Raw genomic sequence first — 57,671 nt, 5'->3', positions numbered from 1 at the left:
TTCCTGACGGCCGTAGGTAGGGCGTCCCAGGAGTCGGCGGTGAATGTACTCGATCGCCTTACAAACGTAGAGCTTGCTCCAGTACATATTGCGGAACACATCAGACTTCGCCAACATCCGAATAAACTCGCGCATCGGAATCTCGCCGTTTTCCAGCTTAATTTCCGCTACCTTTTGGCGCTGCCCGTCGAACACATCGCGACCAAACACTTGCAGGTAAGCAGCCCGAATCACCGCTTGGGTGGAACTTTCGGTATATTTGACACTGGAAGAATTGCTGTAGCTGCTGGAGACACCGCGGGCAGTTTTCTTGGAAGCAACATAGTTGCTCGGTAACTGGTCTAATTTAAAGACCTTGGGGCCCAGAGAACCAGGAGCAGCACCGCGAGCCGCCGGATTGCTCAACTGATTGTCAATCCCCGCACCTTGACGGATCAGGATACGGCGAGTGTCTTTGCCGAAGGGAGCTGGACGGCTCTTGGGGTTGCGAGTTTCTTTCGGGAAAATCGCGCCGAACTGAATTTCTAAGGGGTCATTGCCAACACCGTAAACGTGCTGGTCTGGCAGAGGCTGGGTGTAGCCAGCAAACAAGGTGATGAACTGAGGAACCTTGCGGAACGGAGCGCTGAAATTGAACAAATCAATTTGCGGGCCCCAGTTGCGACACTCCTGAGCTTCTTGGCCCAAACCGCGCAGGTAAGGCACTGTTTCTTCGCCGAAGTAGTCGGAATACTCCTGGGAATAAACCATCGCGTCTACGAGGGCTGGCAGGCCGCCTTTGCTGACGATCGCAAAATACTTGCTAAATTCCTCCCGCGAGCTCAAACCGCGGCCGAGGAAGTGGCGGGCGGCAAGTTCTACAGCGCGGCTGTTGACAAACGGCTCGTAGAATTGCTGACGGTACAGAGGAGATTTGCCAAGGCGGCGAATAAACTCTTTCATCGAGATTTCGCCATTTTTGACCTTGGATTCCAAGTCAGAAATGCTTTGGCTGTATGCGCGGGTAATATCGCGCTCGAATACTTGGCGGTAAGCTGCTTTGACTACTTCTATCTTTTCGGCCGAAGACAGACCGGTTTTCATGACGAATTTCGACCGTCGCTCGGCTGCGTTGAAGTAAATCTGAGGCAGTTGCAGCCCTTGCTGGTCGTTGCTTTCGCGCTGCCGCACCTTGTCTGAAGGTGTGGGAGCTTTGAATTCGGTAATTGCTACGTCGAAATACTGTCCGACGATCGCACTAGCCTCTGCATTGTTTCGGAAATAGCCCAAAGATGCTGCCTTCATTTCCTGCATTGCCACAATTGTGGCCGCCGAAGAGCAAGCATTTTCGATGATTTCCCGCAATCCGCGCACGTTCACCGAAATAATATTCGGGTCGCCAGCGACAATTGCGTAGGTGATGTAACGCAAAAACCAGCTCAAGTCCCGCAGAGATTTGGTCATGTTGCCCGGGCCGTAGCGCGAGACATTGATCGGCTGAAATCCTGCTGGGATTGGGCCGCTGTAGCCGCCACCGTTGCCAGAAAATAGATTTCCTAGCCCCAAGAATCCGCCGCCGCCACCGCCGTTGCCGCCAGAGCGGCTTTCTACGTAGGTGACATTTCCCAGTTTCATGCCTTCAGAGACATTCGCCGAACCGCCACGTGCCGCCCCTGCTACAGCCATCGCAGGTTCTTGTGGTCTTTCCAAAAATGCCAGCGGGGAACCGCCGGTAAAAATCCGGTTAGCTGCGCGGGATACTATCAGTTCCGAGTTTTGGGTCAGCGTCGCAGAGATATCGATCCGAAGAGCCCCGGAACTGAAATAACTTGCCAGTTCGCTGAGTTCGCCCCGCTGTAGAAAGCGGTCTTGCTGTTCTGCTTGCGAAATTGTTGCGACCGGTACAGTTTGATATAGTTGCGGACGCGCAACCGAGCTTCCACCACTTGCTTTTACAGTCATTAGACTCTTTCGCTCCCTATCTAAATCGTTGCAGCATTTAACCAGACTAACCTTGCCTTCTCATGCAGGTCAAAGTAGGTATTTTTGCTTTGTTTACTTTTTGCCTTTACCTGTCACGAGGTTCGGGCGCGCTTACTTTCTTAGATTAAAATGTTTTGGTTTCATCTTTCTGCCTGCGGGTAAATGTCCGATCCGAAGGCAGGCACGGGGTACTCCCTCCGCTGCGATCCGTCGGTATACCCGTGGAAAAAAAGACTCGGCAGGAGAGTTGCCTTTGGGCGATTGCAGCCAGTGCCTTGAATTAAAGGAAAAGAAAATCAAAAATTTTCTTCTGCCTGTTTCGAGACCTGTTGCTCTTTTGAAAGACGCCTCCGCTTTACCCGACAGTTCAGCGGTGGGCTATTGACAGTCCTCGTTTGTTAAAAAGCCTGTCGAGATTTATTGTATAGATTTAAGAGAGCTTATATGAGAAAAAATGATAAGTTTTATTACGCAGAAGCTGTCAACCGATTTTAGATTTTAGATTTTAGATTTTAGATTGAAGAATCGACCCCACCGATAAATCCGGGGGGCGCGGATCAAATTGCTGTCGGTCAGTGGTCAGCGGTCAGTTGTCAGTCCAATCCCGAATCCCCAAGCCCAACAAATGTCACCTATGGATACTACACCCGATATCAGTGCTGCCGTGCGGCGGCTTTACGATACTTTCCCTTTCCCGCCCGATCCTTTGTCAGATGAACCGCCCCCAGGCTACAACTGGCGCTGGAGTTGGCCTGATGCTTACAATTTTTGCACCGGCCAAAAGCCGCCAAAACTAGATGTTCGGATTTTAGATGCTGGCTGCGGCACGGGTTCGAGTACCGATTATCTGATTCACCTCAATCCCGAAGCTTCGGTGACGGCGATCGACCTGAGTGCGGGTGCTTTGAAGGTAGCACAAGAACGCTGTCGGCGATCGGGAGCGCGCGAAGCAGATTTCCGCCACCTCAGCCTGTACGATGCCGCCGAGTTAGAGGGCGAGTTTGATTTGATCAACTGCGTGGGTGTGCTGCACCACTTACCCGATCCGATCCGGGGCATTCAAGCCCTGGCGGCGAAGTTGGCGGCGGGCGGTTTGATGCACATTTTTGTGTATGCTGAGCTCGGACGCTGGGAAATTCAACTCATGCAAAGGGCGATCGGACTTCTCCAAGGTTCCCAAAAAGGTGACTATCCCGATGGTGTGAAAGTCGGTCGTCAAATCTTTGCTTCTCTACCAGAAAACAACCGTCTTGTCAAGTACGAAAAACAGCGTTGGGCAGGAGAAAATCAGCGGGACGAATGTTTTGCTGATATGTACGTTCACCCGCAGGAAATTGACTACAATATCGAGACTTTGTTCGAGTTAATTGACGCTTCGGGATTGGAATTTATCGGTTTCTCAAATCCGGGATATTGGCAGTTAGAAAGACTTTTGGGGAAAGCGCCGGAATTGATAGAAAGAGCTCAGGGTTTGACGGAACGGGAGCTTTATCGATTAATTGAATTGTTGGATACGGAAATCACTCATTACGAGTTTTTCTTGGGCAAAAAGCCTGTTAATAAGATTGATTGGTCGGACGATAAGGCACTTTTGGCGGCAATTCCTGAGTTGAGTGGTTGTATGCACGGTTGGCCGAGTCAACAAGTGTTTGATTGCAATTACCAATTGGTCAATTTGTCAAGTGCTGAATTTGAGTTTTTGCAAGGTTGCAATACCAGAACTGTGGGAGAGATTTTGGCGGATGTGGAGATGGGATTGGATGAAGTGCGATCGATCTTATCAAAACAGCTAATTTTGCTCACACCCGGTAAAATCTAAGGGCGGGCTCTCCGGCCCAACTCCTACTCCCCACAATCAAATTAGCTTTTTGTGGAACAGGCATCTTGCCTGTTTTTTGCTCAGAGTATAATTTCTGTTAAATTCCCAATTAATCAAGGCTTTACAGTTGGAGGATTAACAGCCGTAATTTGTGAATAACGAGCGAAATCAGCAATGTTAAAAGTTAGGATATGGGTTAAACCATGAACTAGCATAGCAGCTACTAGCCGCGCATCATAAACGTTAACACCTACAACCTTATTTGCGATCGCCAGTCGCTCCCATTCTTGATAAATTGCTTCGGTATCCAACAACAGAGGAAAAAGCTGTTTTAAGCGATTAATTTCTGCCTATCCTTCTATTGCAGTACGCCCTAATCCATGTCTCTGAATCGGGCGCGTGCAAACGTTGCTTAACTCTCGGTTTGGACTAAGGAATGAGAATTAAATAACTTCCACAAGTTTGTGGAAGTTATTTCTCATTCCTCAGTTCCCAGGCTCCAGCCTGGGAACCAGTTAATCCTGGATGCACGTACTAGGATTTCCTGTCATTGCGAACGTAGTGAAGCAAGTCTGACTGGTGGTTGGATTTTTGCCCGTAGCAATCCCTAGTTTTTCTTGCAATTATTCAATGATTTTTTGCAGCCCCAGTACCATTTCTACAAGTTAAGCTTGGCTCAACTGCTATATTTCGGTTTTTTTCTGCTTTCTGGTTGCTGCGGGCTTTTTCATTGGTTTATTTTACCAACTTTTGTCACCGAAGTTTTTTTGACCTGAATCCTTACGAATTTTTTTATTCTGTTCTTTCAATGATGATGGTCATGTGAGCTACTAATGCACCTATCGCTCCTACTGCTGCAATGACTGGAAACAACGCCGCACCGATGACTCCGCCGACTACTCCCACTGTCAAAGGAACTTCTACTAAGATCCGTCCCTCTTCATTTTTGATAATGATGCGGCGGATATTTCCTTCGTGAATCAGTTCTTTAACTTTAGCAACCAAATCGTCGCCGTTAATTTTTACCTCCTCGACGCTAACTTTTTCCTGAGTATAAGCAGGGGTTTCTAGAGGAGTCGTTTCAAAATTAACCTCAGAAACTTTTTGGGCAGAAACTTTTTCAGATACAGGTATTGATTCGAGCTCTCTTGTCCCGACTGGTTCTTGTGCGCGATCAGTAGGTGTGTCCATTTTTTGTTCTCCTTTTAGGTAAAAGTATTTTTGTATAGAATGATATTGAAATATAACACGCAACTTTTTTTGAATCAATCATTCTTTTGGGTGATATTGCTGCTGCTGTCGTGATTTTCTGAAGGTATGATGATGAAAATTCTCTGACTCTCTCGCTTCTGGGCTTATCCCATCTGTCCCTATCTCCTTGTGCCGTTTGGTTAACTGTCTGCTTCTGGCCCTCGCACCGCCTAATCCTTGAAAAGCGTCCAATCCAGACAACGAAAGGATGAGAGCGACTTCCACACTCTCAGAGACTCAGGCTCAACAGGTGTACAGGTTGAAATACTGACATTGTACTGAAAGTACGATCGTCCCGCCGTGTATACAATTACCACCTCTCGTTCGGGAAACCGCACATGAAAACCGTCGCTTACTTTCCTCAAATGTTATTTCAATTTAGCTCAGTGCGATCGCCACATCAAACCCGACCCCCCGAGGTTCCTCAAATCAACATCTTAGAGTTTCTAATGAGAATTGCCTAAAATCAAGGGGGAGGAGAAGTAATAATGATCGAAATATTACCGCAACTAAACCAACTTGTTCACATTGAAGTTGAATTTGGGGAAACGGAAAGGTAAAATAGAATTATTTGCTTCTGCTTCCTCTTGATTCTCCGTGTCCGATTTGCCAGCGACAAAGTTTGAATCTCAAGTTGGGAACCCGATGGTACTTTTCTGGAAAATTTTAAGGCACATCAAGCGGATGTGTCGAATGTGAGTTTTAGCTGCGATCGCACAACTTTAGCATCTGCCGGGAAAAATTTCGTTGGTGAAGCTTTGGAGTCTCGATGCGGCTAAAGTATAAGCTGCCGAACTTGACAAATTGCTCGCCATCGGCTGTCCTTGGCTCTGAGACTACCTACAATACAATCTTCGGGTTGAGTGCGATCGGCATTTGTGCAAAAAAACTGACAATTGACATTTCTTGGCAATTGCCGGAAACCTGTTTTGCCTGAATTTTCAAATCGGGCGATCGGCTGCTGATTTGTCGCTATTCTTGTCTTATTGTAATATAATTTTACGCAAGGGGCAATACGAAATGTACTGCCACAGGTCGCAGATGTCTATCCATCTGAACCAATTTAATGTCATCAAACATTAAAAATAGTTATGACTGTTATATTCGGATTAGTAAAATCTTGGATATATAAAATTCAATACATAGTCAGGTTTCAAAGGGGTGTCTGCTGTTAAATCAATCTAACCTGCAATATCATTTCTGGTGACACCAGCACGATTTAAGGAAAAAAATCCTGCTGAATTAACTGGATTCGAGGGAGCAGAGGAAAGTTGATGACTAAGCTATAAAAAGAGTTGAAAAAGCCTTCTAAATAGTAGGCAATACTCCAGCAGCAAACCACAACTGCCAATTACCAAAGGAGGGAGCAGTGTATGAAACTGACGGGTTGAGTCCCCTAAAATCGTCGCTTGGTTTGCGATCGACTCTACAGGAATTAACCCTGTACGACTTTCTCCTAGAATCTGAGTGTCCGGGAGACGAAGTTGCTAAAATTTTTCAAGCAAACCCTTTAGTTCCGGGCATCATCATCACTCAGCAAGGAAAGTTTATAGGGATGATTTCGCGGCGGCGTTATTTTGAACACATGAGCCGCCCCTACAGCTTGGAGTTATTTTCTCAACAGCCTTTGTTCATACTCTACCGCTTTACTAAAACTGATATGTTGGTTCTCGATCGCGACACCTCAATTATGACAGCAGTGCGGCAGTCTTTGGAGCGATCGCCCGAACTAATCCACGAACCAATTGTAGTACAAGTAGAACCGGAAACTTACAAACTTTTAGACGTACACCAACTGCTGCTTTCTCAGTTGCAAATTCACGAGTTATCAACCGTGGCGATGCGCGAGTCGCAAGCACAATTGAGACATCAAGCCCAACAGCTCGAACTTGCCCTGCTGGAACTTCAGCGCACTCAAACTCAACTAATTCAAACAGAAAAAATGTCTTCTTTGGGGCAGTTAGTAGCAGGAGTAGCTCACGAAATCAACAATCCCATCGGCTTTATCTACAGCAATTTGCACCACGCTAAAGAGTACACGCAAGCTTTAATGCAGATGCTCGAAATCTACAGGCAGCAGTGTCCCGCATTCATACCGGAAATTGCAGCGGAAGCGGAAAAAATAGAACTAGATTATTTGCTAGAAGACTTGCCCAGAGTCTTAAATTCTATGCAGCAAGGTGCAGAAAGAGTGCGCGACATCGTTTTGTCGCTGCGGAATTTTTGCAGATTAGACGAAGCTGAAATGAAGCAAGTCAACATTCACGACGGTATCAACAATACGATTATGCTTTTGCAAAGCCAGCTTAAAGGAAAACCGGGGCAGGAGGCGATAGAAATTCACAAAGAATACAGCGACTTGCCACTGGTGCAGTGCTATCCCGGACAACTCAATCAGGTATTTATGAATATTTTACTTAATGCAGTTTACGCTCTGGTTGAGTCTAATACATACGAAAATGTCGATAAAAAAAACGCAAATAAGTCGCAATTAGGCGAAAAAAATCAGTCTAGTACAAAGACTCAATCATCAGTTTCTAAGTCTACCCGCCTGATTCCTACGATTCTGATTCGCACCGAGTTAATTGATAAAAAAAAGGTAATAATTAAAATTTCTGACAACGGCCCGGGGATGACAGAAGATGTTCGGAAGCGGTTGTTTGACCCTTTCTTTACTACTAAGCCGGTCGGCCAAGGAACGGGTTTGGGACTGTCGATTAGCTATGAAATTGTTGTCAACCAACATGGCGGCGCATTGAAGTGCTTTTCGGAACCGGGAAAAGGAGCCGAATTTGCGATCGAAATTCCGCTTCAACAGTCTTCCCTCGCACAGATTTTGCCTCGCTTTGCGTGATACAACAGAAGGAAGTTCGGCAACGAGCAATGTACGGGATTTAACGGATTTAAAATAATTAGCATCTACTCAAAGGTGGTCAGAAACCGGGTTTTTCACCCTCATATTTGCTTGCAGCGCGCAGATTCGGTAAAAAACCCGGTTTCTTAGGTTGGAGTGCGTCTAGGACTAAAGAATAAAGCCCGTCAGCTACCGCGAACCTTTGCAAACCCACTTCCACAAAGGATGACTCGGCCCCTGTTGGCGAATGCGGCGAACTTGTTGTTCCAAACCCTGTTTTTCCCGCAGGGGCAATCCTCGCACCATATTGCGACTTTGCCAAGTTAGCACTCCCAAAGTCATCCCCAAGCACAAACCTAAACCGAGAGTGGGCCAGCGATGAAAAGATAAACCATAGCGCACTGCGACCCAAGTGAAGTGTTCTAACCACAAAGCGATTTCGCGGCGCAAACCCCAAATGCTCAAAGAACCGACGCTAATCCACAGCAATATCACCGTTAACCAGCGGCCGTAAACTGTTAGTTTGTGAAGCCTTTGGACTTCAATTTCAAAAGTTTGGTCAGTAGTCATTTGTTATTTGTCATTTGTCATTTGTCATTGGTTATTGGTTATTTGATGATTTATTATTAGTCAGTCAACAGTTAACCGTCAACAGTTAACCGTCAACAGTTAACTGTTAACAGTCAATTAAACTTCCTCGGACTGGTTGATTCCTTCTGCGGGGACGGGGATGGAGTGACCGGTGCGACTGCGCCACCAAGCTAGCAGCGTACTGGCAACGAAAATACTGGAATACGAACCAGCAATAAAACCGACAATCAAAGCTAAAGCAAAGTATTTGAGGGTTTCGCCACCAAACAAAAAGATTGAAAACAATGTCAGCAGCGTGGTAAACGTTGTGTTAATTGACCTTCCCAGCGTCTGCATGACAGCATCATCGACAATTTGATCGATCGACCGACCCGGATTTAGCTTGATTACTTCGCGCACGCGATCGTAAATTACCACAGTATCGTTAACAGAAAAACCGATAAGTGTCAAGAGCGCGACCACAAATAAACTGTCAACTTCCAGTCCTTGAACTAAACCCAAAAACGAGAAAACACCAAGCGTGACCAACACGTCGTGAAACACAGCCACAAAAGCAAAAAAGGCATAATCCAACTGAAAGCGGAATGTCAGATAAGCAGTAATTCCAGCAAAAGAAACCAACAAAGCCAGCAAACCAGAAGTAAATAACTGTTTGCCGAGGGTAGGCCCAACCGTATCAATTTGAGTAGATTGAGGAGCAAAAGCGCCTATCTTTTCGCTCAAAGCTGTTTGCAAATTAGTCCGCTGTTCGACATCTAAAGTTTTTGTTCGCAGCGACAAACCCTGCTGTTCTTGGCCGATAACTTGAATGCTACTGCCCGCTAAACCTTGGGTGTCCAGGACTTCACGGACAGCAGCAAGATCGATGGGTTTACAATTTTCCGGTTTCGTGCAGTCTAGTTCAAATTGCAGCCGAGTGCCACCAATAAAATCTAAACTGGGGCGCAGGGGTGCGCGGATGTCGGGACGAGTCCAAGAAATCGCCATCGACACTATACCTGCGAGGATTATAGCGGCGGAAATACTCCACCAGAGCGATCGATATTTGATTACACTGAATTTCATAATTTGAAGGAAGAGGGAAGTTCGGCAACGGATTGTGTAAGCTGTTACGCATCTAAATTGTATTTTTGGGCGGGCGGGACGCCCACCCCACAAGAATTTGCTCGAATTTGATTGTCAAATGTAGATGCGCCTCACCTTAACGAATGTAACGGATGTAAGAAGGAAGGAAGAAGTCAACAGTCAACAGTCAACAGTTAACTATTAGCAGTTTTCGACAAATCGGGACAGAACAACTGAGGTTTCCGCAGGGCTGGAAAGCTCAATACTACGAACAGCAGAGTGCGGCTGCAAGTGAGCGCAGTAAACATACTCACTAATACGCCCAATGCCAGAGTTACAGCAAACCCTTTAACTAAACCAGCGCCCAACCAGAACAAAGCAACACAAGCAATAACTGTTGTGACGTTGCCGTCTAAAATGCTGGAAAAAGCGCGGTAAAAACCCGATTCGACCGATCGATAAAGCGATTTCCCCGCCCGCAACTCTTCGCGGGTGCGCTCAAAAATCAGCACGTTAGCATCCACAGCCATCCCGATGCTGAGCACAAAACCAGCAATTCCCGGCAGCGTTAATGTCACTCCCAAAAGCACGAAAGCTGCCCAAGTTAACAGAGCATAAATTAACAGCGCAATATTGGCAATTACGCCAGGGAGTCGATAGTAGGCAACCATGAAAATCAAGACTAAAATCAAGCCGCCGATACCTGCGTTAATACTGCTTTGAATGCTGTCTCTACCCAAGGTAGCGCCGACAGTACGGTTTTCTACAATTTCGACTGGTACCGGCAAAGCGCCGCCCCGCAGTTGCACTGCCAAATCGTTGGCTTCTTGGGTTGTAAAGTTGCCTTGAATTACGGCACTTCCACCAGTAATTCCTGTTTGGGCAAATTCAACGCCGACGACTGGAGAACTGATCATTCTATCGTCTAGGAAAATACCGATACTGCGTCCGGTGCCTGCTAAATTTTTAGTGAGTTGGGCAAATAGTTCGCCTCCTTTGGTATCGAAAACAAGAGCAACGTTCCAGTTGTTCCCAGAAGCCAAGGGTTGAGGTTGAGCGTCTTTGAGGTTTTCGCCGCCGAGGCCGCTGCTTTTGAAGAGTTTGGCGATCGCCTCATTGCTTCTTGTCAAAGCAGCCTGATTTTCTTTAATAGCTGCCTCATTCGGGCTAATTTTCAGTTCTGCTTGTTTGACCAGCAATTCCTGCTGCAACTGCCTTTCAATGCCCAATTGTGCTTCTGTTCCGGGCAGTTGTTCCAGAAATTCTAGCTTGGCCGTACCGCCCAAAACTCGTTCTGCTTGCTGCGGGTCATTTACTCCTGGCAACTGCACGAGAATTTGGTCTTCTCCTACTGTTTGGACTAATGCTTCGGAAACACCCAAACCGTTGACCCGGTTTTCGACAATCCGCCGCACTGCTTCTAACATTCCCTGGTCAATTTTGGGAATTGTGGGGGTAGTTTTTACTTGAATTGTGAGTTGCGACCCTCCTTGCAAGTCTAATCCCAGCCGCGTCGGAATTGTTACTATTACAGTAATGGCGGCGATGATTAGAACAAAAATTAGGGCTAATAGGGAACGTTGTTTTTGCATATTTAATTATTAGTCATTAGTCATTAGTCATTAGTCATTGGTCATTAGTCAGTAGTTAGGTGCAAGAAATAATCAATCGGTGCATCCGTTTTTTAGCATCAATGTCCTGCTGGATATCGTTAGTTTTAGCGAACAACAAAAGAGTGATAACTAATGACTAATGGCTAATGACTGATGACTATTTATACTCGCAAAGCTACCATTTTTTGGACGGCTTCGACAATTTGATTGGGCTGGACAATTGTCAGTCTTTCCAAATTGCCGTTGTAAGGTGTGGGAATATCTTGTGAAGACAGGCGCAAAACTGGTGCGTCGAGTTCGTCAAAAAATCGATCGCTGATTGAGGCAATTAGTTCGGCACCGATGCCTCCTGTTTTCATGCACTCCTCTACAATAATTACTTTGTGAGTTTTGCGAATGGATGCGCCGATGGTCTCCATGTCCAAGGGTTTGAGAGAAATTAGGTCGATTACTTCTGGATCGTAACCTTCTTTTACCAGGGCGGGCACGGCTTGCATGACGTGGTGTCGCATCCTCGAATATGTCACGATTGTGACATCTTTGCCCGATCGCACAATTTCTGCTTTGTCCAGCGGCACTAAATATTCTGTTTCTGGCAAATTTTCTTTGAGGTTGTAAAGAAGAACGTGCTCGAAAAACAGAACGGGGTTATCGTCGCGGATGGCTGATTTTAAGAGTCCTTTGGCGTTGTAGGGAGTCGAACAGGCGACTATTTTCAAACCCGGTACTGCTTGGAAATATGCTTCTAACCGCTGGGAGTGTTCGGCGCCGAGTTGCCGGCCCACGCCCCCGGGCCCACGAATTACCATTGGCATTTTGAAGTTGCCGCCCGATGTGTAGCGCAGCATTCCGGCGTTGTTGGAAATTTGGTTGAAGGCCAGCAGCAAAAAGCCCATGTTCATGCCTTCGATGACCGGCCGCAATCCCGTCATTGCTGCGCCTACTGCCATACCCGTAAAGCTATTTTCGGCGATCGGGGTGTCGAGCACTCTAAGTTCGCCGTATTTGTTGTAGAGGTCTTTGGTGACTTTGTAGGAACCGCCGTATTGACCTACGTCTTCGCCGAGTACGAATACGGAGGAGTCGCGGGCCATTTCTTCGTCTAACGCCTCGCGGAGGGCGTTGAACAATAAGGTTTCTGCCATAGGAGGTGAAGCAATGATTGCAGGAGGGTCAGATTAGAATCTTAACCTTTCGGGGGTGTCGATCTAGGAGTCGATCGCAAATTCGGCAGTTAAAACCTGAGATTTTGCCAATCTTTATCATAACATTTGTATTATGTCAATGAATATTTAAGTTAGAATAATACTAACTTGCCTGCCCACAGCAGAGGAATATTATGATCCAGACAAAAACTCAACTAACTCTGGAAGAGTTTTTCGCTCTTCCCGAAGGAGAAGGCGATATTACCTACGAACTTATTGACGAGCAAGCAGTACCGAAGATGTCACCTAAAAAATTTCATTCTCGCCTCACCCGAAGCCTAATAAAACTCCTCGAACAGTGGGGTGAGGAACGGGGAGAAATTGGTGTAGAATGGGCGGTAAGATTAACCAGACAGGGGCGAAACTGGGTGCCAGTACCCGATCTTTTATATGTTTCTTACCAACGCTTATCTCCTGACTGGAATCAAGATGAAGCCTGTCCTGTAGCCCCAGAATTAGTCATAGAAATTATTTCACCCGAACAAACTTTCGGTCAGTTAGCTGCTAAAGCGAGAGATTATTTAGATGCTAAGGTATTGCGGGTTTGGGTAGTAGATAGTAAGGCTAGAAGCATTACAGTTTTTTACCCCGATGCAGCACCGCAGACTTATATGGGAGATACCCTATTAACAGATCCACTTTTTGATGGATTAGAATTTACTGCTAAACAGCTATTTCAGATGGCAAAAATACCACTAACCTTCTCTTAGATCCCAGACTTCCTCTAGAAGTAGGGGTTCTGGATATTGGGTTGTTTTGAGCGAGGCTTACTTAATTGCTCATTCATTTGCCAACTCCATATAACAACTAACGAATAACTAATGACTAATGACTAATTTCCGAAAAATGTTTTTGCAACAAATCGTGAATAAATCGATAGCGCCGATCGCCCGTTTTTTGCAGCAACAAGCGATCGCCCGCAGCATCGAGAAAACGCCTGTAATCCCAAGGAATGTAGCCGTTAGACCACAGAACCAGGCGCAATATAAAACTTTCAATCCCCGGAATTCCCGGCAACAAAGCACTAATTACCGCAGCAACAGCACCCGCAATCAATCCCCAAATCGACCCGGAGACTAAGCTGGCAATTAATCCCAAAATCACCCAAATCAGCCCGCCAAGCAGCTTAACTCCAAGCTGATACTTGCGCCGCTGCTCCTCTGTTTGCAGCCAGCTAGACGGTATGCGATCGAGGTAAAATTCTTGAATTCCTTGCTCTTCCATCCTTCTCGCCAGCCATCCCAGCCAGTAGCGAATTTGTTCGGGCCGCAGTTCCTTACCTCTGGGATACTGCTTGACTTGCCCGGTGATTTGGTGGCGAATATAGGCAGTTAAGAGATATTTGCGCTGTTCTTCGGCCGAAGTTATGCGCTTCCAAGCTTCAATTAAAATATCGTCGTAAGCCAAAGCCATCATGCTCAAAAGCAAGGGAACTTTTGCCAATTTCAACAACTCCGGCTCATGCTCAATGCTGTACCAAAGTTCTCGACTTCTGGCTTCTAGCAGATAATTTTGGATTTTAGTTTCTGTTAAAGGTTTCAATAAAACCGCTGCTTGCAGGCGAAATCGACTTTCGCAGTTTTTGTAAGCATCAAAACTGCTGCAAGCTACTAAATGTTTGGGTTTGAATTGGCTTTCCACAAACTGATTGATTGCTTGAATGCAGCTATTTTGGCGGTGGGTTTCCACTTCGTCCAAGCCATCTAAGAGAGGCAGCAATTTTTGTTCGGCAAGCCATTTTTTGCCGACAGCAGGAGAGATGCCGTATTTGAACTGAAGTTGAGCAATTAACCAATCTGCGATCGCCCCGGATTCTGCTTTCCACGATCCGAGTTCAAACAGCACTGGTACTGGAAAACTAGCATCTTTTTGGGCGCGGGAAATTAACACGCGAGCTAATTCTAGCAGCGTCGTAGTTTTGCCTGCACCCGTCGCTCCCAAAATTACCAATTTGCCACCGGTGCGATCGAACACTTTGGCAATGCTGGCTTTGGGAGGAAGCCGAAAACTCGGACGGTTCCCCGCTTTCACTTCCACATCCCAACAGCGGTTAACACCAACAGGCGACGAGTCTTGACTGAGGTTAGCCAGCACAGCAGCGTGCAAAGACTGCGCGAGGCCTGCTTGGACTTCCTGCTTCACCTCCTCCAACAATCGATCGCGAGGCGGTTGTAATCTCAGAGGAATCAATTTTGACATTTTATGTACCTCGCGCTGAACGCTTACTTTCGCAAATTTGCGCGCAAATAACCCAGAGCAAGATTACCATCAGTATAGGCGTCCAGTATATATTGACTCAAATTATTGCGACAATTATGGATCTGAAATTTTATCTAAAAATCCTGACAAGCGAATTTCAAAGCTGGTACCCGCCACGTGATTTATCCGTGGAATCAATCCCAAATCGAAAATCTAAAATCCTTGCGTCCCCCGAATTTATCTGGCGCAAGTCAATCCAAAATCCAAAATCTAAAATCTAAAATCGAATGACCCTGTGGTCGGCACTAGGTATTTCCACTATAAATTAACTGGCGATCGCCCCAACTCCCAAACAAAAATTATTAGTATAGATACAGAGAGGGTTTTTTATGTCATTTACGAAGCGTCAAATCATCACAGTAAGCTTAGCAGGAGTGGCAACAGCGGTGGGAGTGGCCGTTGCAACTATACAGTCGGGTGCGATGAAACAATCCAATCCTCCCCTTGCAGAATCGCCCGCATCCACCAGAAACCAGATTGCAGGGCCGACGAAAAACCCTGAATCTCGGCAACCAGAACCTCTGCAAGCACAAACCCAGGCGGCAGAATCTCCGAAATCCCAGCCCCAACCGGCAAAAACACCAGCACTTGAATCCTCGCTAGTTGCAGGAGTCCCTCCACGAAAAGTTGAGCCCGTAGTTGTCACACCGCCAAATTCGGGTTGCAAAATCAGCCAAGCTGTAGTCAGCGATCCGAATCCACCGCTAAATGTGCGATCGATCCCGCAAGTAAGGGGCAGCCAAATAGTAGGAAAACTTAAAAATAATACCTTTGTTTCAGTCGCCGAAGAACAAAACGGTTGGCTGCGAATTACAGATCCGCCCGGTTGGATTGCCAAAAACCGCACCGAAAGCAGTTGTTCTAACGTCAACCAGCAGATTAATTTTCGGCCGGGAGGAGATGAGGCAATTGTTAAAGGTCGAATTATCGGCGGCGGCACTCACTCTTACCGGATTCGCGCCCGAAAAGGTCAAACAATGACTGTTAGGAATCGGAAAGATGTTTTTCCGCAAATTATAACTCCTCGTGGCCAACTATTAGCAGGAAATCCTTATGAAGGCAATGAAACAGAGTGGACGGGAAAAGTGCCAGTAACAGGCAATTACACATTACAATTAGACTCGAATTTCCGGGGATACGAATACGAATTTTCGGTAAAATTGCGATAAATATGCAGGTTTATAGAATGATAATTACGCACGGGTGGTCAGAAACCGGGTTTTTACGAGAAGACGCGTTGTGGCGCACAGATTCGCGAAAAAACCCGGTTTCTTTGTCGGAGTGCATAAGTCCTAAAATTAAGGAATCGCCCCAAGGGATATATCAAGAATTGCAAACTTCTGCCAATCCTCCGAATCAAAGTGCCACCATTCGGTTGTGATACCCATAAATCCGTGTTTTTTCATCGCATCCTTAAGCACTTGACGATTTTTCCGAGATTCTGCGCTGCCGCCTTGATAATCTCCGTGAGCTTTTTCGGTAAAATCATCGTAAGGTGTAGGCATTTCTAATTCTTTGCCGGTGCGATCGACTAAAGTCAAATCAATAGCAGCACCGCGATTGTGCCGCGAACCCCTAGCAGGATTAGCAACATAGCGCGGATCTGGCCAAGCTTGCCACATTTGCTTAGTGACAGAGAAAGGCCTGTAGCAATCGTAAACTTTCAAACCCAATCCGATTTTTTCCAAATCAGTTTGAACTAGCCCTAACTTTTGAGCAACAGAACTTCTCAAGGCGCATTTCGATATAGGGTAAAGTTTCCGTTTCAAGAAATTGTTAGTAGTGGCGTACCGGATATCGAGGCGAATGTTGGGATTTACGGTGCGGATGTCAACCAGTCGCGCCCCAGGGGGAAGTTGACTCATGAAAATGCTTTCTGGTACTACTGGGTTTGGTTCTGGTTGGGTAATTTGCACTTGTGGTGGCTCCTGGGCGCGGACAAATGTTGTATAATTCAGTGTGGTTGTAGATAGTAATATTAGAGCGAATACAATTAAATATTTTGTAAATCGGTTTAATTTCATAGCTGTGTTAAGTGGATATTTAATAGAGTTTTTACATTGGATATTTTGGGGAATTTTCGCGCTTTTCGTGTTGTCTGTCATCCCGCCAGACCGACAGGGGTTGAAACCCCTGTCTCATAGCTAAAGTCCTCTGAAGAGGACTGAAATATTTCTCTAAAACTTTTATTTTATGAGTCTTTCAGTCGGTTTTAACCGACTTTAGCTATGAGACGGGGGTTTTAACCCCCGGCGGACTGTGAAACAAGCGCGAGAACGCTCGCTCTCTTTTCTCTCTGAGTCATTTTTAATTGTTAATTCTCCTCAAATTCCCAAGCGCTGATACACTAAATCTAAGTGCCTCAATTGATACTGCGGATCGAAACAATCATCAATCTCTTTGGTGGTCATCTTAGCTGTTACCCGATCGTCCTTAGCAATTAAATTGTAGAAATTGCCGCCCGGTTTGTTCCAGGCTTCGTGAGCACAAGATTGCACAATTTTGTAGGCGTCTTCGCGACTCGTGCCTTTTTCTACTAAAGCTAACATCACCCGCTGGCTGAAGATGACTCCGCCGTAAAGGTTCATGTTTTGCTTCATGTTTTCGGGATAGACTAGCAGGTGTTTTACTAAGTCTGTGGTTTCTACTAACATGAAGTGAGTTACTGTAGAACTGTCGGGCAAAATCATCCGTTCTACGGAACTGTGAGAGATGTCTCGTTCGTGCCAAAGCGCTACGTTTTCTAAGGCTGCGACGGCGTTGGCGCGGACGATTCTCGCCATTCCTGTGAGTCTTTCCGATCGAATCGGGTTGCGTTTGTGAGGCATGGCGGATGAGCCTTTTTGCCCTTTGGAAAAGAATTCTTCGACTTCGAGAACATCGGTGCGTTGCAGGTTGCGGATTTCTACTGCAAAACGCTCGATCGATGCTGCTAAGAGTGCTAAGGTTTGGACGTATTCGGCGTGTCGATCGCGCGAAATGACTTGAGTCGATGCGGTATCGGGTTCGAGTCCGAGGTTTTGACAGGCGATCGCTTCAATTCGCGGATCGATATTAGCATAGGTTCCGACTGCGCCGGAGATTTTGCCGACTGCTATGGACGATTGCAAATTCACTAATCGGTCGCGGTTGCGAAAGACTTCTGCCAGCCATCCTGCTAGTTTAAAGCCAAAGGTGATGGGTTCGGCGTGAATTCCGTGCGATCGGCCAACCATCACGGTATTGCGATGCTGTTGAGCCTGATAGCGAATAGCTTGACTCAATTCTTCGACACGTTCTAACAAGATATTGACGCTAGCGACTAATTGCAGCGCCAAAGCGGTATCGAGCACATCGGAACTGGTTAAGCCGAGGTGAATGTAGCGGCCGGCATCGCCTACATATTCGTTGACATTTGTCAAGAAGGCGATCATGTCGTGGCGGACTTCGGCTTCTATTTCGAGGACTCGTTTCGGGTCAAAATTAGCCTTAGCTTTGATTTCTTCGACTGCGGCGGCGGGGATGTAGCCGAGTTCGGCTTGAGCTTCGCAGACAGCGATTTCTACTTGCAGCCAGCTTTTCAGTTTGGCGGTTTCAGTCCAGATGTTGCCCATTTCGGGCAAAGTGTAGCGCTCTATCACGGTGGGAGTTGGGGAATGCGATCGTCCTATTGTACCTCTGCGAGGCGATGCAAGGGCCATAGGATTTAGCATGGGGCCCAGAAACCGGGTTTTTACCGAATCTGCGGGCTACAACGGGTCTTTTCGTAAAAACCCGGTTTCTTTGGTTGGAGTGCAGAAACTAGGTTTTTGTATTTTTGTAGTTTGGGCGATCGGCTACAATATCCTAAACCTGATTAGCTGGCATCACTCATGCCTAAAAAGATTCGAGAATTGAAAAGCCTATTGCTAAAAGCAGGGTTTACTTACCGACAGGGAAAGGGCAGTCACACTGTATGGGAACACCCTTTATTACCTGAAAAAATTACACTATCAGGTAATGATGGTGATGATGCACCTAATTATCACGAAAAAAGAGTAATTTCTGATTTGCAGAAACTGAAGGAGATAGAAGAATGAATAGCCATTACAGTCTCATCATCGAGTGGTCAGAAGAAGATCGACTTTTTGTTGTCAGCTTGCCTGAGTTTACCGATGTCATGCAGCCTTGCACTCACGGACACACTTACGAGGAAGCGGCCAAACACGGACAAGAATTGTTAGAAACATTGATAGAACTTTATCAAGAAGATGGTAAACCTCTACCAGAACCTCAAACTTTGGGAAAACGATTGCAGATTGCGTAAAGTTATTAATACAACGCATCAGGAAGTGGCTCGTTAAAATCCTCACTCATCCAGCCCATCCCTTGATGCAGACCCAAAACCCGTTGTTGCCCAGGAGGGGGTGCAGCTTCAACTGAAGTGTTTTCGGGGATCGATCGCATCTGTCGTTCCAGCAAAAACTCTGCAAAAGCTAACAGAAGCTGCTGATTTTCCGGGAGTAAGTGTTGTAACTTGCCTAGCAAATCTTCCAAAAGTTCGATCGTTTGAGAAGTCATCTTATTCCCCTCAATGTTGGCGATAGTCTCATTTTATCCGAACGTATACTATTTCATTTTAACTGAGCGATCGCCCTAATTGTACATCTGCGCGGCCTCGGTCTTGAGTCGGGATGGGGAATTTCGGGCGATCGGGCGATCGAGTATAATAATTCAGAACTTACGCACGGGTAGCCAGAAACCGGGTTTTTTAACCACAATACTTGCTTAAAACCCTCAATAAGAGTTAAAAAACCCGGTTTCTTTGTGGGCTAGGGTGTCCAGGACTATAATTTCAACCCGAAACTTCAGAACCATGAAATATACAATTGTTATCCAATGGTCAGAAGAAGATCGATGCTTTGTCGTATTTTTGCCCGAATTTGAGGATGTAATGCAACCAGTCACTCACGGAGATTCTTATGAAGAAGCTATCTACAATGCGCGAGAGGTACTAGAGTTACTAATCGAAAGCTGTGAAGCTGAAGGTAAGTCATTGCCAGCAATTAAGAAGATAGAACGATTATTTCAGGCTGAATGAAACCGTAAATCCTAGAAAAACACATCACAAGAGAGACTATGTTGAAACAAAAACCATCGCCAGAATCTGTTTTAATTACCGAACAAGAAACAGAAGCTATAAAAAAATTACAGCAGATTCTCAGCATCGAATCCCCACAAGTAAAATTAGTGGCAAGTAATGGAGAAGAAATTCTCATTCCCGAATCAGTTTACAATTTGTTGGGTCAAATTGTGCGCGCAATGGCATCGGGTCAAGCTGTATCGATAGTAACTCACAATCGCGAACTGACGGTGCATCAAGCTGCCGATCTCCTGAATGTATCGCGAGCGTTCATTGTCAAATTGCTAGATGAAGGAGCAATTCCTTATATTGAAGTTGGTTCGCGCCGACGCATACTTTTTCAAGATTTAATGACCTACAAGCAACAGCGTAAAGTTCAGCGACGCCAATTATTAGACGAGTTAATCGAGATGACTGAAGAAGCTGGCTTGTACGAGGAATAGGACTAATTGAATCTTTAATATGACTAAGCTGCGTGTTGTACTTGATGCTTGCGTCCTTTTCCCGATGTATTTGCGCGATACTCTGCTTTCCACTGCTGATGAAGATTTGTATTTACCCTATTGGTCTCAGAAAATCATTGATGAAGTAATAGGCAATCTTGTTAAAGGAGGAACACTTTCGCAGGAGAAAGCAAAGAATCTTGAAAGGACAATCAAAATAGCCTTTCCTGAAGCAATGGTTGAAGTGCCTGTCGCACTAGAGAAAGCAATGACCAACGATCCTAAAGACCGTCACGTTCTTGCCGCAGCCATAACTGCTGGAGCTGATATCATTGTCACCAATAATCTCAAGGATTTTAGAGAAAACGATCTAGCTCCTTGGAACATTATAGCACAGTCGCCCGATGAGTTTCTGAGCGATTTATTGGACGAATACCCGGACTCAATAGTTGATTTATTACAGCAACAGTCTCAAAAGTACAAAAATCCCCCAAAGACTTTTACTGAATTAATTAATTTTTTAGGTGAAAAAGCAGGTACACCAAAGTTTGCCAGTAATATATTATTAAAAGTTCAGCGTCGCGAGGAAAATCAGTAATATCTTATTTGCTAATTCTTAGGCTTTGCCTGGAAGAATAACTTTACTAGGTTTGTTCACAGCAATATCAGTCAAATATGGAATAAGTGCCAAGCCGATACACTCCGCCAAACGAGGCGGCACGGCATTTCCAATTTGCCACATTGCCTTTTTCATCGAACGTTCAAAAATAAATGAATCCGGGAAAGTTTGCAATCTTGCCATTTCGCGAGCTGAAATCACGCGATTAAGATAAGGATGAATATGAGTGCCGCCGTGATTTTCTTTAACAGTCATACTCGGTTTTCCCGGATACTGTCGCTTGAAAGCATCGGCGTAGCTTTCATACAAAGAACCGCCTGGTGGAACTTTAGCAAGTCTTTCCATGTACTCAACAGAATGACGAGTCCATTCGTGGTTAATTTCCGGTATGCGAGTATATTCTGGTAAATCATCAATTGCTGACTCAATCGCTTGGTATTGTTCTGGAAACAATTGCGGCTTCGGATAGGGATTTTGCATCCCAAATCTATTGGCAATAAAAATAGCTCGCGGGCGGATTTGCGCGACTCCATAGGCGGCTGATTCCAGAACAGCAACGGACATATGGGGATAGCCAATTTCCTGAAAAGCATCGCAAATGGCTTGCTTAACAGCTCCTTTTTTTATAGTCAATATTCCGGGTACATTTTCCATGACAACATACCAAGGACGTATTTCAGAGACCACGCGGACAAACTCTCTAAATAAGCGATTTCGAGGGTCGTTGGGGTCGCGTTTTCCTGCAACTGAGAAGCCTTGACACGGCGGCCCACCTACAACAACATGAACTTCTGGCGAACCAATTTCAGCGAGCAAGTTTTGGGGATTTAAGTTTTTTATATCGTCGCACAAGTGATGGCAATCGGGAAAGTTTTTTGTATGAGTTGCTGAGGCGATCGCATTAATTTCAACACTTGCTACTGGTCGAAAACCTGCTTGCAATAAACCTTGGGTCATGCCGCCCGCACCGCAAAAAAGATCGACAAATGTATAGTCGGATTTTGGCAGTGACTGAGATTCAATATCAATGAATATCTTGTAGGGGTCACAGTCATTTGCTTCGAGTTCGCGTTGGATGCGTTCGTAGCGCCCTAATTTTGCTTTCTTCTGCTTTTTGGCAGGAATTGGTTCTTCCTCGTTTGAGAATAAAGACAGTTGTATTGCTTCCATTTTATATTTGTTTACTGCGTTCTCTCTGATGTCGCCCACTTGGGCCAGGGTGTAGAGCTCGATCGCGCTTGGAGTCGCAGAGTGCGATCGTCCTATTGTACATCTGCGAGGGGATGCAAGACTCAGAAACCTGGTTTTTGTAGTTTGGGCGATCGGCTACAATATGCTAAACCTCGTTAGCTGGCATTCTTCTCTATTCGCCAATAAATGGTTCCAAATAAATAGCCATTAATATTTTGGCTTGACTTCGCCCTTGAGTGCATTTACTCAAAAAGTATTGCGGTTTTCAGGGTTATTCGCTACAATAGCCAACCTGTCAAGTAAAAAAATCCCATCAACAAGACAGACATTTCCCACATCCGCTTATGACCATTGCCTATACTCCACCTTGGCTGCTCAACAACGGCCTATTAATGACGTTGTACACCGCATTAAGGGCTAGTCGCCGCTGGGAAAAGACGATCGCTTACCCAGAGCCCCCTTACCGAGAACACATCTTTACTGGTGCCTGTGGAGTCCCGATTTTCGGCTGGGTTGCCATCCCCGAAAATCCCCGATATACCATTGTCGGCACTTACGGCATTACTGGCGATCTGGATAATCAATGGTTTCTCAGGCTACTAGGCCGTAAAGCCTATGCCCAAGGCTGTGCAGTGGTATTATTTGACTGGCGAGCTCACGGCAAAACTGCCCAACTCTCTCCCACCCTGACTTCTGATGGTCTATACGAAGGTGAAGATTTCGTTCGGATTGCTGCCGCTGCTAAAGAAATGGGATGTCCCGCCCCTTTTTGGTTCACTGGTTATTCTCTGGGGGGACAATTAGCCTTGTGGGCCGTAAAATCAGCTCAGACGATCGCAGATTGGGGGCCGGACTTAGGGCTCGAAGAGTCAGAACTAGCAGGCGCGGCGGTGATTTGCCCCAGCTTGGACTCGAACCGTTCTCTGTCTTATCTAGTTAAAGATGAGTGGGGGAAATTTTTAGAAAAGGCGATCGCGCGACAGTTAAAAAAACTAGCAAAAAACATCGCCGCATCGCATCCAGGGGCGATCGATCCTGCCGCTATTGAACGCGCCAACAGCATTTGGGGCTTTGACCATGAACTGGTAATTGGCCCGTTAGGTTTCTCCTCTGTGGAAGAATACTATGAGGCTAGCAGCGCTCTACACATTTTGCCTCACCTCAAAAAACCCACTTACATCCTTTATGCAGCGGATGATCCGATGTTTGATCCGGTGCTTGTCTCTGAGTTGCAAGCCATTGGCGCGAACAATTCTGCCTTAGAATTAGTGGTGACAGCCTACGGCGGTCATGTTGGGCATATCAGTAGTAAACGTTGTCAGCATCAATTTGGTGATAGCGATCGGTGGTGGGCATGGAATCGGATTTTACAGTGGTTCGATGCCTTGAGCGTTGATTAAGATTATCAAATAAAACCTTAACACTCCTCGGCAATAGTTGCGGGGAGGAAAGGATTATGGGGTTTAATCCCTCCAGTCCCGAAGGTTAAAAATCTTTCGCAAAAACACCAGACATCTGGGTGCAAGCTGAATGGATTACTGGGACACAATTGTGCATAATTTGCACAGCCAGTTGACTTAACCTCGATGTGACGACAGCATAAGGATTAGAAGCAATTTTAGTTAAAAACTGGTGAATAAATATCGATTAATTTATTCGTTTTTTGGCGAATTGTGTCAGCTATTAACTAGGTAAAACTAAAGCTCCAACTCTCAATCTAATCCAACCGCCAATTGCTATAATTACTATCTCGTATTTAGAGTGCGCTGTAGAAGGCTTGCATTGTTAGTATTATCTTCCCACGTCCTTGATTGATGCCCTCGTCCTCGGCAACAAAAAACAGCACCGCCTCGTACAAAATCTTATTTTAGTTGAGAGACGGGGCGATCGCATCAAAACCAAAGAAACCGGGTTTTTGGCCGTTGCTGTCGGTTTTAACGCCGTATTCTCGTAAAAAACCCGGTTCCTGAGTACCCGCGCCTCGATTTTCAGCTTTTAGAGAGATGTAAAAACTCGCCCGATCGCTACACTATTAACTAGGAACTCAGCAATTTTGGAGAAGAGGTGAATTGAAATTCGTTTCCGACCCGCAAATAAAAGTCAAAATCCGCAAAATGAACGAGCGGGTGCGGTGGCAAGAACAGTCGATCGTCCATCGGGGAATCGACCAAACTCGGATGGTTTTGGAATCTCCAACCACCGACTCTCCAGAGTTTTCGTTTTTAGTTGTAGGCGACAGCGGCACGGGCAATCACCGCGGCTACAATCCCCAGCGACAGATTGCCGAACAGATGGTCTCCGAGCGCGAAACTTGCCGTTTCGTCCTCCACACCGGCGATGTAGTTTATCTCGTCGGTTCCAGCGAATATTACTTGCAAAACTTTATTCGCCCCTACCGAGAATTTATAGTCGGCGGCGAGGAGCCATCTCGGATTGCCTACGATCGCATGGTGTTTAACTTTCCGTTTTTGCCCGTACCGGGAAACCACGACTATTACGACTTGCCGATAGTCTACGGCCTTCTGTCGGCGACAGCTTTGCCGCTGCGCCGGCTGTTGGGTTCCAAGTTGGATCTCGATGTCGGCTGGCACGGTTCCGATCGCGGAAACACCTACGCCAAAGCCTTTCTCGACTACCTGCAAGCTCACAAAATGCCGGGAGAACTCGATCGCCACCTAGACGCCCACTACACCGCCAGCACCAGCACAGGCCGCTGCATCCGCTACCAACCCGGACGCTTTACCCGCTTACCCAACCGCTACTACACCTTCCGCAGCGGCGGCATCGACTTCTTCGCCCTCGACTCCAACACCTTCAACGAACCATTGCCGATCCCGAAAACCAAACAGGGCGACATTCGCCGCCAGAATTTGGAACTCGATCGTCAGAAGTTGGAACAAGAAAAATTGGCAATGATCGAAATCTGCGATCGGCTAAACCCCGAAATTCCCGAGGAAGCCGAACAGCTAGACGACTTGGGCGCCAAGTTAGAGCAAGTTGACGAAATCCTGATGGATATTGACAAACAACTGTCGTCGCACAAAACAGCAGCCACAGACGTTGAACAGCTCGAATGGCTGAAAAAAAGGCTGATTGACTCTTGGCGGGATTCCGAGGTGCGGGGGCGGGTAATTTACCTGCACCATCCCCCCTACGTAACCGAGGCGACAAAGTGGAATCAAGCTCAAACTTTGGCGGTTCGGTTGCGATTGCGCGAGGTACTCGACGCGGTGGCCGATGCTGTTGGGGACGCGGCGCAGGGGCGTCCGCTAGTAGATTTGGTGCTGACGGGCCACGCTCACTGTTTGGAATACCTGCGGACTGGGGATACTGGACACGGCGACTCTGGGATTAATTGGATTGTCTGCGGGGGAAGCGGCCACAGTCTCCGCCGCCAGCGCCCGGAAGGGCCGATGTTGGAGGAAGCATTGAGTCCTGAAGCTTATCGGTTGGCGCGGCAGTCTGGTTCCGAAACAGCCAGCCGGCGGGTAGCGGAGTCTTTGCTATTTGTCGGCCGCAGCGGTCAAGGTTCCCACAAACGTCGTCCTTATTCGTGTTTGCGGATTGATGTTCTCGATGGGTGTCCCCCCAAATTCCGCATCCGACCTATTGTTGTCGAACGATTTGAGGGGAAATGGCAGGATATCTCGATCGAACCTTTTGTGATTTAGCATCAGTCATTCAATTGGATTGTGGGGAGTAGGGGTTGGGCACGCGAGCCCGCCCAAACAGGCACTCCGGCCTGTTCCACAAAAATTCAATTTGATTGTGGGTTGGGCACGCGAGCCCGCCCAAACAGGCACTCCGGCCTGTTCCAGAAAACCAACATCACTTAATTCAGGACAAAAATTCAATGATTGCTAACTTAACCGCCACCGGCTGGGAAATTATTTACCACCGCGCCCATGCTTTGCTCGCCGCCCAACTTGGCGGACAGTGGAAGCGCTCGAAATCTCCGCTTCGGTTGTACGAAACCATAGCCGCGATTTCGCATCACGATGATTTGGAGAAAGAGTGGGAAGAAAATATTTTAACTGAAGCGGGCGCGCCCTTTGATTTTACTTTGCAGACGGAAACTTCTCTGCCTAAAATTAAAGCCATGACGCAGAATTCCCTATATCGCGGTAGGTGGGTAGCCATGCTGATTTCTATGCACATGAGTTATCTCAACGAAGGAAAGCGGGGAGAGTCCAAGGAACTCGACGAATTTTTGGACGAACAACTGGAAAATCAAAAAAAATGGCAAAAAGAGTTGAAGATTTCCGAGGAAGATGCTAAGGCAGCTTATGCTTTTTTCCAGTGGTGCGATCGGCTATCATTAATTCTTTGCAGCCGCGAGTTACCTGCAGGAGAACGAGCTTTAGAAATTAGTGTCGGCCCGGACGGCAAGCGCTACGATATTGTACAGCACAGCAACGAACTCGTGACTGTAACTCCTTGGCCTTTTGAAGACGATAAATTTACTGTCAACGTCGAAGCGTGCAATTTAAATCAAGTCAAATTTGACACCAATGAGGAAATCAAGGAAGCGTTGCACAAAGCTCCGCGCAAAGTCTTAGAGTGGACTTTTGTCAAGTCTTAACTAAACCTTTGAAAAATAGGTGAGGGTTGTTGTCGAAGTTTAGCGGGCATGGCATTTGTGTTAACTTAATCTTAAAACCATGTCTCATATTATGTCGGGTCGATTACCCCTAATACGGTAGGGGTTCCCCTCACGAAAAATATCTGCCAATAATTGACAATCTCAAAAACCTGCCCTGTTAATCGCGGTCACTCGATCGGACATGATATCAATCAGCATTATAGTTGAGTCTTGATCCCCCCCTCACCCCCCTTAATCAGGGGGAGTAGGGGGTGGACAAGAACACTCAAAGTCAACTCCTACTCCCCTGATTAAGGGGGATTTAGGGGGAGCGAAACTTCGATATAAACGTTACGTATTACCTATTACCAACTATGAAACGTTCAGCTTGCCTAATTTTCAATCCAGTCGCCGGTAACAGCGACCCCGACCAAGACTTAGCTAGAATTCAGGAACTTTTAGAGCCTTTTATTGACTTAGACATTCGTCTGACAACCCCAGAATTAGACGCAGATCAAATCGCCCGCGAAGCAGTTGCTAGGGGAGTTGAAGAAATTATTGCTTCCGGGGGCGACGGCACATTATCAGCAGTTGCTGGGGCGATTGTGAGCACAAATATTCCTTTAGGAATTATTTCGCGGGGAACGGCTAATGCTTTTGCGAATGCTTTAGATATTCCGAATACAATTGAAACCGCCTGCGCCACTATTTTGGGAGGGTTGACGCGGGTAGTGGATGCCGGGATTTGCAACGGTAAAATGCCGATGGTTTTGTTAGCTGGAGTGGGTTTTGAGGCAGAAACTGTCGAACTAGCCGATCGCGAAATGAAGAATCGCTGGGGAATGCTGGCTTACATTTTGTCAGGAATTAAACAGTTAAACAATTTAGAAAGATTTGAAGCGGAAATAGAAACCGACGATAAAATTATCCACCTTACTGCTGTGGCCGTAACAGTAGCAAATGCAGCGCCGCCTACTTCCATTTTAGCTCAAGGCCCGGCGGGGATTGTTTTTGATGACGGCTTGCTGGACGTGACGCTGGTTGCGCCGGAGAATAAAGCTGGGGCGATCGCAGCTTCTTATCACCTATTGCAAACCGCTTTGAGCGGCAATCCTACCGATCGCGATGACATCGGTTATTTGCGGGCAAAAAAAATAAAAATTACTACCGATCCGCCTCAAAAAGTGGTTTTAGACGGGGAAATTATCGGCATGACTCCGGTTTCTATTGAGTGCGTTCCGGGAGGTTTAACTATTTTTGTACCGCGAGTTGAAGAAGCACCAGTGGTGGAAAAACTCACTGGTTTAGCGGACATCGAAGTTACATTGAAGCCCTCAACTTAAAAATTTTAGCGAAACAAACAAAAAGAAAGACCGCCCGGGCGGTCTTTTGTTTTTAGGCGTCTAAAATTTGGCGAATGCGGCGCTCCAAACGTTCGAGATCGAGTCCGCCTTCATCGCGGCTGATGCGTCGCACGGTGACGTTAACATTGCTCAAATCGGCAAGCAAATCTTGCAGGATTTCTTGTTGCTGCCGAGCTTGAGTTATTTCGCGCGGTTCCTGCACCAAATCGCGAACGATTGTATCTTCCGCGCGCGAAGCAACGATCGGGTCTGCTTCGCCGTCTACGTGTACGAAAGTGCGCCGACCGGGCCCCCGTTCTTCTTCAATTGGTATTACTGCTGTTACTCGATCGGAGCGTACATATTTGCCAAATCCCAGGTGGACTAAGACAGAAGATTGTATTTTCATAGATAGCAATTTTTATTTGTTAGTTATCTATATTTTAACTTTGCCAACTCAGAGATGACAACTAATATCCTAGCTGTTTGTACTACAATATGTGTCGGTATTTTCTGTGTTTTATAGTTGTCAATTTTCCTAAAAAGTGCTAAGTTAATTAACTGGATATAAGTTACCAACGGTGGGTCAGAAACCGGGTTTTTAACGAAAAGACGCGCTCCAACCAGCAGATTCGGTAAAAACCCGGTTTCTTTGGTCGGAGCGCGTAAATCCTGTTACCATAATAAAAATAGAGCAGTTTGCGATCGCCCGCAACGCATTTCAGGGACACAGCCTACCGATTCTAGATTTGAGCATTACTTCCACGGAAAAACAGGAAAGCCTAAATCATGCTAATTAGTCTCGACTTAGTTATCAGTATCCTGACGACAATTCCCTTCGGCACTATCAAAGACAAGTTTCAGCGCAACGAAACTGTCATCAAAATCTTAAAAAGATTTAACCTCGACCCGGATGCTCCGCCCGCAGATTTTAGCGGAGTTTATGTTTATACTTTAGTAGAATACGGCGCTGGCAAACCCAAGCAGATTTTAGAACTGTTTCGCCAAAAAGAGATTGAATCAGCATTTCGCAAAGCCTTCGAGTCCGATAGCCCAGCCATTTTAATTAAAGCAGGCGATGAATATCTGAATGAGAGTGCTTTAGGCAAAGAAATTCGAGATTTAGGCATTGACCCCAGACGGGAATTCATGGCATTTGCCGCCGTGTTTATGGAAGTAGCAAAGCGGACGCGGACGCTGGGAGATGTGATGATGGGAAATTCGATCGCCTCTTTGCAAAAACGCCTATCTATGGTAATGGATCGCATCGATCGCCTCCCCACTATCGAAGGAATTCGCACCGAATTTGCGCGGTTAGAAGCCGAAGATTATCCGGCACTGCCCGCAGCAGCATCAACCAATATTCAAAAATCTCAAGTTTTTATTTTATCGCAACAAGTTCGCGGTTGGTTTGAAACATTAAGTTATAAGTTTGAGCCATATCAAATCTCGGAAGATAACTATTTTGAATGGATTATCAATGTTCCTGTCAGACGCAATCGGTACGATCGCATTTTAGTGCGCGGAATTGCCGGAGAAGCCGGACTCAGAGACATCTCAGCCTTGCGCGAGTCGGTGGAAAAACAGCGCACCGATGAAGGATGGTTAGTCACCGCCCGCCGCATCAGTCGCGCCGCGCGGGATGAGGTAGAGAAAGACGAAAATCGTAATTTAGCTTGCTATACGTTTGATGAATTACTCGACCAAGATGCCGATTTTACCGCTTATCTGGATTGGCTAGAAACAGAAATTACTAGCCGAGAAATTGATACCAAATATGTGCCGCTAGCTTGTACGAAAGAAGAAATTGACCCCGATACTCACCGCAAGATAGGCGTGAGTCATTATGACGGGCGAGATGGCTGGATCGAAGGTTATATTGACCTGTGGTTGAATGACCCAGTAAAAGAACATATTTCAGTTTTAGGAGAATTTGGAACCGGCAAAACTTGGTTTGCGATGCACTATGCTTGGATGGCGCTGCAACGCTACAAAGAAGCTCAAAAGCGCGGCTTGGAACGTCCGCGTTTGCCGTTAGTAATTCCTTTGCGAGATTACGCGAAAGCAGTTAGCGTCGAGTCGCTGTTTTCCGAGTTTTTCTTTCGCAAGCACGAGATACCTCTGGCGGGTTATTCGGCCTTTGAACAACTGAATCGCATGGGCAAGTTTCTGTTAATTTTCGACGGTTTTGATGAAATGGCCGCTAAGTGCGATCGGCAAGAAACCATCAACAACTTCTGGGAACTAGCAAAAGCCGTCGTTCCCGGCGCAAAAGTTATCCTGACTTGCCGTACCGAACACTTTCCTGAAGGCAAGGAAGGACGGGCATTGTTCAATGCAGAACTGCAAGCATCAACAACCATTTTAACAGGCGAAACTCCCCAATTTGAAGTCTTAGAATTAGAGAAATTTAACGACGAACAAATTGGGCAAGCGTTGTCATTTCAAACAGAAGCGGCGACTGTAAAAAAAGTGATGGGAAACCCGCAACTATTGGATTTAGCGCGTCGCCCGGTGATGACCGAGTTAATTTTGGAAGCATTGCCCGATATTGAAGCTGGAAAACCAGTAGATATGTCGCGGATTTATCTGTATGCGGTGCGGCGGAAGATAGAGAGAGATATCAAAGCAGAACGTACTTTTACGTCTGTAGCAGATAAGCTTTACTTTTTGTGCGAACTGTCTTGGGAAATGCTGTCTACCAACCAAATGAGTCTCAATTATCGCGGTTTTCCCGATCGCATTCGCAGCTTGTTTGGTTCCGTGGTGCAAGAGGAAAAAGACTTAGACCACTGGCACTACGACATGATGGGTCAAACGATGCTGATTCGCAATGCAGATGGCGATTATACTCCGGCGCACCGTTCGTTATTAGAGTTTTTTGTCGCTTATAAATTTGCAGCAGAATTGGGAGTTTTGGCGGCAGATTTTACCGAATTAGTTGCGCCGGAACAGTCTTGTGTCAACCCTGATGCAGAACCTCGATCGTACACTTGGTCTAATTACTGTCGGCTTCAAGCAGAGAAGAGAAATAAGAATGAACTCATCGCGCCTTTAAAAGGATTTGTTGCTGAAGATTTAGGGCAACTTCTTCAGAGTTTCGGACAAGCGCGGCTGACTAAAGCTGTGATGGATTTGTTGTTACCAATGGTAGGGGCTGTACCCTCGTGCCGGCCCTGCCTCGATGTAGGGGCAGCTACGGAGGAATTATTGGAAATTCTGGAAGCAACGCGGGGAAAAACTGAAAGTGAGGTAGGTTATGTGGGAGGGAATGCGGCGACGCTGTTGGTGAAAATCGATCGAACTGCGTTAGAAGCAAAAGACCTTTCTCGTGCAGTTATTTTAGGTGCTGATTTTACAAATGCTAGTCTGCGCCACGTCAATTTTGCTGAAGCAAATTTAGCTAATTCTGATTTTACTAAAATCTTCAGCAGTGTTCGGTCAGTAATATTTAGTCCTGATGGCAAACTGTTAGCTACAGGTGATAGCGATGGCGTAGTTCGCTTGTGGGAAGCTAGCAGTGGCAGAGAAATATTGACCTGTAAAGGACATACCAACGTGGTGGAGTCAGTGACCTTCAGTCCTGACGGTGAGATACTTGCTAGCGGGAGTTATGACAAAACAATCAAGTTATGGGATGTCAAGAGTGGTGAATGTTTAAAAGTGTTGCAGGGACATACCGAATCAGTAATGTTTGTCACCTTCAATCCTGATGGAAATATACTCGCTAGTGGGAGTTTCGATCGCACGATAAGGTTATGGGATATCCGCACGCGTAAATGCCTGCAAATTTTGCAAGGTCATACTGAAAGTGTGTTTTCAGTGGCTTTCCATCCTGCTGGTGAGATGCTTGCCAGTGGCAGCAGCGACACAACAGTAAGGTTGTGGAATATTCACACTGGTGAATGCCTGCAAATTTTGCACGGTCATACTAAAAACGTGTTTTCAGTTGCTTTCAATTCTATTGGTGAAATACTTGCTAGCGGCAGCGGCGACGAAACAGTGAAGCTGTGGAATATCGGCAGCGGTGAATGTCTCAAAACTTTGGAGGGACATTTCGGTCATGTACGGTCAATAGCCTTCAGTCCTTCGGACGAAATACTCGCAAGTGGAAGTCAGGATTGCACAGCAAAACTGTGGGATATCAACAGCGGTGAATGCTTGAATACTTTGCAAGGGCATAACGATCGAGTAGGGTCAGTCGCCTTCAGTCCAAACAGTGAAATACTTGTTAGCGGCAGTTACGATAAAACGCTGAGGCTGTGGGCTATTAACAGCGGTGAATGCTTGAATACGCTGCAAGGGCATAGCAATCAAGTAAGGTCGATCGCCTTCAGCCCCAACGGTGAAATGCTGGCCAGCAGCGATGATGAAAAAACAGTCAAGCTGTGGGATGTCAGCAGTGGTGAATGCCTCCAAATCTTGCACGGACATCTCGATCGGGTAGACTTGGTTGCTTTCAGTCCAAATGGTAAGCTACTTGCTAGCAACAGTTATGACGAAACATTGAGGGTATGGGATATTCGCAGCGGTGAATGCCTTCATACTTTGCCAGAAGTTGACAATGAAACACGATCGATCGCCTTCAGTCCAAATGGTGAAATACTTGCGAGTGCAGGTTACAAACAAACGGTGAGGTTGTGGCATATCGGTACTGGCGAATGTCTCAAAACGTTGCACGGGCATAACAATTCTGTATACTCGGCTGCTTTCAGTCCTTTGGGTGAGATATTTGCCAGTGCAGGTTTTGACGGAACGGTGAGGCTGTGGGATATCCATACTGGTGAAGGCCTCCACATCTTACAGGGGCATACGGGTTGGTCACGCGCGATCGCCTTTAGCCAGAACGGTGAAATACTTGCCAGTGGAAGTGTCGATCGAACAGTAAGATTATGGGATGTTCGCAGTGGTGAATGCCTCCAAATCTTACAGGGGCATACTGATTGGATACGTTCAGTTGCCTTTAGTTATTCTGGTGAAATAGTTGCTAGTGGAAGTGTAGATGGAACGGTAAGAATATGGGATATTCGTACAGGTGAATGTCTAAAAATTTTGCAATGTCATACCAGTAGAATTAACTCTGTTGCCTTCAGTTCAAATGAAAAAATTATTGCTGCTTGCTGTCGGGATGGCACAATTAGACTTTGGGATATTGAGACTGGTGAGTGCCTCAAAATATTGAAAAGTGACAGACCTTATGAAAACATGAATATTGCAGGAGTTACGGGTTTAACGGAAGTTGAAAAAGCCACGCTCAAAGCTTTAGGGGCTGTTGAAAATTAATCGTCGCAAAGGCTGTCACTCCACTAAGTCCGACAGGGAATGAATTCCCTGTCTAATAGCGAAAGTCCTCTAAAGAGGACTAAAGAATTAATTAGTCCTCTTTAGAGGACTTTCGCTTTGAGGCAGGGGTTTCAACCCTTGCCGGACTGCGGGTTTACCCTTAATCTGCATCTACATCATCGCATTCATGCGACAGTCAAATAGAAAAAACCTGAACCGAATCTATATCTACTCTTCTCTGCTAGAATATAGTTGGAGCAAGCGGAGAGTCAATTTAAAATATAAGTTAAATCACTCTGGAGGCAAAACAATGAATACGGCTAAATTATCGATCGCTGATGACTATCAGACAGTCATATTACCTAAAGAATTTCATTTGGCAGGAAATGAAGTGTATGTCAAAAAAATAGGAGATGTTATTGTCCTAATCTCCAAAGAAAATACTTGGCAAACTTTTTTTGATAGTTTAAATATGTTCGCGGATGACTTTATGCTAGTCAGGAATCAGCTTCCTTTGGAGACTAGAGAGGCTTAAGAATGACATTATTACTAGAGTTATCCTGAACATCACTTACCCACGAGTAGTCAGAAACCGGGTTTTTTAGATAATACTTGGTTGAGGCCAGCAGAAACGGCCAAAAACCCGGTTTCTAAAGTAGCCTACTGACTAAACTGTTGAGCGTAGTAGCCAGCATAGCGAGATCCCTTTTCCAGCAACTCCTCGTGCGTCCCAGATTCGACAATTCTGCCTTTTTCCAACACTAAAATACGATCGGCTCTCCGCACAGTAGCCAAGCGGTGCGCGATAATAAACACCGTGCGATCGCGCATCAATCTTTCCAGCGCTTCCTGCACTAAACCTTCGGATTCCGAATCCAGCGCCGATGTCGCTTCATCCAAAATCAAAATTCTGGGATCGAGCAAAACTGCACGGGCGATCGCAATTCTTTGTTTTTGCCCGCCAGATAAATTTACACCCCTTTCTCCTACCCAAGTTTGATAGCCATCGGGAAACTCATTAATAAATTGATGAGCGTTAGCAATCTCCGCAGCTTTTTGCACATCTTTCAGTTCATAATAAGATTGACCGAAAGCGATATTTTGAGCAATTGTACCCGAAAATAAAATCGTTTCTTGCGGTACAATTCCGATTTGCCTCCGCAGAGTATTTAAGGTGACATCTTGAATATCAATACCGTCAATTAAAATCTGTCCCGCTTGCGGATCGTAAAATCTGGGTAACAAGTTTACTAAAGTAGTTTTACCCGCACCGGATGCGCCCACGAGGGCAATCATTTCTCCGGGAAGTACCAGCAAACTCATACTTTGTAAAATGGGTGTCTCTGAGTTATAGGCAAAATTAATGTTGCGGTATTCGACTTTTCCGGTAACGTGGGGAAGTTCAATTGCACCCGATTTTTCGACTACAGCGGGTTCAATTGCTAATAATTCAAAAATGCGATCGCTAGAAGCTTCTCCCTGCTTAAAATCCCCGTAATTAGCAGTTGTGATAGCAATGGGGTCAATTAAAAGTGCCACCCCTGCGATATAACTAATAAATTGAGTACCTGTGAGATTTCCTTGAGAAATTTGCCAACCTCCCAGGAAAAAGAGCAAAATTACGCTCATCGCTTCCAGAAAGCCAACTACAACGAACTGAAGTGCTTTTATTCTTTCGGACAAATACTTAGCGCGGCGGTTTTGTTCTGCTTCTTCTGCAAAGCGGGCAATTTCGTAGTCTTCAGCCACAAATGCTTTGATTAAACGAATGCCGCTGAATACTTCTGTCAGCAAAGCAGATAAATCAGAGATGCGATTTTGACTTTGGCGCGAGTAACTTAGCAGTCTTTCACCAAACCAGCCAATTAAAATAGCCATCAGCGGTGCAATAATTAATGCACCTAGAGTTAATTGCCAGTTGAGATAAATCATATATCCCAGAACCGCAATTAGCTGCAAAACACAAGGGATAAACTGATGAAAAAATTTATTTACTACTTCGCCAATGCGGTCAATATCTTCGGTGAGGCGGTAGGATAAGTCTCCGGTTTTGGCTGTTTCAAAGTAGCCGAGATTGAGTTTTTGCAGGTGGGAGTAAACTTTTTTGCGGATTTCCAAAGCAATAGTCAAAGCAGCTTTTGCCATCAGCGTATCTTGACCGTACTGGGCTGTACCGCGAATTAGAAATATAATGGCGCTGAGTGCCGCAATTTGAGCGAACCCTTGTAAATCTCCTTTACCTATAAATTTGGCAGTTTCGCCAACTAGCCACGCTATAATCGGCCAAAATATGGTAAATACTACGGTACAAGCTAATGCTTTACCGATGGTTTGTTTTTGGGGACGGAGGTAGGGTAAGATTTGCCAGTATGTCGATCGAGTTTTCAAGATATTTTGCCCTCGCAAATTCTGTTTTTGGGGTTCTCTGCAAGAATATTCAAACTTCGATCCCCCCTAACCCCCCTTAATAAGGGGGGGACAAGATTATTATTGCAAGTTCCCCTTTTGAAGGGGGATGCGAGGGGATCTCTGCGTAAGTCATAGAGATATCTGAGCCAGAATATGATAACAGCGATCGGTAAATAATACTAATTCTCAAAACTCATGGAATAGTTGCTGTAGGGTGCGTCGCCATCTACAATCTTCAAAAACAGCGACAATCTCAAAGCGACGCACCTTACTATAACCTCGATCGGGTTTCTGGAAGTGGGTCGCCATTTATCAACAATCATTCTTGCCCGTCTGCATGAGTCGCTAGTACCTGAGCCCCCTCGACAACTTCACCCCGAAAAGCGGCTGACTGTCCGGGTGCAAGAGTAACTGGTTGAGAGTAGATAAATCCGTTGTCAATTAAATTGCCTGACTCGTCCAAAACTTCATAATTGACTTTGACATTCTTGATTGTTTTGCAGCCTCGATTAAGCACTTGACCGCTGAAAAAGTTACCGTCATAATTAGCCGCCGCAATTGAAACTTTTGCAGCAATGTTGGAACCGGTAATGCAAGTTTGGGAAGTTCCAGATGCTGGCTGTTTCTCGCACAATTTGCCCAAGTCTACTGTTTTGCCTTCGGGAGTTTTCATGTAGCAAAATGGCTCATCAACTGGTGATTTTTGAGCCATTGTATTTGTAGCGTCTGCCAGCAAAGGAATAGCAGATATCGGCGAGATTAGAAAACTCGATAAAGCTACTGTGAAAGGTAAAATAATCATGTTTTTTGGCAATAACTTGTACATGATAATTCATATATTTTTTACGTTTGCATATCTCTATGTATGGTGGATCTCATGACTAATTTAATTTTTTGGGCGGGCTAGAAGCCCAACCCCTACTCCCCACAAGAATTAGATGCACGGGCTAGGAGCAACGGCCCACAAGAATTAGATGTACACCTGACGAGATTATCTAATACTCGGCTTTCTATTCCTAAGATTCCGCGCTCCGGGAATTTTCCGGCTGGGACGGCGATTGTTCAAACTGCTCGCAGTTCGAGTATTCACAGCATCAGCAGCAGCTATTAAACCTAAATCTTGCAAGATTTCAACAGCCGCCCTTTGTCCAGTTTCGCAACCGCCTTCCATGTAACCTTGATTTTCCAGCGAAGTGTGTTCCCCGGCAAAATATAAGTTCCCAACTCGTTCGCCTTCAACGCCGTACATTTGCGTCCACTGTCCTACTAAATAGCAGGAATAAGAACCTTTAGAAAAGCGTTCTCCCGGCCAATATGCTCGCACAGCTTTGCCCGATCGCAAATTTCTCACTCCGGGAAAAACTCTTTCAAATTGGTTCAAAAATCTTTGTGCTTGGTCTTCTGGAGTGCCGGCACCGATCGACAAACCCTGCTTTCCTCCTGTAAAATTAGTAACTAAACCGTTAGGAGTAGGAGCGAAAGGCGTAGCTTCCCAGGTATTCTGGAATCCTAAATCGCTATAAACAGAAGCCGTCGATTGATAAGGTTCCCGCCAAATGCGGCTGCGGTAGCCAGTAATTAACTTAGAATTAGTACCGTAACCCAATTGCTCGATCGCCCTGCGCTTTGGTTGGGGCAAAGGTACGTTAATTTTAACGTCTCGCAGAGTGCTGAACGGTAAAGTTAACAAAACTCGCTCGTAAGTGCGATCGAACGCGCTTAGTCCCGATCGCAAATTTACGCGATAGCGGCCATCCGGCAAAAGAGTAATCGCTTCCAAAACCGTCCCCGCCTCGATCGAACCAGACAATTGACCCGCCAAACGGTTGATAATTTGACTGTTGCCGCCGTCAATTTGATAGCGCTCATCGCTGTCGCCGTACAATTCAAAACTGCCCGCTTCAGAACTGATTAAAAACAGCAGATTTAACGCCGACTGCTCCTCGGTATCTCGACCGTATTCCGTCGTGTAAGCAATGCGGAGTAACTGCCGGACAATCGTGCTAATCTCGGCTTGGTCTACATATTCAGCGATCGAAAGATTGTCCAATCTTTCCGCTGCTTCTGTAAAATCAAGATAGCTAATTTCATCGCCAACCGCCTGCAAATCAGCAGTAATTTTACTCGCTAGTGGCGCAAATTCCGCGATTAATTGCTCAAGAGAAAAGCGCCGTCCTTGAAAGAAAAAAGTATCCTTCACCAATCCACTCTGCACTTGGGCTAAGTCGATCGCCCGCAAACCCAATTCCGTCGCCAGCGAGATTAAATTAGTGTGGCCGGTGTCAATAAATTCTCCCCCCAAATCCGCCGGAATCAGCGTTCCAGCCACCTTGGGAATAGTGCGTATCCGCCCCCCCACGCGGTTCGTTGCCTCGATTATATCGGCACGCACACCCGCTTGGCGCAAGCGATAAGCCGCCGTCAAACCAGCAATTCCCGCACCCACAACCAAAATCGGCGATCGTCCACCCTGTTGAGCAAAAGCTCCCTCTCCCTCCCTGGTAAAAGTCGCAGCAGCGGCAGCCCCCGCAGCAGCTAAACCCCCGTGCAGCAAGCGGCGCCGAGATATGGCAGAATTAGGAATGCGATCTGTCAGCATCCCCAGCAGTTCATCAGCCGGAATGCCCGTTTCCCTTGATTTCTGGGCAATGCTTGCAGCGCGGCGCAGCATTGCCATCAGTGCAGATTTAGCCATAATTAAGACATCCTCACAAAACAAAACTTTGATGTAAACTGGATTCTCGATCGTGCAATTTCCAGACTAAAGTCCAGAGAGATTTTTTTAATAATGCTAACCCTCAGAACACTGTTCGACAGCAAATTTTATCTCGAAAACAACCCAGATGTCGCCGTAGCAGTTGCCAGAGGCACGGTATCGAGTCCCTTCGATCACTACCGAAAAATTGGCAAATTTGAAAATCGCGACCCGAATGCCCTGTTCGACGCCAGCTATTATTTAGACACCAATACAGATGTAGCGGTATCAGCCAAACTCAATGGCTTTTCAGGGGCCGATCACTTTATCAGATTCGGTCAATTTGAACTACGCAACCCCAACCCATTCTTCGATGTTAATTTTTATCTAACAAGCAACCCAGACGTGCTGACTGCAGTCCAAACCAATCAATTTACCCCATTTGAACACTACTTCAAAGCCGGTCAATTAGAAAACCGCAAAGCCAGCATTTTCTTCGATCCCAGCTTTTATCTAGAAAAATATCCGCTGGTAGCAGCAGCAGTCCAAAGCGGCGCAGTTCAAAGTGCGATCGACCATTACATTCAATTCGGTCAACAAGAAGGATTGTTGAGCACTCTCCCCGATCCCGCCGACAATTTGAACGCAGCAAAAAGCTTGGGCATTCTCACAGAAATTCAAACGGCGAGCGATTTTGTGGGAGATGCTGAACCAGCCGACATTTACAGTTTCATCCTCAATACTCCCAGCCTTTTCAGTGTAACTGTTGACGGTTTGAGTGCAGATGTTGATGTTGAATTAATTCAGGATCTGAACGGCAACGGCGCCGTTGGATTAGACGATATTATTGCTTCGTCTAACAATTTAGGCACGTCTTCAGAAACAATTGTCAGTAATGGGGCTTTGCCTGCGGGGACTTATTTCGTCCGCGTTTCTCAATTTCAAGGCGATACAAATTATGACTTGAGATTGCTAGCCGCTCCCTCAGCAATACCGCCCCAAATTTAAAATCAAAATAACGTATATAGCAAGCCTAAATCAGTCAAACCAACCCAGACTTCTCCTCATATCAAATCCGGTAGCATCGTCCTGTATTCATCTCTGTATTCTCCCCCTCTGCGTTCTGGAGCGCCCTCTGCGGTTAAATCATTCCGATGCAACCGGAAACGATATCACTTCTCCTCTATTTCTTCGCGGTATTTGCGCCTTCGCGGTTCGTAAAAAACATCTAGTTGACAAATGATTTAGACTTGCTATAAAACAGGCTGCAAAAAGGGCGATCGACAATTTGCCAAGGTTTCACTTATTAGTTGCTGGCTCGCTGGGAGAAGGCAAAGATTGAACAGGTGCCGGAGGCCAATTAGAGCGACTTCTGGTGAGAGTGGTAGACACCAAAGCATAGCCCAAAACAGCAGGAAGCACGATCGCACTCAGAAACACGATCGCCACAGCCCAATTCATCGCAGTCGAGATTGGGCCGTAATGAGTGCGGTAAGGGTCAAACGTTGGTAAATTAGGCATCGGGGCGTCCCGCAGCGCGATCGAACGTTTGAACCGCACCCGCCTGTCGTCTAGCTTTTCGAGCAAAATCCAGCCAACTTCCGCCTCTTCACCGCATAGCTTGTGAAAAATCGCAGGATTGCGGAACAAATCGTTGCTAGCCCGCACAATCTTGTACTCCCAAACCGTCAAATCAACAGAATTGGGATCGGATTTGGGATTGCCCTTGGATCGCGCATTTTCAGGCGCATTAAAATTACCATCTTGAGATTCGTACCGAGTCAAAACTTCCTCCTCCTCATCGCATTTTTGCCCCGCATCCCATTGCTCGTGGCTCACCAAAATACCCACAACCGCAGCCTCCAAGCCGAGACTGCCAACCATCAAACTCCAAATCAGAATTTCAACCATAAAAGGAGGTGAACTAACCTGACGGTCAACTGAGTACAGTTAGACTGCAGGCTTCTTTTTCCTTTTTTGCAAAGGCTTTTTTGAGTGACGGAGTTCCCCCGCCACTTTCGTAACTCAGACCAATCTTTCTAATAAGTTTAGCTGAGTTTTCATCTCGATCCAATGATTCCCCACATTGACAGGAATGCCACCGATCCGATAATTCTTTCGGAACTTTATTTAGGCAGTTCCAGCAATGTTGAGAAGTTCCCTTCGGATCAACAAACAAAACGCTTTTACCCAATTTCCCGGCGACATATTTTAGGACGCTGGCGAACTGCCCATGAGCAGCATCAAGCATGGATTTATTCAAGCCACTTTTAGCTGATTGACCGTTGGGCAAATAAACCAAATTACCACTCTCAGTATCTGTTGTAGGTTTGGCGCGTCTAGTCAGATTTTTGACGCTCAAATCTTCAACAACTAAAACTTCACATTTCCCGAATAGATCATGTGCCGTTTTAAATTGAAAATCTAATCTAGCTCTGGCTACGAACTGATGAAGTCTAGAAATTCTGTCCTTGATAACTTTCCAAGGCTTAGAACCCTTAACTCGGTTAGCTAGCTTCCTTTGAAGTCTTGCCAGCTTCTGGGCAGACTTCCTCAAAAATCTAGGATTATCAACTCTTTCGCCATTAGAAAGATAAACGTAATTAGTTATTCCTAAATCTATACCAACAGTGTTTTCATCAGTCGGTTGAATTTCTGCAACCGTTACAGGAACCGTCTTATCTTCTAGCGTCAGGGAAATATACCACCCATCCGGTTCTCTAATAACGCTCCCCATCTTAACCTTGAAGCCCGTTGGTATTGGACGATGAAAAACCATAGGTACTTGACCTATCTTTGCGAGGCGAATGCAAATCCTATTTTGCTCATCCTTGACAATATCTAAGTTGTCTAATTGAGGATAAGTGAAGGATTTATAGTAGTGAAGCCCCTTAAACTTGGGTTGACCCCTACGATTGCCATTTTTATCGGGTGTGGTGAAATTTGAGAAGGAAGTTTCCACTCTGTTGACGACATCTTGCAAGACCTGTGAATCCAACACTTTATAATCAGGGAATAACTTTTTAGTGTTTTTGATGTCAGCCAGTTGTATCGTCTGCCACTGTACATATCCGCCTTCAATGTTCGAGAAAACGTCGCCTTTCTTAGTCAAAGGATTACCCGATTCATCCTTTTTTCTACCATCCCTAGTCTGCACTCTCGTCAAAGGAATGTTTTGATAAATCTCTTCAACAGGGACTATCGAAACAATCAAGGGACAGGCGTTGACGGGCGTTCTCGTGGCTGACCACCACCTAAATCTTTCGCCAAGTCGGTAGTTGTACTGCCGACGACATAGTTCTAGATGAGCCACAATTGTTGCCAATTGGGCTTTTGTGGGTTTGAGGCGGTATTTGTATGTTAGTTGCATGGGAAATTTCTTTTTTCGACCTACCTTAATGTACCATTTTTTCGATTTAATAGTTAGAGAAAGTACATCGAAGTTAAAGGTACTCGCAATGTCTAATTGTCGGTTTCCGTACCTACACCCGACGAGCCTTTCATCACGCGGGCGTAATTCATTCGGGGTACGGGGCGTAGCGCTCAGATGCGTCCCATCTGAATATACCGAGGGACTTCCCGGCTGGTAGTTAAAAGTTAAAAATCAAAAACTCAAAAGACTCGCTTTTAACTTTCAATCTTTAATTTTTAAATAGCCTTCAACCACACAATCTGTACCCACTGTGCGCCAAGAAACCCGCTCTAAAGTTAAAGCCTCAGTCATTGCCGAAAAGCCCAAATCTCCCACCGGAGTTGGAGCTCCTTGGCCACCGACAATTTTAGGAGCAATAAAAGCCATAATTTTTTGAACTGCACCCTCAGCAATTGCCCTCGCGGCCAAAGTGCCACCGCACTCCCAGAGTACAGAAAGAAAAGATCGATCGTACAAATAAGCCATAACATTAGTCGGTGTCAGAGGGGAGAGCTCCACAACTTCCACCCCTTTGGCGATCAAAAATTCCTGAAATTCCGGGTTAACCCCAGGCTCAGTCAGCACCAAAGTAGCCGCCACAGAGGTTTCCCACAACCAAGCCGACTTCGGCAAATCCAGAGTGCGGCTCATCACCACCCGCAGGGGATTATTCCTATCAGGCTGGTGACTCGTCAGTAGGGGATTGTCCAGACGCACCGTATTTCCCCCAACAATCACAGCATCGCAGCCGACGCGCACCCGGTGAACCTCGCTCCGAGCCTCCTCGCCTGTCACCCAAGCGCTGTGGCCGCTACTGGTAGCAATTTTACCGTCCAAAGTCATCGCATATTTCAAAATTCCCAAAGGCCGGCGGTGCAAAATCCGGTGCACAAAAGCCTCGTTGAGTTTTTGGCAAGCTTCCCCTTCCACTCCCGCCACCACTTCAATGCCAGCCTCTCGCAACCGGGCTAGCCCAGTGCCAGCTACCAAAGGATTCGGATCGACCATGCCAGCCACTACTTTTGCCACCTTGGCCTTAACTAAAGCTTCGGAACAGGGAGGAGTCCGGCCGTAGTGGTTGCAGGGTTCCAGGTTCACGTAGACAGTCGCTCCTTCGGCAAGTTCCCCCGCTTCCTGGAGCGCAAAAACTTCGGCGTGAGGTTGACCGGCACCGGGATGAAACCCTTCGCCGACAATCTTGCCGTCTCGGACAATTACAGAACCGACAAGGGGGTTGGGTGCGGTTTTGCCCAGAGCACGGCGAGCCAATTCTATGCAGCGGCGCATCATGGCTCGATCGAACTCTTGAACTTCGCTGTTTTCCAGTTGTTTTGTACCTTGCTGCTGTCCGTTAGCTAAGCTGGCGATCGCTTGAGCGTGCGCCGGAAAAGTTTCCATGAGATTTTGCTATGATATCTATCCCTGAGTGTACTGAGTTTGATGCTAATTTTGGCAGCGAACCCACAATCAATTGCGGCGGGGGCAAAATGTACGTTACCACTGAGATATTGCACCATTCTCAATTAGCCTTTATGAACAGGCTTTCCGGCCTGTTCCACAAGAAAATTTATCTTTTGTGGAACAGGCCGAAAAGCCTGTTGCTGACAAGGGTGCAAGATGTGAGTTACCAGGAGTGAAGGGCAATTTAGGGCATCTAGCCGCGGGCCCGATCGAATAGCTTTAACATTAAGAAAAAATAGCAGGTGCTTGAGAAAAGAATGAGTCAGGACATGAAGCGGGAATTTGCCAGCCGCGACGAATTAATTGCCTACGTGCGCCAACAGTTCCCCGAAGCCGCCCGGCGGGACAGCAGCGTACCCCCAACCCCAGGCGGGCGCAAAGCAGCCGAGACAGCCCTGCAACAAATTGACCCCGGCAAATACGCCTCAACCCGCAATTTCCTCAACGGTGCGGTAACGCGCTTGTCGCCCTATTTGCGCTACGGAGTTTTGAGTCTTGCCGAAGTCCGGGATGCCGTGCTGGAGAAGGTGCGGCATCCAGAAGAAGCTGTGAAACTTGTCAACGAGTTGGGTTGGCGGGATTATTGGCAGCGACTCTACGCCGAATTGGGCAACGGGATTTGGGAAGACCGGGAACCCTACAAAACTGGTTACACTGCCTCATCTTACAGCGAAACTCTGCCCCAGGATGTCGTCGAGGGCACGACTGGTTTGGTTTGCATCGACAGTTTCAGTCGCGAGTTGCGAGAAACTGGTTATTTGCACAATCACCAGCGGATGTGGACTGCCGCTTATCTCGTACACTGGCGCCGCGTGCGCTGGCAAGCCGGAGCTCGCTGGTTTTTGCAACACTTGCTAGATGGAGATCCGGCGAGCAATAATCTTTCTTGGCAGTGGGTAGCCAGCACTTTTAGTCACAAACCTTATTTTTTTAATCGGGAAAATTTGGAGCGTTACACTAAGGCGGTTTATTGTCGCGATTGTCCTCTGTATGGGCAATGCGATTTTGAGGGAACTTACGAATATTTGGAAGGGAAGTTGTTTCCTAATGGAGAAAAGGTCGATCGTAGCGGCGGTTCTAAAAGTTGGAACCGCCCTAAAAAAACTCGCAGAAATTAAAATGTCATTAGTAGACCTCTTGCAAAAATCCTTTTCCTCAATTGATGGGACGGGCTCTGGGGCCCATCCCACAAGAGTTATTTTTTCTTGTGGGATGGGCCCCAGAGCCCGTCCTAATTATTTTTGCAAGAGGTCTAGTCATTAGTCAGTAGTCAGTAGTTATCAACAGTTAACAGTCAACAGTCAAAAGTTAACAATTACTAATTTATGAACAATCCGATTATTTGGCTGCACGGTGACTGTTTGAGTCCTGAAGGCCCCGCTTTTCAAGCGCACCCACAGGCACCGGCTATCTGGGTTTGGGATGATGCGCTGATTGATGAATGGCAGTTGAGTCTCAAACGAATGGTGTTTATTTACGAATGTTTGCTGGAGTTGCCAGTAGTTATTCGGCGGGGCGATGTGGCTGCGGAAGTTATCGCTTTTGCGATCGAATCCGGCGCTAATCAAGTGGTAACTACCGAAAGTCCCAGTCCTCGCTTTCAGGATATTTGCGGGAAAATTAAGCGATCGCACCCAGTAGAAGTTTTGCCACCGGAACCCTTTGTCCGCTACGATGGTTACATTGATTTGAAGCGTTTTTCTCGCTATTGGCGCGTCGCTGAAAAATATGTTTTCTAATTAGGAATTGGGAATTTGTAATTGGAAATAGGTGTTCTTTTCTCTTCTTCCTTCTTCCCTCTTCCTTCTTCCTGAAATCCGTTACATCCGTTACAGAATCCGTTGCCGAACTTCCTTCTTTCTTCAACTCCCCTTCAAACGCTCCAACAGCCATTGAAATCTCGATGCCGCCAAATCGGGATTTTCGACATTTCCCCGGAGGGCGTCCTCGCCGTCGGGATCTTCATATATTAAACCATCACTATCATCGCCGAAGCGTTTGACTGTACCCCGCAGTCTCGACGACAGAAATTTGGTAATCGCCCGATAAAACCGCAGGGAAAAAAGCACGTCTTGCTCGAGTTTTTCAGTTAGCAGTCGCCGGGGAATTGACAGGATGAGGCACTCTTCAATTGCCGTGACGCTAGCAGAAGGAAGCCTCCCGTCTACAAAAGACATTTCGCCTAACACTTCCCCGGAAATAATTTTTCCAATTTCTTTGTCGCCCAAAGATGATACAGCAACGCTCAAAGTTCCCTCCAGAACTATGTACAGGGCGTCTAAGGGCTTTCCTTCGGCGATCAGGGTTGTGCCGGGGAGGACTTGGGTGCGGGTGCCGTTGGCGAGCATCCAATCGATGTCGCGATCGCTCAATTCGCCTAATATCACTAGAACTTTGCTCATAAAGTCAGGTTGAGATGAGATAATTTGTATTTTTTTACTTGTTTAGTTGCGTGCTGTTGTGAGATGGTCAGACCCTGAGCGAAAGCGAAGGCTAAACTTTACAAATAGAACACTAAATTTTACACAATTTTCATAATATTCAGTAATTTTGACACGATCGAGCCACAAATCTTTCTCGAATCGGTGGTATTATTCTACATTACTTGTCAGGAACCCTGCAGCAGCCGATCGCGTTGTATTAACTGCACTTGCTTGGGACGGCGGGGTTGCCCAAACTGTTTTAAAAGCTTGTTGTCTCTTGGTTTAGAGCTGGTGCGCCCTCAAAAACCGGATTTTTCCGGCGTGGCTGCGAGTGCAGCGCCCCCAAGTAAAGTATTGTAGGATGCAAGCGAGGCGAACGATCGACCCCTCAATTAAACAGGATTAAGGATGAAATCATCCCTAGGATTGATTTTTTGCCGATCGATCTGTAAATTAAAATTAGCCTCTAAACCCACCGTCCGTTCTTGAATCTAATCAGCTTGAGAGTTGACTATTCAACGGTAAAATGGCAATCTAGGAACAACACAACTCATATTTGTGTCTTTTTTTCCCAAAGCTCTCGACGTTCTCCCTCAAACACTTACACTTTTAACACACCCTTCATTGAGGAGTTGCTATGAATAGTCTATTTTCCAAGTCTACTTTTGCGTTAATAAATCTTGCAGCTTTAGCTGTTTGTTGCAGTACCATGTCAGCGAAAGCTGAAACTGGCAACTTGCCCGATGTCGCTACAACTGCAACAATCGCAGCTCAAAATATTGACCAAACTTCTGAGCAGACGGCAACTTCAGCAGTTAAACCCGACGCAGAAACAACGGCTAGTAATAAAAAAATTGATTCAATCAGTTGGAGCGAACTAACAGAAGCGGCAGAGCCAGCAGCCTCTGAACCTGCCGCCAACTTGCAAGTATCTATTGCTGCACCCGAAAAATCGGAAGCAGCAACATCTGAAATTGCTGAGACAGAAACAGCGCAAAATACATCCATTGCTGCTGAGACTCAAAAGTCGGAAGAAACCGCTAAAATTGCTGATAATGGTGTCAAAGTGCAGTCAACAGTCGAGACTGTCAAAAAGAGCGATCGACCTACCTCAATTGTTGCCCAGAGCAATAATCTTGAAGTAACAGCAACAAAGGAAGAAAAAGAAGTCCAAACAGCACAAGAATTGTTGAGCAATCCTGTCAGCACTTCCGCCTCAGCTCTGACAAACCAACCGAAAGTTGCCCAAAAACCTGCAACTGTCTCCGAAGCAACTGAAAAAGTAGCTCAAGGAACTCAAATCCGACCAGGCCGAGCAACCCGTTCTGGGCCCAGCTACATCGGCATTGGCGGCAATCTAGGTTTTGGCGGAGATTCAGCTTTAGGCGACGGTTCATTTGCGATTATTAGCAAAATCGGTTTGACGAACAATTTCTCGGTGAGACCGACTGTTTTGTTCCGCGACAACTTAGCTTTTCTAGTTCCTGTTACCTACGATTTTGTATCTCAAGAGACCGTGGAAGTCAGCGATGATTTTGTGATTACTGCTGCTCCTTATGCAGGTGCTGGCGTGCTAATTTCTACCGGTGATGACGGTACTTTTGGCTTCCTGATTTCGGGAGGTGTAGATGTGCCACTGTCGAGAAATTTTACAGCCACAGCCGGACTGAATATTGGTTTTGTAGACGGAGCTGAAGTGGGATTGTTGGTCGGTGTCGGCTATACGTTCCCGAATATTGCCCGGTAGTGTTGCTGTTTGAGCAAACGCATGACAAATAAATAAGCGCGGGGTTGGCTGTAGGAATACAGTCAACCCTTTTTGATGATGGAAAATCTGCCTATGCGATCAATGTAGGGTGCGCCATAAGCACAGAGCGGTAATGTAGGTTGCGTCATAAGCACAGAGCGCCGATAGGGATTTTTGTGAAAGATATAATGATGGTGCGATCGATCTTATATCTTGCACCATTTTCAATAAGCTTTTTATGGACGGGCTCTCCTGCCCATCCCACAATCAAATTCACTCTTTGTGGAACAGGCCGGAAAGCCTGTTCTTGAAAATGGTGCAACATATGAGATCGATCGCACTTTCTCACCAACCACCCGAAAAAACCGTGACCAAAACAGAAATCTTAGCAGCACTCAAAAATCTGACAGCAGAAGAACGCCTAGAAATCATCGAAACAGCTTCGCGGATGATGCGCGAAGAAATAGAAGAAAAAGCCCAGCGCAAAGCTGAGAGAAAACGCAGACTCAGAGCCGCAGCAGAAGCAGCGGTTCCTTTGTATGAACCAGGAGGGCCGCTGCACGATTTGTGGTCGCCCGACAGCGAACCGTATTTCGATTCAGAGGAAGAATACCTGAGCGCAGGGGTAGAAACTAATGCGTAAGGGCGAAATTTGGCTTGTCAAACTAGATCCAACGGTGGGAGATGAAATTGGCAAAACTAGACCTGTTGTGGTTGTCAGCGATGATGAATTGGGAAAGTTGCGGCTCAAAGTAATTGTTCCAATTACAGCATGGAACGATCTTTTTTCCCCGCTTGATTGGATGGTGCAGCTCGAACCGACCTCAGAAAATGGCTTAGCCAAACTCTCAGCAGCCGATACTTTTCAAGTCCGTTCCGTCTCCCAACAAAGATTTGTCCGACAACTCGGAACCCTGTCCGAGACAATTATGGAAGAAATTGCAGAAGCACTGACAATTGTTCTGGATCTAGATTGAATAACTAGGCAACAGCGTACAAATAGTGTTATTTATAGATAGATTGTATGGCGCGATGGCCTAAATGATTCCTATACAACTTACACTCAAAAATTTTCTCAGCTATCGCGAAGCTGCTTTAGACTTTCGCGGCCTGCACACCGCTTGCATTTGCGGGCCTAACGGTGCTGGCAAATCCTCCCTCTTAGAAGCCATATCCTGGGCACTTTGGGGCTGTTGTCGCAGCGATACGGAAGACGATATCATCCATATCGGCGAAACTGATGTGCGCGTTGATTTCACTTTCTCCACCGGCGGCCAAATCTACCGGGTGATTCGCAACCGCCGACGCGGACAATCGGGAAGTTTGGAATTTCAAGTAGCAACAAACCCCCCCTTCCCCCCCCTTGGTAAGGGGGGGCCACAAGAAGTGAATTCTTCCCTTGGTAAGGGGGGGCCACAAGAAGTGAATTCTTCCCTTGGTAAAGAGGAACCCGAAGAAGTAAATTCTTCTCCCCCCCTTAGTAAGGGGGGGTCGGGGGGGGTGAATTTTCGCACGCTCACAGACAAGGGGCTGAGAACAACTCAGCAAAAAATCCTCGAACACATCAAACTTGATTACGATACTTTCATCAACTCGGCGTATTTGCGACAGGGGCGAGCTGATGAATTTATGCTCAAAAAGCCGATCGAACGCAAACAAGTTTTAGCCAACCTGCTCAAGCTCGACTCCTACGACACTTTATCCGACCAAGCCAAAGATACGTCCAAACAATTTAAAGCTCAAGTCGATGTACTCAAACAGAGTTTGCTAACCGTACAAGAGCAACTGCAACAAAAAGAGACCATCGCCGCCGAACAAACTCAATTGCAGCAAGCAACCGATTTGCTTCAGCAGCAGCAGCAAGCCGACACAACCGAGTTACAGCAACTGCAACTCCAGCACCACAACCGTCAAACTTGGCAAAAACTCCTCGCCGGCCACCAGCAACAGCACTACAATATCACTCAAGAATGCCGCCGCTTGCAGCAAGAACTCAGCGCCGCCAAACAGCAGCAAAATGAGCTACAAGCCCTCCTAGTTCAAGAAAATGAAATAACAGAAGGGATTGCGTATTTCCACAGCTTGCAAGCCACAGAAGAGACTCTGGCTGGTAAATTCAAAGCTAACCAACAAGCCCAAAACCAGCGTCAACAATTGCAAGAACAGCAGCGGCAAGAACTGAGCTTTTTGCAAAGCAAAATTCAGCAGTTGCAAGCTCAATTAGATGTTTTAGAACAGGATGAAAAAGATGTTCTGGAAATTCTCAAACAGCAGCCGGAGGTTGACAAAGGACTCGCACAGTTGCAAGCAGTTCGATCGCGCCTCAACGAACTAGAGCAACTGCAACTGCAAGTTTCGCCGCTTCTACAACAGCAGCAGCAAAAGCAACAAAAGCTCGATCGCGCCCGCGCCGGTTTAACCGCCCGCTTAGAGGAAATCAACCGACAGGTGCAAGTTCAGCAGCAGCAGCGACAGCCGCAATTACAGCAGGAAATCTCGGCCATCGCCAATCAAATTTTGCAGTTGGAAAACAAGCGAGTTTATCAGCAGCGAGTCCGCGAAAAAGGTCAAGAAAGGCACGACTTTCTCGGAAACCTGCAAGCCAAAAGCCGCGACTATCAAACCAGACTCGCCGAGATCGACCAAAAACTGCAACTGCTGCGGAAACATGAAGGAGAAAAAACCGCAGGTGAAGGTAAAGCCTCGAATTTTGCGGAAAACGAGCCATCAAATTCGCATTTAATGGTGCGGGATACAAATTTTGGCAATTGTCCTTTGTGCGATCGACCTTTAGACGAACACTACTGGAATTTGGTAGTCACAAAACACCACACCCAACAGCAGGAAATCTGGAACCAACTGTGGGTTGTGCGCGAACAGTTAGCCGTCTCCGAGCGCGAAATTCAAGTCCTCAGACATGAATACCGCGAACTAGAAGAGGAATTAGCGCCCTACCAAGAATTGCGGGAACGTCGCAGTCATTTGCAAGCACAATTAGATAGCCTGAGTCAAGATGAAACTCGACTGCAGAGTATGCGTCAAGACGCGGCAGAAATAGAGCGGTTGCTACGCACAGGCGAGTATGCAGCGGAGGATTTGGGCGAACTCCAGCAAATCGAACAGCAACTGCAACAGCTCAATTACAGCGATCGCAGCCATTCCCTCGCCCGCAGCGATGAAAAGCGCTTGCGGTGGGCGGAAATTAAGCAAGCTCAAATCAAAGACGCTCAGCAGAAACTGAATAAAATTAATGCCCGTCGCCCGGATTTGCAAACTCAATTAGCCACCGTACAGCAACAGTTAGAACAGCAAAAAAACAGCTCGGAAATACAGCAGCAAATTCTATCTTTAGATAGATACATTGCGGAAATTGGCTATAATTTGGAACAGCACGAACACGTGCGGAGCGAAATGCGCCGATCGCAGTTTTGGATCGCCCGCGCCGAAAAATTGCGATCGGCAACTGTGCAGTATCCGCAAGTGCAGCAGCGGGTTAATGAAATAGCAAATTCCATCGCTGTGCGCGATCGAGATTTGCAAGCTGTCAGCGCTCAAACTTCCGCGATGAACCAGCAGTTGCAAGAACATCCCGATCCCACAGCGCGCATAAGTGCGATCGAACAGCAAATCAGTCGCCGCCGCCAGCAGCTAGACCAACATTTGGGCAGTCTCGGACGCCTCCAGCAGCAGCAGCAAAATCTGGAAACTCTGCAAGTTCAGCTAGTAGCTCAAAAAGAGCAAATGCAAGTTGCAAAACGCCAGCAGCGAGTTTATCAAGAGTTGGGTCAAGCATTTGGTAAAAACGGCATTCAAGCTTTAATGATTGAAAATGTTTTGCCTCAACTTGAAGCTGAAACAAATCAGATATTGTCGAGATTGAGCGCCAATCAATTGCACGTTCAATTTATTACTCAGCGGGCGGCTGCTTCTAAAAAAGCAACTAAATTGATTGACACTTTAGACATTTTAATTGCTGATGCTCGCGGGACTCGCGCCTACGAAACTTACTCTGGCGGTGAAGCTTTTCGGATTAATTTTGCGATTCGGCTGGCGCTGGCGAGACTGCTGTCTCAGCGGGCGGGTACGGCTTTGCAAATGTTGATTATTGATGAGGGATTTGGGACTCAGGATGCTGAAGGGTGCGATCGGCTGATTGCTGCAATTAATGCGATCGCCTCCGACTTCGCCTGCATCCTCACCGTTACCCATATGCCTCACCTGAAAGAAGCTTTTCAAGCCAGGATTGAAGTAAGCAAAACTGCTCAGGGTTCTTGCCTTAGCTTGTCAATTTAAAAGGGTTGATGAGCCGGATGGAAGGAGGAGAAGAAAAAAAGTTAAAAATCTCAGTATTTTCACCTTCTGTTTTCTTGCCGCCTTCGGTATTTTCACCTTCTGTTTTCTGGATAAGTGCCTCATGCCTTCGGTGATACTACTTACTTTCAAACAAAAAGGCAATTGTAGGCCCGTGCCCCAAACCATAATGGAATCAGTCATTGCCAATCTAAAATCTAAAATCTAAAATCTACAATGGTATTACTCCTTTCCCCGTCGGCTTTTTTGGGCTGCTGATTTTGTTAAAAAAGCTAAATTAAAAATAAAATTATAGAATAAGAATGGCTCAAGCTATTTATAATTTTCTATTGTTCTGTCCGCTCCCAAGGAGTTTGGATATTGCTACAGATGACAACAGACTCTTTCAACCTGTCTCTCCTAGAACGGGCGATCGCAGCGTCGAGCAACAGCATTCTCATCGCGGATGCTCGCAAGCCTGACATACCGATTATCTACTGCAATCCTGCTTTTGAGAAACTGACCGGTTACAGTGCCGAAGAAGTTATTGGACGCAACTGCCGATTTTTGCAGGGCCCAGATACCGATCAGGTCGAATTAAATAAACTCCGCCGCAGCTTGGAAGCGGGAACGGAAATTCAGGTAGTGCTCAAAAATTATCGCAAAGACAAAACTCCTTTTTGGAACGAATTAATGGTTTCCCCCATCTTAGACAATGAGGGAAAATTAACTCATTTTATCGGAGTTCAGAACGATATTAGCAAAAGAGTAGCAGCCGAAACTGCCAGGGAAGAAAGCGAAGAAAGATTGCGCGCGATTGCCAGTACAACTCCCGTGCCCCTGTTAATTACGCGCCTAGAAGACAGCGTCATTTTGTATGCAAATCCTGCTGTTGGTGAAAGTTTAGGTTTGAGTTATGAACAACTTGTGGGTGGAGAAAAAATTGACATCTATGCCAATATAAATGACAACATTCAACTACTAGAATTGGTCAAAAAGAATGGCTTTAGCGACCGCGAAGAAATCTGCCTCAAGAAAGCAAATGGCAGTTTTTTTTGGGTAAAAATGTCGATGCGAGCGATTAATTTTAATGGGGAAGCCGCAATTTTATCGGCATTTTACGATATTACCGCTCGCGTAGAAGCAGAAACAGCACTACGGCAAAGCGAAGCGAGGTTTCAAAAACTAGCAGCCAACGTTCCGGGAATGATTTATCAATTTCAGTTAGCAGCAGACGGCACTATGTCATTCCCCTACGTCAGTTCCGGCTGTCGCGAACTCTGGGAATTAGAACCAGAGGTACTGCAAAACTCAGCTATTCCCGCGCTCGAAATGATTCATCAAGACGATGCGCCAAGCTTCCATGAATCTGTTGCTATCTCAGCTAAAACTTTAGAGCCTTTGCGGTGGGAAGGCAGATTTGTTTTTCCGGGCGATCGGATTAAGTGGATTAGCGGGGCTTCCCGACCAGAACCGGGCGAAAAAGATAACATTATTTGGGACGGCTTGTTGATTGATATTAGCGATCGCAAACTTGCAGAATCAGCACTGCGGCAAAGCGAAGCCAGATTCCAAAAAATGGCCGCCAATGTGCCGGGAATGATTTATCAATACTTGCGGCATCCCGACGGTTCCGATGAATTCATTTATCTCAGTTCAGGCTGCTGGGAACTCTACGAATTAGATCCTGAAAAAGTTCAACAAAACTCCGATTTAATTTGGGCAAGGGTGCATCCAGAAGACCTAAAAAATCTGTTAGAATCAATCGCCCTTTCCGGCAAAACTCTCAAACCTTGGATATATGAAGGGCGGATCGTAACCGGATCGGGAAAACTGAAATGGATTCGCGGCATAGCCCGCCCCGAACGGCAGCCTGGGGGCGATATACTGTGGGAGGGAGTGACAATCGACATCAGCGATCGCAAGCTAGCAGAAATCGCCCTGGGCCAGTCAAAAATCGCCCTGCAACAAGCCAATCAAGAACTTGAAAAGCGCGTCCGAGAACGCACGGAAGCCTTGGAAACATCCCAAAAAATGCTATGGTTAGTAATCAATAACATCCCTCAGTTAATCGCCTGGAAAGATCGAGATTTAGTTTACTTGGGAGGCAACAAAAATTTTGCCAAAGTCGCAGGTTTCAATCACCCCAGTGAAATCGCCGGTCTCACCGACTTCGATATGCCCTGGAAGCCGGAAGAAACAGAATTTTTTCGAGCCTGCGACCGCCGGATTATGGCAACCAACACCCCAGAATATCACATCATAGAATCTAAAATGCAAGCCGACGGCACCCAGTGCTGTCTGGATACAAATAAAATACCTTTACACGACAATTCCGGCAATGTTGTCGGCATTTTGTCTACCTTTGAAGACATCACCGATCGGCTTTCGCTAACAGCTAAAGTCCGGGCTAGCGAGGAACTATTTCGCACAATTTTTGAAGATGCACCCATCGCTATCTACTTAGCTAATTTAGATGATAACAAGTTAGTGAGAGTCAATAAAACTTACTGTGAAATGCTGGGATATACCGCAGCCGAATTGCTCGCCCAAACATTTATTGAACTTGGGCATCCCGAAGATTCTCCCAAAAATCTCCAAGTTGCTGATTCTCTTGAGCGGGGAGAAATTACTCACTATCAAATCGAACTCCGCCAGATTACCGCTACAGGTAAAATTGTTTGGGTAAATGTGACAGCTACTTTAATTCGAGACGGCGAAGGACAACCTATTTACAACTTAGGGATGATTGAAAATATAACCAATCGCAAAATTTCCGCCGCCGCACTCCAAGCTTCCGAATCTCAATTAAGAAAACAAGCCGCCCAATTGCAAGAAGCCTACGAACAACTACAAAACGCTCAAATCCAATTAGTTCAATCCGAAAAAATGTCGAGTCTCGGTCAGATGGTGGCTGGGATTGCCCACGAAATTAACAATCCCGCAACTTTTATTAACGGCAATATTTCTCACACTTATAACTATTTTCACGATTTAATTGAACTGTTAAGTCTCTACCAGGAATGCTATCCGTCCCCAGTACCTCAGATTGCTGAAAAAGTTAAGGAGTTAGAGTTGGATTTTCTGAAGGAAGATTTGCCGAAAATGCTGAATTCCATGAGAGTAGGAGTAGAAAGAATCAGGAATATTGTGTTGTCGCTGCGAAATTTTTCGAGACTGGATGAATCAGAAATGAAGTTGGTAGACCTTCATGAAGGAATTGACAGTACACTGTTAATTTTGCAGCATAGATTGCATCAAGCAAGTATAAAAAGCGGGATTGAAATCATTAAAGAATACGGAAAGATATCCAAAATATACTGTTGTGCGGGACAGTTAAACCAGGTTTTTCTCAATATTATAAGCAATGCGATCGACGCTCTAGAAAACCAACCGGAACCTCGGACGATCGTGATTCGCACCCTCATGAAAAAAGCTGGGTTGAAAAGCCACAGTAAAAGCCAGCTCAGTGATTGCGATCGCATTGTAATTTGCATCGCCGACAGTGGGCCGGGAATGAGCGAAGAGGTTCGCAAGCGGCTATTTGACCCGTTCTTCACCACCAAGCCCGTAGGGGCTGGAACCGGCTTAGGATTATCCATCAGCCATCAGATTGTGGTAGAAAAACATAAGGGAAGCCTGCGGTGCATCTCAGCGCCCGGACAGGGAGCGGAATTCTGGATTGAAATCCCCTGCTGAGCGATCGTCGATTAATCTAAAAGTTTAAATATCTAACTTTTAACTCCCAATTGCCGTCGGTGCTTGAGTTATCAGGGTTTTGAATTAACCGCACTCAGAGGCCGGAACAAATCGCACTCAGCGGTGTGCTAATCTGCTGCCCTTATTCGCTAGGCAAATATGCTGAAAAAACTACCTTTATCCTGGTCTCGCTACATTCCAGCCGGGTTGACGCTGGGTTTGGGTGTGGGACTGTCGCTTCTCACATTCGCCTTGGTTTGGGACTGGGAAGACAAGCGCCGCGACTACGAAATGCACCGCCGCATTGACGATATTTCGATCGGCATCGAACGCCAGCTCAACTCCGACTTAGATACTGTTCTCGCCCTCAGCGACTACATGAAAGCCTTCAACACCGTCGAGCGTTCCTCTTTTGCCCGGTTTGTCGCCCGTCCCCTATCCGTCCACCCCAGCCTGCAACTCCTGGCTTGGGCCCCCCGCGTCCCCCAGGACGAGCGACGCAACTACGAAACCAAAGCTAGAACCGAAACCGACCCCAGCTTCGAGATTACAGAGCGTGGCCCGCGAGGAGAACTCCGCAAGGCCCTCCAGCGTTCCGAATACTTCCCGGCTTTCTACGTCGAACCACCAGCCGGAAACGAGACAGCATTCGGCTTTGACCTCGCCTCCCACCCAGAAATCCGCGCTGCGCTCGATCGAGGACGCGATACAGGAGAAATGATTGTCACCAACTACATCGGCTTAACTCAAGGCAATTCCCCGGAACTAGGTCTTTTGGCCATAGTTCCGATTTACGAAAACAGCAGTAACCCGACTACCCTGGAATCCCGTCGCCAACTGCTACAAGGATTTGTTCTGGGCGTATTTCGAGGCAAAGATATTTTCCAAACCTCTTTAAAAGGACGCAATACCGAATACCTCAATATTTATCTCGTTAGCGAGGCTCCAGACAAGCAACAAGCAGCGTCACTGTTACCCCAAACGGCCAACCCGGTTCTCAAAAATCTCCCTGCTGAGGGCCAAATTCAGCAATTTGCGGTGCAGTTCCAATCCGCGAGCCAACAAGTGCTTCCAGTATCAGCCACTGCTGACCGATCCCTCATGCAAAACTGCCCAATTCTTGACAATCCAGGCCCGAACTATACAGCTTGCAGAAGGCGGCTGAAAATTAGCGGCCGCCAGTGGTCTATGTACGTGTCTGCAACGCCGGAAATTCGCCGGATTCGCAAGCACTGGCGCTCTTGGGGAACTCTGACGATGGGGATGCTGTGGACTCTGATTCCGGTGACATATATGCTGACATCTTTGAGTCGCACCGCCCAAATCGAAAAGCTAGCCGGAGAAAGAATTCGCCAAGCCGAACAGTTGCAGGCTGCTTACCTACAGTTGGAACTCGAACAAGCTAAATCCGAGCAACTGCTGCTCAACGTTTTGCCTGCTGCGATCGCCCTGCGTTTGAAGGACAATGAACACAATATCGCCGAAAGTTTTGCGGAAGTAACTGTGATGTTTGCCGACATTGTGGGGTTTACAGAGCTTTCGTCGAGAATTTCAGCGACGGCGGTGGTGGAAGTGCTCAACGATATTTTTTCGGCTTTTGACCACTTGGCCGATCGCCACGGTTTAGAGAAAATTAAGACTATTGGTGACGCTTACATGGTTGTCGGCGGTTTGCCTACAGCCAGAGAGGATCATGCCGAGGCCGTTGCGAACATGGCGATCGATATGCTGCACGAAATTAGGCTGCTGAGTTTAGAACATTCGGAACCTTTCAGCATTCGGATCGGGATTAGCAGTGGCCCTGTCGTTGCAGGCGTTATCGGCTTAAAAAAGTTTATTTACGACCTCTGGGGCGACACAGTAAATATTGCTTCGCGCATGGAATCCCACGGGATTACCGGCTGCATTCAAGTCACCGCCGAAACCTACGAGAGATTAAAAGATAAATATACTTTTCAGAAGCGCGGCGCCATTCAAGTTAAGGGCAAGGGATACATGGTTACTTATTTACTGACTGGGAAAAAAGATTATTGACAATCAAGCATCCGGGATACAAGCCCCCGGATTCATTCGTCCAGAAATAAAAAACCTGTATCCGATGAAACTTGCCCCCCAAATTTATCCGTGGGGTCAGTCGATTTTAGATTTTAGATTTTAGATTTACCCCACAGATAAATCTGGGATCTTGAACTAGGGTCTAAAAATTTTATCTTTCCACGACAGGAGTACGTGGCACGGTATCCGTTTTTGGGCTGGGTCAAGGCTTCTATTCTTTAATCTTTAATCTTTAATCTTTAATCTTTAATCTTTAATCTTTAATCTTTAATCTTTAATCTTTAATCTTTAATCTTTAA

The 57,671-nt window shown here is 46.4% G+C and carries 47 protein-coding genes (1 of these 47 cut by a window edge); 27 read left to right on the top strand and 20 right to left on the bottom strand.

All coding sequences use genetic code 11. From position 1 onward, the window contains the following. Positions 1-1,941: the 5' portion of a phycobilisome rod-core linker polypeptide gene (locus QUA88_RS09235; RefSeq protein ID WP_333054505.1), read on the bottom strand. It extends 831 nt beyond the left edge of the window; 1,941 of the gene's 2,772 nt are visible here — the first part of the coding sequence; the start codon lies at positions 1,939-1,941; the stop codon falls past the left edge of the window. A 655-nt stretch (positions 1,942-2,596) separates the two neighbouring features. Between QUA88_RS09235 and QUA88_RS09230 the strand changes: the two genes are divergently transcribed. After that, a complete protein-coding gene (locus QUA88_RS09230) occupies positions 2,597-3,781 on the top strand; it encodes a class I SAM-dependent methyltransferase (protein ID WP_333054504.1) in 1,185 nt (394 codons plus the stop codon). 113 nt (positions 3,782-3,894) lie between these two features. Here QUA88_RS09230 and QUA88_RS09225 read toward each other — a convergent pair whose 3' ends face one another. Both QUA88_RS09225 and QUA88_RS09220 read right to left on the bottom strand, forming a co-directional pair. Next, on the bottom strand, positions 3,895-4,095 hold the full coding sequence (locus QUA88_RS09225; RefSeq protein WP_333054503.1) for a hypothetical protein: 201 nt from the start codon (positions 4,093-4,095) through the stop codon (positions 3,895-3,897). A gap of 478 nt (positions 4,096-4,573) precedes the next feature. Further along, the gene (locus QUA88_RS09220) at positions 4,574-4,972 is read right to left on the bottom strand and encodes a DUF4342 domain-containing protein (RefSeq protein WP_333054502.1); all 399 of its coding nucleotides are present in this window, start codon (positions 4,970-4,972) and stop codon (positions 4,574-4,576) included. Positions 4,973-5,801: 829 nt separating this feature from the next. Between QUA88_RS09220 and QUA88_RS09215 the strand changes: the two genes are divergently transcribed. Both QUA88_RS09215 and QUA88_RS09210 read left to right on the top strand, forming a co-directional pair. Next, positions 5,802-5,969 (top strand): hypothetical protein, encoded by a 168-nt coding sequence (locus tag QUA88_RS09215; RefSeq protein ID WP_333054501.1) that lies wholly within the window; start codon positions 5,802-5,804, stop codon positions 5,967-5,969. A 432-nt stretch (positions 5,970-6,401) separates the two neighbouring features. Beyond that, complete coding sequence (locus QUA88_RS09210; RefSeq protein ID WP_333054500.1) at positions 6,402-7,886, top strand: ATP-binding protein; 1,485 nt, start codon at positions 6,402-6,404, stop codon at positions 7,884-7,886. Between the two features lie 189 nt (positions 7,887-8,075). Here QUA88_RS09210 and QUA88_RS09205 read toward each other — a convergent pair whose 3' ends face one another. From QUA88_RS09205 to QUA88_RS09190, 4 genes are all read right to left on the bottom strand, one after another. After that, complete coding sequence (locus QUA88_RS09205; RefSeq protein WP_333210197.1) at positions 8,076-8,456, bottom strand: hypothetical protein; 381 nt, start codon at positions 8,454-8,456, stop codon at positions 8,076-8,078. Between the two features lie 117 nt (positions 8,457-8,573). After that, positions 8,574-9,542 (bottom strand): protein translocase subunit SecF, encoded by a 969-nt coding sequence (gene secF / locus QUA88_RS09200; RefSeq protein ID WP_333271340.1) that lies wholly within the window; start codon positions 9,540-9,542, stop codon positions 8,574-8,576. 194 nt (positions 9,543-9,736) lie between these two features. After that, positions 9,737-11,134, bottom strand: a complete 1,398-nt coding sequence (gene secD, locus QUA88_RS09195) for a protein translocase subunit SecD (protein WP_333054497.1) — start codon at positions 11,132-11,134, stop codon at positions 9,737-9,739. 182 nt (positions 11,135-11,316) lie between these two features. Beyond that, positions 11,317-12,300, bottom strand: coding sequence for an alpha-ketoacid dehydrogenase subunit beta (locus QUA88_RS09190; RefSeq protein ID WP_333054496.1), 984 nt, complete (start codon positions 12,298-12,300; stop codon positions 11,317-11,319). Between the two features lie 194 nt (positions 12,301-12,494). On the opposite strand from QUA88_RS09190, the gene QUA88_RS09185 reads away from it, so the two are divergent. Continuing rightward, positions 12,495-13,070 (top strand): Uma2 family endonuclease, encoded by a 576-nt coding sequence (locus QUA88_RS09185; RefSeq protein ID WP_333054495.1) that lies wholly within the window; start codon positions 12,495-12,497, stop codon positions 13,068-13,070. Between the two features lie 115 nt (positions 13,071-13,185). Here the strand turns inward: QUA88_RS09185 and QUA88_RS09180 are convergent, their stop codons facing one another. Then, positions 13,186-14,559 (bottom strand): NACHT domain-containing protein, encoded by a 1,374-nt coding sequence (locus tag QUA88_RS09180; RefSeq protein WP_333271335.1) that lies wholly within the window; start codon positions 14,557-14,559, stop codon positions 13,186-13,188. 389 nt (positions 14,560-14,948) lie between these two features. On the opposite strand from QUA88_RS09180, the gene QUA88_RS09175 reads away from it, so the two are divergent. Continuing rightward, positions 14,949-15,788 (top strand): SH3 domain-containing protein, encoded by an 840-nt coding sequence (locus tag QUA88_RS09175; RefSeq protein ID WP_333271332.1) that lies wholly within the window; start codon positions 14,949-14,951, stop codon positions 15,786-15,788. 129 nt (positions 15,789-15,917) lie between these two features. On the opposite strand, the gene QUA88_RS09170 is transcribed toward QUA88_RS09175, so the two are convergent. Together QUA88_RS09170 and purB are read right to left on the bottom strand one after the other, a co-directional pair. After that, complete coding sequence (locus QUA88_RS09170; RefSeq protein ID WP_333054492.1) at positions 15,918-16,643, bottom strand: M15 family metallopeptidase; 726 nt, start codon at positions 16,641-16,643, stop codon at positions 15,918-15,920. Between the two features lie 300 nt (positions 16,644-16,943). Continuing rightward, on the bottom strand, positions 16,944-18,239 hold the full coding sequence (purB, locus tag QUA88_RS09165; protein WP_333054557.1) for an adenylosuccinate lyase: 1,296 nt from the start codon (positions 18,237-18,239) through the stop codon (positions 16,944-16,946). A gap of 231 nt (positions 18,240-18,470) precedes the next feature. Between purB and QUA88_RS09160 the strand changes: the two genes are divergently transcribed. Both QUA88_RS09160 and QUA88_RS09155 read left to right on the top strand, forming a co-directional pair. Further along, positions 18,471-18,677 (top strand): type II toxin-antitoxin system HicA family toxin, encoded by a 207-nt coding sequence (locus tag QUA88_RS09160; protein ID WP_106148795.1) that lies wholly within the window; start codon positions 18,471-18,473, stop codon positions 18,675-18,677. Continuing rightward, positions 18,674-18,904: a type II toxin-antitoxin system HicB family antitoxin gene (locus QUA88_RS09155; protein ID WP_015175593.1), complete on the top strand. Its 231-nt coding sequence runs from the start codon at positions 18,674-18,676 to the stop codon at positions 18,902-18,904. The genes QUA88_RS09160 and QUA88_RS09155 overlap by 4 nt, the downstream gene beginning before the upstream one ends. A gap of 5 nt (positions 18,905-18,909) precedes the next feature. On the opposite strand, the gene QUA88_RS09150 is transcribed toward QUA88_RS09155, so the two are convergent. Next, complete coding sequence (locus QUA88_RS09150; RefSeq protein WP_333054490.1) at positions 18,910-19,158, bottom strand: DUF2281 domain-containing protein; 249 nt, start codon at positions 19,156-19,158, stop codon at positions 18,910-18,912. Between the two features lie 295 nt (positions 19,159-19,453). Here QUA88_RS09150 and QUA88_RS09145 point away from each other — a divergent pair, with 295 nt between their 5' ends. The 3 genes from QUA88_RS09145 to QUA88_RS09135 are packed head-to-tail and all read left to right on the top strand — an operon-like array spanning position 19,454 to position 20,761. Beyond that, a complete protein-coding gene (locus QUA88_RS09145) occupies positions 19,454-19,678 on the top strand; it encodes a type II toxin-antitoxin system HicB family antitoxin (protein ID WP_333054489.1) in 225 nt (74 codons plus the stop codon). 38 nt (positions 19,679-19,716) lie between these two features. After that, positions 19,717-20,163: an excisionase family DNA-binding protein gene (locus QUA88_RS09140; RefSeq protein ID WP_333054488.1), complete on the top strand. Its 447-nt coding sequence runs from the start codon at positions 19,717-19,719 to the stop codon at positions 20,161-20,163. Between the two features lie 19 nt (positions 20,164-20,182). Continuing rightward, positions 20,183-20,761, top strand: coding sequence for a PIN domain-containing protein (locus QUA88_RS09135; protein ID WP_333054487.1), 579 nt, complete (start codon positions 20,183-20,185; stop codon positions 20,759-20,761). Between the two features lie 18 nt (positions 20,762-20,779). On the opposite strand, the gene QUA88_RS09130 is transcribed toward QUA88_RS09135, so the two are convergent. Further along, positions 20,780-21,952, bottom strand: a complete 1,173-nt coding sequence (locus QUA88_RS09130; protein WP_333271327.1) for a DNA cytosine methyltransferase — start codon at positions 21,950-21,952, stop codon at positions 20,780-20,782. Between the two features lie 365 nt (positions 21,953-22,317). Here QUA88_RS09130 and QUA88_RS09125 point away from each other — a divergent pair, with 365 nt between their 5' ends. From QUA88_RS09125 to QUA88_RS09105, 5 genes are all read left to right on the top strand, one after another. After that, on the top strand, positions 22,318-23,373 hold the full coding sequence (locus QUA88_RS09125; RefSeq protein ID WP_333271324.1) for an alpha/beta fold hydrolase: 1,056 nt from the start codon (positions 22,318-22,320) through the stop codon (positions 23,371-23,373). 407 nt (positions 23,374-23,780) lie between these two features. Then, positions 23,781-23,927, top strand: coding sequence for a hypothetical protein (locus QUA88_RS09120; protein ID WP_333271322.1), 147 nt, complete (start codon positions 23,781-23,783; stop codon positions 23,925-23,927). A 115-nt stretch (positions 23,928-24,042) separates the two neighbouring features. Next, positions 24,043-25,644: a metallophosphoesterase gene (locus QUA88_RS09115; RefSeq protein WP_333271319.1), complete on the top strand. Its 1,602-nt coding sequence runs from the start codon at positions 24,043-24,045 to the stop codon at positions 25,642-25,644. A gap of 182 nt (positions 25,645-25,826) precedes the next feature. Then, entirely contained in the window at positions 25,827-26,555 is a 729-nt protein-coding gene (locus tag QUA88_RS09110) for a DUF3891 family protein (protein WP_333054483.1), read from the top strand. Positions 26,556-26,929: 374 nt separating this feature from the next. Beyond that, complete coding sequence (locus QUA88_RS09105; protein ID WP_333054482.1) at positions 26,930-27,898, top strand: YegS/Rv2252/BmrU family lipid kinase; 969 nt, start codon at positions 26,930-26,932, stop codon at positions 27,896-27,898. Positions 27,899-27,950: 52 nt separating this feature from the next. Here the strand turns inward: QUA88_RS09105 and QUA88_RS09100 are convergent, their stop codons facing one another. Continuing rightward, a complete protein-coding gene (locus QUA88_RS09100; RefSeq protein WP_006631047.1) occupies positions 27,951-28,307 on the bottom strand; it encodes a hypothetical protein in 357 nt (118 codons plus the stop codon). Between the two features lie 380 nt (positions 28,308-28,687). Between QUA88_RS09100 and QUA88_RS09095 the strand changes: the two genes are divergently transcribed. Together QUA88_RS09095 and QUA88_RS09090 are read left to right on the top strand one after the other, a co-directional pair. Then, positions 28,688-33,181, top strand: coding sequence for a WD40 domain-containing protein (locus QUA88_RS09095; protein ID WP_333271314.1), 4,494 nt, complete (start codon positions 28,688-28,690; stop codon positions 33,179-33,181). A gap of 310 nt (positions 33,182-33,491) precedes the next feature. After that, positions 33,492-33,716 (top strand): AbrB/MazE/SpoVT family DNA-binding domain-containing protein, encoded by a 225-nt coding sequence (locus QUA88_RS09090; protein WP_333054479.1) that lies wholly within the window; start codon positions 33,492-33,494, stop codon positions 33,714-33,716. A gap of 125 nt (positions 33,717-33,841) precedes the next feature. Here the strand turns inward: QUA88_RS09090 and QUA88_RS09085 are convergent, their stop codons facing one another. The 3 genes from QUA88_RS09085 to QUA88_RS09075 form a co-directional block, all read right to left on the bottom strand. Beyond that, positions 33,842-35,569 carry an ABC transporter ATP-binding protein gene (locus tag QUA88_RS09085; RefSeq protein ID WP_333054478.1) on the bottom strand — a complete coding sequence of 576 codons (1,728 nt, stop codon included), beginning with the start codon at positions 35,567-35,569 and terminating at the stop codon, positions 33,842-33,844. 340 nt (positions 35,570-35,909) lie between these two features. Then, positions 35,910-36,392 (bottom strand): FxLYD domain-containing protein, encoded by a 483-nt coding sequence (locus QUA88_RS09080; protein ID WP_333054477.1) that lies wholly within the window; start codon positions 36,390-36,392, stop codon positions 35,910-35,912. 189 nt (positions 36,393-36,581) lie between these two features. Continuing rightward, complete coding sequence (locus tag QUA88_RS09075) at positions 36,582-38,285, bottom strand: NAD(P)/FAD-dependent oxidoreductase (RefSeq protein ID WP_333210217.1); 1,704 nt, start codon at positions 38,283-38,285, stop codon at positions 36,582-36,584. A 93-nt stretch (positions 38,286-38,378) separates the two neighbouring features. On the opposite strand from QUA88_RS09075, the gene QUA88_RS09070 reads away from it, so the two are divergent. Next, positions 38,379-39,293, top strand: a complete 915-nt coding sequence (locus tag QUA88_RS09070; protein ID WP_333271310.1) for a PPC domain-containing protein — start codon at positions 38,379-38,381, stop codon at positions 39,291-39,293. A gap of 291 nt (positions 39,294-39,584) precedes the next feature. On the opposite strand, the gene QUA88_RS09065 is transcribed toward QUA88_RS09070, so the two are convergent. From QUA88_RS09065 to ribD, 3 genes are all read right to left on the bottom strand, one after another. After that, complete coding sequence (locus tag QUA88_RS09065; RefSeq protein ID WP_333054474.1) at positions 39,585-40,196, bottom strand: hypothetical protein; 612 nt, start codon at positions 40,194-40,196, stop codon at positions 39,585-39,587. 25 nt (positions 40,197-40,221) lie between these two features. Next, positions 40,222-41,655: a transposase gene (locus QUA88_RS09060; protein WP_333054472.1), complete on the bottom strand. Its 1,434-nt coding sequence runs from the start codon at positions 41,653-41,655 to the stop codon at positions 40,222-40,224. 264 nt (positions 41,656-41,919) lie between these two features. Next, a complete protein-coding gene (gene ribD, locus QUA88_RS09055) occupies positions 41,920-43,095 on the bottom strand; it encodes a bifunctional diaminohydroxyphosphoribosylaminopyrimidine deaminase/5-amino-6-(5-phosphoribosylamino)uracil reductase RibD (RefSeq protein WP_333054471.1) in 1,176 nt (391 codons plus the stop codon). Positions 43,096-43,106: 11 nt separating this feature from the next. Here ribD and QUA88_RS09050 point away from each other — a divergent pair, with 11 nt between their 5' ends. The 3 genes from QUA88_RS09050 to QUA88_RS09040 all read left to right on the top strand — a co-directional run bounded on the left by QUA88_RS09050 (position 43,107) and on the right by QUA88_RS09040 (position 44,897). Further along, positions 43,107-43,334, top strand: a complete 228-nt coding sequence (locus tag QUA88_RS09050) for a hypothetical protein (RefSeq protein WP_333054470.1) — start codon at positions 43,107-43,109, stop codon at positions 43,332-43,334. Between the two features lie 81 nt (positions 43,335-43,415). Next, positions 43,416-44,276, top strand: a complete 861-nt coding sequence (locus tag QUA88_RS09045; RefSeq protein ID WP_333054469.1) for an FAD-binding domain-containing protein — start codon at positions 43,416-43,418, stop codon at positions 44,274-44,276. A gap of 207 nt (positions 44,277-44,483) precedes the next feature. Further along, the gene (locus QUA88_RS09040) at positions 44,484-44,897 is read left to right on the top strand and encodes a hypothetical protein (RefSeq protein WP_333054468.1); all 414 of its coding nucleotides are present in this window, start codon (positions 44,484-44,486) and stop codon (positions 44,895-44,897) included. A 123-nt stretch (positions 44,898-45,020) separates the two neighbouring features. Here the strand turns inward: QUA88_RS09040 and QUA88_RS09035 are convergent, their stop codons facing one another. After that, complete coding sequence (locus QUA88_RS09035) at positions 45,021-45,560, bottom strand: cyclic nucleotide-binding domain-containing protein (protein WP_333054467.1); 540 nt, start codon at positions 45,558-45,560, stop codon at positions 45,021-45,023. Positions 45,561-46,218: 658 nt separating this feature from the next. Between QUA88_RS09035 and QUA88_RS09030 the strand changes: the two genes are divergently transcribed. The 6 genes from QUA88_RS09030 (at position 46,219) to QUA88_RS09005 (ending at position 57,351) form a co-directional block, all read left to right on the top strand. Next, positions 46,219-47,328: a hypothetical protein gene (locus QUA88_RS09030; RefSeq protein ID WP_333271305.1), complete on the top strand. Its 1,110-nt coding sequence runs from the start codon at positions 46,219-46,221 to the stop codon at positions 47,326-47,328. A gap of 238 nt (positions 47,329-47,566) precedes the next feature. Next, the gene (locus tag QUA88_RS09025; protein WP_333054463.1) at positions 47,567-47,971 is read left to right on the top strand and encodes a hypothetical protein; all 405 of its coding nucleotides are present in this window, start codon (positions 47,567-47,569) and stop codon (positions 47,969-47,971) included. Beyond that, positions 47,964-48,305: a type II toxin-antitoxin system PemK/MazF family toxin gene (locus tag QUA88_RS09020; RefSeq protein ID WP_333054462.1), complete on the top strand. Its 342-nt coding sequence runs from the start codon at positions 47,964-47,966 to the stop codon at positions 48,303-48,305. The genes QUA88_RS09025 and QUA88_RS09020 overlap by 8 nt, the downstream gene beginning before the upstream one ends. Positions 48,306-48,369: 64 nt before the next feature. Further along, on the top strand, positions 48,370-51,621 hold the full coding sequence (locus tag QUA88_RS09015; RefSeq protein ID WP_333211257.1) for an SMC family ATPase: 3,252 nt from the start codon (positions 48,370-48,372) through the stop codon (positions 51,619-51,621). A gap of 387 nt (positions 51,622-52,008) precedes the next feature. Further along, entirely contained in the window at positions 52,009-55,317 is a 3,309-nt protein-coding gene (locus tag QUA88_RS09010; protein WP_333271300.1) for a PAS domain S-box protein, read from the top strand. A gap of 159 nt (positions 55,318-55,476) precedes the next feature. Then, complete coding sequence (locus QUA88_RS09005) at positions 55,477-57,351, top strand: adenylate/guanylate cyclase domain-containing protein (protein WP_333211253.1); 1,875 nt, start codon at positions 55,477-55,479, stop codon at positions 57,349-57,351. Positions 57,352-57,671: the final 320 nt, after the last annotated feature.

The sequence above is a fragment of the Microcoleus sp. D3_18_C2 genome, assembly GCF_036702395.1.
In the GTDB taxonomy this organism is placed as follows: Bacteria; Cyanobacteriota; Cyanobacteriia; order Cyanobacteriales; family Microcoleaceae; genus Microcoleus.
Note: the sequence above shows the minus strand (reverse complement) of the source record. Positions and strands in the feature narration are given on the sequence as shown.

Coding starts and splice junctions, on each gene's coding strand:
- QUA88_RS09155 (WP_015175593.1), top strand. CDS start 18,674: ATGAATAGCCATTACAGTCTCATCATCGAGTGGTCAGAAGAAGATCGA.
- secF (WP_333271340.1), bottom strand. CDS start 9,542: ATGAAATTCAGTGTAATCAAATATCGATCGCTCTGGTGGAGTATTTCC.
- QUA88_RS09160 (WP_106148795.1), top strand. CDS start 18,471: ATGCCTAAAAAGATTCGAGAATTGAAAAGCCTATTGCTAAAAGCAGGG.
- QUA88_RS09050 (WP_333054470.1), top strand. CDS start 43,107: ATGATATCTATCCCTGAGTGTACTGAGTTTGATGCTAATTTTGGCAGC.
- secD (WP_333054497.1), bottom strand. CDS start 11,134: ATGCAAAAACAACGTTCCCTATTAGCCCTAATTTTTGTTCTAATCATC.
- QUA88_RS09095 (WP_333271314.1), top strand. CDS start 28,688: ATGCTAATTAGTCTCGACTTAGTTATCAGTATCCTGACGACAATTCCC.
- QUA88_RS09020 (WP_333054462.1), top strand. CDS start 47,964: ATGCGTAAGGGCGAAATTTGGCTTGTCAAACTAGATCCAACGGTGGGA.
- QUA88_RS09185 (WP_333054495.1), top strand. CDS start 12,495: ATGATCCAGACAAAAACTCAACTAACTCTGGAAGAGTTTTTCGCTCTT.
- QUA88_RS09045 (WP_333054469.1), top strand. CDS start 43,416: ATGAGTCAGGACATGAAGCGGGAATTTGCCAGCCGCGACGAATTAATT.
- QUA88_RS09215 (WP_333054501.1), top strand. CDS start 5,802: ATGCGGCTAAAGTATAAGCTGCCGAACTTGACAAATTGCTCGCCATCG.
- QUA88_RS09130 (WP_333271327.1), bottom strand. CDS start 21,952: ATGGAAGCAATACAACTGTCTTTATTCTCAAACGAGGAAGAACCAATT.
- QUA88_RS09075 (WP_333210217.1), bottom strand. CDS start 38,285: ATGGCTAAATCTGCACTGATGGCAATGCTGCGCCGCGCTGCAAGCATT.
- QUA88_RS09145 (WP_333054489.1), top strand. CDS start 19,454: ATGAAATATACAATTGTTATCCAATGGTCAGAAGAAGATCGATGCTTT.
- QUA88_RS09005 (WP_333211253.1), top strand. CDS start 55,477: ATGCTGAAAAAACTACCTTTATCCTGGTCTCGCTACATTCCAGCCGGG.
- QUA88_RS09100 (WP_006631047.1), bottom strand. CDS start 28,307: ATGAAAATACAATCTTCTGTCTTAGTCCACCTGGGATTTGGCAAATAT.
- QUA88_RS09010 (WP_333271300.1), top strand. CDS start 52,009: ATGACAACAGACTCTTTCAACCTGTCTCTCCTAGAACGGGCGATCGCA.
- QUA88_RS09135 (WP_333054487.1), top strand. CDS start 20,183: ATGACTAAGCTGCGTGTTGTACTTGATGCTTGCGTCCTTTTCCCGATG.
- QUA88_RS09220 (WP_333054502.1), bottom strand. CDS start 4,972: ATGGACACACCTACTGATCGCGCACAAGAACCAGTCGGGACAAGAGAG.
- QUA88_RS09090 (WP_333054479.1), top strand. CDS start 33,492: ATGAATACGGCTAAATTATCGATCGCTGATGACTATCAGACAGTCATA.
- QUA88_RS09150 (WP_333054490.1), bottom strand. CDS start 19,158: ATGACTTCTCAAACGATCGAACTTTTGGAAGATTTGCTAGGCAAGTTA.
- QUA88_RS09180 (WP_333271335.1), bottom strand. CDS start 14,559: ATGTCAAAATTGATTCCTCTGAGATTACAACCGCCTCGCGATCGATTG.
- QUA88_RS09025 (WP_333054463.1), top strand. CDS start 47,567: ATGGACGGGCTCTCCTGCCCATCCCACAATCAAATTCACTCTTTGTGG.
- QUA88_RS09035 (WP_333054467.1), bottom strand. CDS start 45,560: ATGAGCAAAGTTCTAGTGATATTAGGCGAATTGAGCGATCGCGACATC.
- QUA88_RS09080 (WP_333054477.1), bottom strand. CDS start 36,392: ATGATTATTTTACCTTTCACAGTAGCTTTATCGAGTTTTCTAATCTCG.
- QUA88_RS09110 (WP_333054483.1), top strand. CDS start 25,827: ATGATTGCTAACTTAACCGCCACCGGCTGGGAAATTATTTACCACCGC.
- QUA88_RS09015 (WP_333211257.1), top strand. CDS start 48,370: ATGATTCCTATACAACTTACACTCAAAAATTTTCTCAGCTATCGCGAA.
- QUA88_RS09140 (WP_333054488.1), top strand. CDS start 19,717: ATGTTGAAACAAAAACCATCGCCAGAATCTGTTTTAATTACCGAACAA.
- QUA88_RS09070 (WP_333271310.1), top strand. CDS start 38,379: ATGCTAACCCTCAGAACACTGTTCGACAGCAAATTTTATCTCGAAAAC.
- QUA88_RS09190 (WP_333054496.1), bottom strand. CDS start 12,300: ATGGCAGAAACCTTATTGTTCAACGCCCTCCGCGAGGCGTTAGACGAA.
- QUA88_RS09125 (WP_333271324.1), top strand. CDS start 22,318: ATGACCATTGCCTATACTCCACCTTGGCTGCTCAACAACGGCCTATTA.
- QUA88_RS09205 (WP_333210197.1), bottom strand. CDS start 8,456: ATGACTACTGACCAAACTTTTGAAATTGAAGTCCAAAGGCTTCACAAA.
- QUA88_RS09170 (WP_333054492.1), bottom strand. CDS start 16,643: ATGAAATTAAACCGATTTACAAAATATTTAATTGTATTCGCTCTAATA.
- QUA88_RS09030 (WP_333271305.1), top strand. CDS start 46,219: ATGAATAGTCTATTTTCCAAGTCTACTTTTGCGTTAATAAATCTTGCA.
- QUA88_RS09105 (WP_333054482.1), top strand. CDS start 26,930: ATGAAACGTTCAGCTTGCCTAATTTTCAATCCAGTCGCCGGTAACAGC.
- QUA88_RS09230 (WP_333054504.1), top strand. CDS start 2,597: ATGGATACTACACCCGATATCAGTGCTGCCGTGCGGCGGCTTTACGAT.
- QUA88_RS09040 (WP_333054468.1), top strand. CDS start 44,484: ATGAACAATCCGATTATTTGGCTGCACGGTGACTGTTTGAGTCCTGAA.
- QUA88_RS09065 (WP_333054474.1), bottom strand. CDS start 40,196: ATGGTTGAAATTCTGATTTGGAGTTTGATGGTTGGCAGTCTCGGCTTG.
- ribD (WP_333054471.1), bottom strand. CDS start 43,095: ATGGAAACTTTTCCGGCGCACGCTCAAGCGATCGCCAGCTTAGCTAAC.
- QUA88_RS09175 (WP_333271332.1), top strand. CDS start 14,949: ATGTCATTTACGAAGCGTCAAATCATCACAGTAAGCTTAGCAGGAGTG.
- QUA88_RS09060 (WP_333054472.1), bottom strand. CDS start 41,655: ATGCAACTAACATACAAATACCGCCTCAAACCCACAAAAGCCCAATTG.